The organism is Cellulomonas edaphi (assembly GCF_030362815.1).
Classification (GTDB): Bacteria; Actinomycetota; Actinomycetes; order Actinomycetales; family Cellulomonadaceae; genus Cellulomonas; species Cellulomonas edaphi.
The window spans coordinates 398,802-453,662 of record NZ_JAUCGR010000003.1 but is presented as its reverse complement, the minus strand read 5'-3'; the positions used below and the strand labels follow the sequence as shown (position 1 = coordinate 453,662).

At 72.4% G+C, this 54,861-nt stretch carries 51 protein-coding genes and 4 tRNA genes (1 of these 55 cut by a window edge); 28 read left to right on the top strand and 27 right to left on the bottom strand.

What is annotated here, in order from left to right; translation table 11 throughout:
* Positions 1 to 119: 119 nt before the first annotated feature.
* The 6 genes from rsgA to purM all read left to right on the top strand — a co-directional run bounded on the left by rsgA (position 120) and on the right by purM (position 10,658).
* Entirely contained in the window at positions 120 to 1,145 is a 1,026-nt protein-coding gene (rsgA, locus tag QRT05_RS13610) for a ribosome small subunit-dependent GTPase A (protein WP_289447843.1), read from the top strand.
* A gap of 127 nt (positions 1,146 to 1,272) precedes the next feature.
* Positions 1,273 to 6,906, top strand: a complete 5,634-nt coding sequence (locus QRT05_RS13605; protein WP_289447841.1) for a cutinase family protein — start codon at positions 1,273 to 1,275, stop codon at positions 6,904 to 6,906.
* Between the two features lie 100 nt (positions 6,907 to 7,006).
* A complete protein-coding gene (locus QRT05_RS13600) occupies positions 7,007 to 7,387 on the top strand; it encodes a sterol carrier family protein (protein WP_289447839.1) in 381 nt (126 codons plus the stop codon).
* Positions 7,388 to 7,434: 47 nt separating this feature from the next.
* A complete protein-coding gene (locus tag QRT05_RS13595; protein ID WP_289447837.1) occupies positions 7,435 to 7,935 on the top strand; it encodes a histidine kinase in 501 nt (166 codons plus the stop codon).
* A 54-nt stretch (positions 7,936 to 7,989) separates the two neighbouring features.
* Positions 7,990 to 9,543, top strand: coding sequence for an amidophosphoribosyltransferase (purF, locus tag QRT05_RS13590; protein ID WP_289447835.1), 1,554 nt, complete (start codon positions 7,990 to 7,992; stop codon positions 9,541 to 9,543).
* On the top strand, positions 9,540 to 10,658 hold the full coding sequence (gene purM / locus QRT05_RS13585; RefSeq protein WP_289447833.1) for a phosphoribosylformylglycinamidine cyclo-ligase: 1,119 nt from the start codon (positions 9,540 to 9,542) through the stop codon (positions 10,656 to 10,658). The genes purF and purM overlap by 4 nt, the downstream gene beginning before the upstream one ends.
* A 126-nt stretch (positions 10,659 to 10,784) precedes the next feature.
* On the opposite strand, the gene QRT05_RS13580 is transcribed toward purM, so the two are convergent.
* On the bottom strand, positions 10,785 to 10,991 hold the full coding sequence (locus tag QRT05_RS13580; RefSeq protein WP_289447831.1) for a DUF3073 domain-containing protein: 207 nt from the start codon (positions 10,989 to 10,991) through the stop codon (positions 10,785 to 10,787).
* Between the two features lie 446 nt (positions 10,992 to 11,437).
* Here QRT05_RS13580 and QRT05_RS13575 point away from each other — a divergent pair, with 446 nt between their 5' ends.
* Positions 11,438 to 11,644: a BldC family transcriptional regulator gene (locus QRT05_RS13575; RefSeq protein ID WP_289447829.1), complete on the top strand. Its 207-nt coding sequence runs from the start codon at positions 11,438 to 11,440 to the stop codon at positions 11,642 to 11,644.
* Here QRT05_RS13575 and QRT05_RS13570 read toward each other — a convergent pair whose 3' ends face one another.
* From QRT05_RS13570 to QRT05_RS13540, 7 genes are all read right to left on the bottom strand, one after another.
* Complete coding sequence (locus tag QRT05_RS13570) at positions 11,645 to 11,959, bottom strand: DUF3618 domain-containing protein (RefSeq protein WP_289447827.1); 315 nt, start codon at positions 11,957 to 11,959, stop codon at positions 11,645 to 11,647. It lies immediately after the preceding gene.
* Entirely contained in the window at positions 11,956 to 12,348 is a 393-nt protein-coding gene (locus tag QRT05_RS13565) for a phage holin family protein (RefSeq protein WP_289447825.1), read from the bottom strand. Before QRT05_RS13565 ends, QRT05_RS13570 begins: the two co-directional genes overlap by 4 nt.
* A gap of 81 nt (positions 12,349 to 12,429) precedes the next feature.
* On the bottom strand, positions 12,430 to 12,858 hold the full coding sequence (locus QRT05_RS13560) for a phage holin family protein (protein ID WP_289447823.1): 429 nt from the start codon (positions 12,856 to 12,858) through the stop codon (positions 12,430 to 12,432).
* A gap of 33 nt (positions 12,859 to 12,891) precedes the next feature.
* Positions 12,892 to 14,070, bottom strand: a complete 1,179-nt coding sequence (locus tag QRT05_RS13555) for a cation:proton antiporter (RefSeq protein ID WP_289447821.1) — start codon at positions 14,068 to 14,070, stop codon at positions 12,892 to 12,894.
* Between the two features lie 152 nt (positions 14,071 to 14,222).
* Positions 14,223 to 14,298: transfer RNA gene (locus QRT05_RS13550), tRNA-Phe, on the bottom strand.
* Positions 14,299 to 14,353: 55 nt separating this feature from the next.
* Positions 14,354 to 14,427: transfer RNA gene (locus QRT05_RS13545), tRNA-Asp, on the bottom strand.
* Positions 14,428 to 14,480: 53 nt separating this feature from the next.
* A tRNA-Glu gene (locus QRT05_RS13540) sits at positions 14,481 to 14,556 on the bottom strand.
* Positions 14,557 to 14,689: 133 nt separating this feature from the next.
* On the opposite strand from QRT05_RS13540, the gene QRT05_RS13535 reads away from it, so the two are divergent.
* Both QRT05_RS13535 and QRT05_RS13530 read left to right on the top strand, forming a co-directional pair.
* A complete protein-coding gene (locus QRT05_RS13535; RefSeq protein WP_289447870.1) occupies positions 14,690 to 15,034 on the top strand; it encodes a metallopeptidase family protein in 345 nt (114 codons plus the stop codon).
* A 47-nt stretch (positions 15,035 to 15,081) separates the two neighbouring features.
* On the top strand, positions 15,082 to 15,996 hold the full coding sequence (locus tag QRT05_RS13530; protein ID WP_289447818.1) for an LLM class flavin-dependent oxidoreductase: 915 nt from the start codon (positions 15,082 to 15,084) through the stop codon (positions 15,994 to 15,996).
* Between the two features lie 15 nt (positions 15,997 to 16,011).
* On the opposite strand, the gene QRT05_RS13525 is transcribed toward QRT05_RS13530, so the two are convergent.
* Positions 16,012 to 17,502 carry an MFS transporter gene (locus QRT05_RS13525; RefSeq protein WP_289447817.1) on the bottom strand — a complete coding sequence of 497 codons (1,491 nt, stop codon included), beginning with the start codon at positions 17,500 to 17,502 and terminating at the stop codon, positions 16,012 to 16,014.
* 130 nt (positions 17,503 to 17,632) lie between these two features.
* Here QRT05_RS13525 and QRT05_RS13520 point away from each other — a divergent pair, with 130 nt between their 5' ends.
* From QRT05_RS13520 to QRT05_RS13500, 5 genes are all read left to right on the top strand, one after another.
* Positions 17,633 to 18,262 carry a TetR/AcrR family transcriptional regulator gene (locus tag QRT05_RS13520; protein ID WP_289447816.1) on the top strand — a complete coding sequence of 210 codons (630 nt, stop codon included), beginning with the start codon at positions 17,633 to 17,635 and terminating at the stop codon, positions 18,260 to 18,262.
* Positions 18,263 to 18,300: 38 nt separating this feature from the next.
* On the top strand, positions 18,301 to 19,038 hold the full coding sequence (locus QRT05_RS13515; RefSeq protein ID WP_289447815.1) for a class I SAM-dependent methyltransferase: 738 nt from the start codon (positions 18,301 to 18,303) through the stop codon (positions 19,036 to 19,038).
* A 77-nt stretch (positions 19,039 to 19,115) separates the two neighbouring features.
* Complete coding sequence (locus QRT05_RS13510; protein WP_289447813.1) at positions 19,116 to 19,565, top strand: SRPBCC domain-containing protein; 450 nt, start codon at positions 19,116 to 19,118, stop codon at positions 19,563 to 19,565.
* Entirely contained in the window at positions 19,562 to 19,909 is a 348-nt protein-coding gene (locus QRT05_RS13505) for an ArsR/SmtB family transcription factor (protein ID WP_289447811.1), read from the top strand. The genes QRT05_RS13510 and QRT05_RS13505 overlap by 4 nt, the downstream gene beginning before the upstream one ends.
* 20 nt (positions 19,910 to 19,929) lie before the next feature.
* Entirely contained in the window at positions 19,930 to 20,373 is a 444-nt protein-coding gene (locus QRT05_RS13500) for an SRPBCC family protein (RefSeq protein WP_289447809.1), read from the top strand.
* Here the strand turns inward: QRT05_RS13500 and QRT05_RS13495 are convergent.
* The 5 genes from QRT05_RS13495 to QRT05_RS13475 all read right to left on the bottom strand — a co-directional run bounded on the left by QRT05_RS13495 (position 20,370) and on the right by QRT05_RS13475 (position 23,698).
* On the bottom strand, positions 20,370 to 20,888 hold the full coding sequence (locus QRT05_RS13495; RefSeq protein WP_289447807.1) for a tetratricopeptide repeat protein: 519 nt from the start codon (positions 20,886 to 20,888) through the stop codon (positions 20,370 to 20,372). The two genes, QRT05_RS13500 and QRT05_RS13495, sit on opposite strands and share 4 nt — an antisense overlap.
* Positions 20,889 to 21,326: an SHOCT domain-containing protein gene (locus QRT05_RS13490; RefSeq protein WP_289447805.1), complete on the bottom strand. Its 438-nt coding sequence runs from the start codon at positions 21,324 to 21,326 to the stop codon at positions 20,889 to 20,891.
* A 71-nt stretch (positions 21,327 to 21,397) separates the two neighbouring features.
* Positions 21,398 to 22,159 carry a deoxyribonuclease IV gene (locus tag QRT05_RS13485; protein WP_289447803.1) on the bottom strand — a complete coding sequence of 254 codons (762 nt, stop codon included), beginning with the start codon at positions 22,157 to 22,159 and terminating at the stop codon, positions 21,398 to 21,400.
* Positions 22,160 to 22,237: 78 nt separating this feature from the next.
* A tRNA-Lys gene (locus QRT05_RS13480) sits at positions 22,238 to 22,310 on the bottom strand.
* A gap of 107 nt (positions 22,311 to 22,417) precedes the next feature.
* Positions 22,418 to 23,698, bottom strand: a complete 1,281-nt coding sequence (locus tag QRT05_RS13475; RefSeq protein ID WP_289447801.1) for an endo-1,4-beta-xylanase — start codon at positions 23,696 to 23,698, stop codon at positions 22,418 to 22,420.
* Positions 23,699 to 23,874: 176 nt separating this feature from the next.
* Between QRT05_RS13475 and QRT05_RS13470 the strand changes: the two genes are divergently transcribed.
* The gene (locus tag QRT05_RS13470) at positions 23,875 to 24,366 is read left to right on the top strand and encodes a ribosomal protein L7/L12 (protein ID WP_289447799.1); all 492 of its coding nucleotides are present in this window, start codon (positions 23,875 to 23,877) and stop codon (positions 24,364 to 24,366) included.
* Between the two features lie 164 nt (positions 24,367 to 24,530).
* Here the strand turns inward: QRT05_RS13470 and QRT05_RS13465 are convergent, their stop codons facing one another.
* Positions 24,531 to 29,528, bottom strand: a complete 4,998-nt coding sequence (locus tag QRT05_RS13465) for a putative Ig domain-containing protein (RefSeq protein WP_289447797.1) — start codon at positions 29,526 to 29,528, stop codon at positions 24,531 to 24,533.
* A gap of 236 nt (positions 29,529 to 29,764) precedes the next feature.
* Between QRT05_RS13465 and QRT05_RS13460 the strand changes: the two genes are divergently transcribed.
* Complete coding sequence (locus QRT05_RS13460) at positions 29,765 to 29,920, top strand: hypothetical protein (RefSeq protein ID WP_289447795.1); 156 nt, start codon at positions 29,765 to 29,767, stop codon at positions 29,918 to 29,920.
* Between the two features lie 18 nt (positions 29,921 to 29,938).
* Here QRT05_RS13460 and QRT05_RS13455 read toward each other — a convergent pair whose 3' ends face one another.
* Positions 29,939 to 30,373, bottom strand: a complete 435-nt coding sequence (locus QRT05_RS13455) for a hypothetical protein (protein WP_289447792.1) — start codon at positions 30,371 to 30,373, stop codon at positions 29,939 to 29,941.
* A gap of 159 nt (positions 30,374 to 30,532) precedes the next feature.
* Here QRT05_RS13455 and QRT05_RS13450 point away from each other — a divergent pair, with 159 nt between their 5' ends.
* Positions 30,533 to 31,153, top strand: a complete 621-nt coding sequence (locus QRT05_RS13450; RefSeq protein WP_289447791.1) for a GyrI-like domain-containing protein — start codon at positions 30,533 to 30,535, stop codon at positions 31,151 to 31,153.
* 245 nt (positions 31,154 to 31,398) lie between these two features.
* The gene (locus tag QRT05_RS13445) at positions 31,399 to 31,608 is read left to right on the top strand and encodes a hypothetical protein (protein WP_289447789.1); all 210 of its coding nucleotides are present in this window, start codon (positions 31,399 to 31,401) and stop codon (positions 31,606 to 31,608) included.
* A gap of 61 nt (positions 31,609 to 31,669) precedes the next feature.
* On the opposite strand, the gene QRT05_RS13440 is transcribed toward QRT05_RS13445, so the two are convergent.
* On the bottom strand, positions 31,670 to 33,106 hold the full coding sequence (locus QRT05_RS13440) for a carboxypeptidase regulatory-like domain-containing protein (protein WP_289447787.1): 1,437 nt from the start codon (positions 33,104 to 33,106) through the stop codon (positions 31,670 to 31,672).
* An 82-nt stretch (positions 33,107 to 33,188) separates the two neighbouring features.
* Positions 33,189 to 33,629, bottom strand: coding sequence for a VOC family protein (locus QRT05_RS13435; protein ID WP_289447786.1), 441 nt, complete (start codon positions 33,627 to 33,629; stop codon positions 33,189 to 33,191).
* A 52-nt stretch (positions 33,630 to 33,681) separates the two neighbouring features.
* Here QRT05_RS13435 and QRT05_RS13430 point away from each other — a divergent pair, with 52 nt between their 5' ends.
* From QRT05_RS13430 to QRT05_RS13415, 4 genes are all read left to right on the top strand, one after another.
* Positions 33,682 to 34,674, top strand: coding sequence for an NAD-dependent epimerase/dehydratase family protein (locus QRT05_RS13430; protein WP_289447784.1), 993 nt, complete (start codon positions 33,682 to 33,684; stop codon positions 34,672 to 34,674).
* Between the two features lie 127 nt (positions 34,675 to 34,801).
* A complete protein-coding gene (locus QRT05_RS13425; RefSeq protein ID WP_289447783.1) occupies positions 34,802 to 35,185 on the top strand; it encodes a hypothetical protein in 384 nt (127 codons plus the stop codon).
* Positions 35,186 to 35,188: 3 nt separating this feature from the next.
* Positions 35,189 to 35,914: a hypothetical protein gene (locus QRT05_RS13420; RefSeq protein WP_289447781.1), complete on the top strand. Its 726-nt coding sequence runs from the start codon at positions 35,189 to 35,191 to the stop codon at positions 35,912 to 35,914.
* On the top strand, positions 35,911 to 37,479 hold the full coding sequence (locus QRT05_RS13415) for a protein kinase domain-containing protein (RefSeq protein ID WP_289447779.1): 1,569 nt from the start codon (positions 35,911 to 35,913) through the stop codon (positions 37,477 to 37,479). The genes QRT05_RS13420 and QRT05_RS13415 overlap by 4 nt, the downstream gene beginning before the upstream one ends.
* Before the next feature lie 6 nt (positions 37,480 to 37,485).
* Here the strand turns inward: QRT05_RS13415 and QRT05_RS13410 are convergent, their stop codons facing one another.
* The 4 genes from QRT05_RS13410 to QRT05_RS13395 form a co-directional block, all read right to left on the bottom strand.
* Entirely contained in the window at positions 37,486 to 37,938 is a 453-nt protein-coding gene (locus QRT05_RS13410) for a DUF2809 domain-containing protein (RefSeq protein WP_289447777.1), read from the bottom strand.
* 142 nt (positions 37,939 to 38,080) lie between these two features.
* Positions 38,081 to 38,926: a VOC family protein gene (locus tag QRT05_RS13405; RefSeq protein WP_289447775.1), complete on the bottom strand. Its 846-nt coding sequence runs from the start codon at positions 38,924 to 38,926 to the stop codon at positions 38,081 to 38,083.
* The gene (locus tag QRT05_RS13400) at positions 38,923 to 39,468 is read right to left on the bottom strand and encodes a GNAT family N-acetyltransferase (RefSeq protein WP_289447773.1); all 546 of its coding nucleotides are present in this window, start codon (positions 39,466 to 39,468) and stop codon (positions 38,923 to 38,925) included. The genes QRT05_RS13405 and QRT05_RS13400 overlap by 4 nt, the downstream gene beginning before the upstream one ends.
* A complete protein-coding gene (locus QRT05_RS13395) occupies positions 39,468 to 40,037 on the bottom strand; it encodes a helix-turn-helix domain-containing protein (RefSeq protein WP_289447772.1) in 570 nt (189 codons plus the stop codon). The genes QRT05_RS13400 and QRT05_RS13395 overlap by 1 nt, the downstream gene beginning before the upstream one ends.
* 67 nt (positions 40,038 to 40,104) lie before the next feature.
* Between QRT05_RS13395 and QRT05_RS13390 the strand changes: the two genes are divergently transcribed.
* From QRT05_RS13390 to QRT05_RS13370, 5 genes are all read left to right on the top strand, one after another.
* Positions 40,105 to 41,034 carry an NAD(P)/FAD-dependent oxidoreductase gene (locus tag QRT05_RS13390; protein ID WP_289447770.1) on the top strand — a complete coding sequence of 310 codons (930 nt, stop codon included), beginning with the start codon at positions 40,105 to 40,107 and terminating at the stop codon, positions 41,032 to 41,034.
* Positions 41,031 to 41,651: an SAM-dependent methyltransferase gene (locus tag QRT05_RS13385; RefSeq protein WP_289447768.1), complete on the top strand. Its 621-nt coding sequence runs from the start codon at positions 41,031 to 41,033 to the stop codon at positions 41,649 to 41,651. The genes QRT05_RS13390 and QRT05_RS13385 overlap by 4 nt, the downstream gene beginning before the upstream one ends.
* Positions 41,652 to 41,909: 258 nt before the next feature.
* Positions 41,910 to 43,592 carry a glycosyl hydrolase family 18 protein gene (locus QRT05_RS13380; RefSeq protein ID WP_289447767.1) on the top strand — a complete coding sequence of 561 codons (1,683 nt, stop codon included), beginning with the start codon at positions 41,910 to 41,912 and terminating at the stop codon, positions 43,590 to 43,592.
* A 104-nt stretch (positions 43,593 to 43,696) separates the two neighbouring features.
* The gene (locus QRT05_RS13375) at positions 43,697 to 45,025 is read left to right on the top strand and encodes an outer membrane protein assembly factor BamB family protein (protein ID WP_289447765.1); all 1,329 of its coding nucleotides are present in this window, start codon (positions 43,697 to 43,699) and stop codon (positions 45,023 to 45,025) included.
* Positions 45,026 to 45,211: 186 nt separating this feature from the next.
* Positions 45,212 to 47,242 carry a glycosyl hydrolase family 28-related protein gene (locus tag QRT05_RS13370; RefSeq protein WP_289447763.1) on the top strand — a complete coding sequence of 677 codons (2,031 nt, stop codon included), beginning with the start codon at positions 45,212 to 45,214 and terminating at the stop codon, positions 47,240 to 47,242.
* Between the two features lie 109 nt (positions 47,243 to 47,351).
* On the opposite strand, the gene QRT05_RS13365 is transcribed toward QRT05_RS13370, so the two are convergent.
* The 5 genes from QRT05_RS13365 to QRT05_RS13345 all read right to left on the bottom strand — a co-directional run bounded on the left by QRT05_RS13365 (position 47,352) and on the right by QRT05_RS13345 (position 53,607).
* Complete coding sequence (locus QRT05_RS13365) at positions 47,352 to 48,398, bottom strand: LacI family DNA-binding transcriptional regulator (RefSeq protein ID WP_289447760.1); 1,047 nt, start codon at positions 48,396 to 48,398, stop codon at positions 47,352 to 47,354.
* A gap of 100 nt (positions 48,399 to 48,498) precedes the next feature.
* Positions 48,499 to 50,604, bottom strand: coding sequence for a discoidin domain-containing protein (locus QRT05_RS13360; protein WP_289447758.1), 2,106 nt, complete (start codon positions 50,602 to 50,604; stop codon positions 48,499 to 48,501).
* A 258-nt stretch (positions 50,605 to 50,862) separates the two neighbouring features.
* Entirely contained in the window at positions 50,863 to 51,246 is a 384-nt protein-coding gene (locus QRT05_RS13355) for a nitroreductase family deazaflavin-dependent oxidoreductase (protein WP_289447756.1), read from the bottom strand.
* A 524-nt stretch (positions 51,247 to 51,770) separates the two neighbouring features.
* Complete coding sequence (locus tag QRT05_RS13350) at positions 51,771 to 52,391, bottom strand: FMN reductase (RefSeq protein WP_289447754.1); 621 nt, start codon at positions 52,389 to 52,391, stop codon at positions 51,771 to 51,773.
* 40 nt (positions 52,392 to 52,431) lie between these two features.
* Positions 52,432 to 53,607 (bottom strand): LLM class flavin-dependent oxidoreductase, encoded by a 1,176-nt coding sequence (locus tag QRT05_RS13345; RefSeq protein WP_289447869.1) that lies wholly within the window; start codon positions 53,605 to 53,607, stop codon positions 52,432 to 52,434.
* A 183-nt stretch (positions 53,608 to 53,790) separates the two neighbouring features.
* Between QRT05_RS13345 and QRT05_RS13340 the strand changes: the two genes are divergently transcribed.
* Positions 53,791 to 54,861 carry the 5' portion of a response regulator gene (locus tag QRT05_RS13340; protein ID WP_289447753.1) on the top strand. It continues 6 nt past the right edge of the window, so the window shows 1,071 of its 1,077 coding nt (coding positions 1–1,071); it begins with the start codon at positions 53,791 to 53,793; the stop codon falls past the right edge of the window.

Here is a 54,861-nt window from a genome sequence, read left to right as displayed (position 1 = left end):
GCCGCGCGCGGTCGGCGCGTCCGACCCGCGCTCGCGCGGGACTCGCCCGGGGGAGCCGGCTCGGGTGGGGCGGTTTATTGCGTCGTGCTGGGTGTGGCCGCGTCGTTAACGTCGGGGCGATGTCTTCTCCTGCCGCTGGGGCGGTGCGCGTGGTCCGGGCCGACAAGGGCTCGGTGCTCGTCGTGCCCGAGGGCGGCGGCGAGGCGGTGCGCGCCGTGCTCGACCGCGACGGGTTGGCGCCGCTCGACGACGGTCGCGCGGTGCCGACGGTCGGCGACTGGGTGCTGGTCGACGAGGCGGACGGGTCGCCGCACGTGCGACAGGTGCTCACGCGCTCGTCGGCGCTGGTGCGAGACTCGGCAGGCGGGACGTCGCGCGAGCAGGTGCTCGCTGCGAACGTCGACATCGTGCTCGTGGTGGAGCACCTCGACCCCGACCCCGACCTGGGCCGCGTCGAACGCCTGCTCACGCTCGCGTGGCGCTCGGGTGCGCGCCCGGTGGTGGTGCTCACCAAGGCCGACCTGGTGCCGGATGCCGAGGCGATGACGCGCGAGGTCGAGCGGGCGGCGATCGCGGTCGACGTGCACCCGGTGAGCGCGGCGACCGGCGACGGGCTGGATCCCGTGCGGGCGCTGCTCGCGCCGGGTGTCGCGCTCGTCGTGGTCGGACCGTCCGGCGCGGGAAAGTCCACACTCGTGAACGCCCTCGCCGGGCGAGGCGTCATGGCCACCGGCGATCGTCGGGCATCGGACGGGCGAGGCAGGCATACCACCACGCACCGCGAGCTGGTGCCGTTGCACGGTGGCGCGGTGCTCATCGACACCCCCGGGATCCGCGGCATCGGCGTCGTCGCCGATGCGGACGCGCTCGACACGACGTTCGCCGACGTGGCCGAGCTGGTGGCGCTGTGCCGGTTCGCGGACTGCCACCACGACGGGGAGCCGGGCTGCGCGGTCGTCGCCGCGCTCGAGAGCGGCGACCTCGACCGCAGGCGCTACGAGTCGTGGCGCAAGCTGGTCCGCGAGGCCGCCTACCAGGCGCGTCGGGCCGACTCGCACCTCGCGGCGCAGGAGCGAGCGCGGTGGAAGAAGGTCACGCAGGAGTACCAGCGCGGCATGCGGGGAGCCGGCCGGCCGTGGCGCTGAGCGCGCAGCACACCCTGAGCAGCCCGAGCTGAGCCGCGACCCATTTGTCTAGGTATCGCGCCTTTTGATACCGACCGGGTGATATCCGCCTCGGGGCGCTATCGCGGCGACCGGGGGCTCCGATACGTTGCGGAACGGCGGCGCCGTCCGCGTCGAAACCCGGGCTGGGGGAATCGTGTCGGAGTCCGTCGGGCGCACTCGCGCGCGTCTCGTGATCACCGTCGGTCTGGCGCTCGCGCTGCTCGTCGGAGGTGGCATCGCCCCATCGCCAGCGGGCGCAGCCGTCCGGGCAGCGAAGGTCTTCAGTGCGACGCCGACGCCCAAGATCAGCGGGACGCCCGCGGTCGGGAAGTCGCTCACCGCACTGACAGGCACATGGAAACCAGCACCGGTCACCTTGAAGTACCGGTGGTATCGGAGCTCAACCAGCATCTCGGGAGCGACCGGGTCGAGCTACAAGCTCACATCCGCTGACGCCGGCAAGACGATCACGGTGCGCGTCACCGGTAGCAGGACCGGCTACTCGACGGTGACCAAGACGAGCGCTGGGCTTGCGATCCAGAAGGTGCTTGCCCGTTCCCCAGTTCCGACGGTCGGCGGCACGGCGGCCGTCGGGGCCAAGCTCACGGCCAAGACCGGAACCTGGGGCCCCTCGCCCGTGACGCTCACGTACCAGTGGTTCGTCGGCGGGATCGCCGTGAGCAGGGCGACGGCCGCGTCCTACGTCGTTGCAGCGAAGGATGCGGGAAAGGCGGTGAAGGTCCGCGTCACCGGGACCAAGCGTGGCTACACGACGGCGACGCGGACCAGCGCGAGCGTCACCATCGGCAAGGTGCTCACGCCCGCGCCCGTGCCCACGATCTCCGGCACGCCCGCCGTCGGGAAGCCGCTCACCGCGTCTGCTGGTACGTGGGGGCCCGCGCCCGTCACGGTGACCTACGCGTGGCTGCGCGGCGGCACCCCAATCACGGGCGCGACCGCCGCCACGTACACGCCTGCCGTGACGGACGCCGGGGCCTCACTGGCCGTTCGTGTCACCGGTTCGAAGCCCAGCTACACGACGGCGGCTCGGACGAGCTCAGCTGTCACGGTCGGCAAGGGGGTGTTGACGTCGACACCGACGCCGACGATCACTGGCACAGCTGCGATCGGTTCCCTGCTCACCGCGTCGCCGGGCACCTGGGCACCCGCTCCCGTCACCCTCTCGTTCCGGTGGCTGCGCGACGGTGCCCCGATCGCGGGCGAGACGGGCGCCACCCACCTCGTCTCCGACGATGACTTCGGCGCCGCAGTGACGGTCGAGGTGACGGGGACCAGGTCGGGGTACACGAGCGTGACACGGGCCAGCGCGCCACTGAACATCGAGATTCTGCAGAGCTTCTCGGCTGCGCCCGCACCGACGATCGGCGGCAGCCCGGGGGTGGGCAAGACCCTCAGCGCCCAGCCAGGCTCCTGGTCGCCGGCACCGGTCGTGCTCACCTACCAGTGGCTTCGCGACGGCACGCCGATCGCGGGCGCCACGGCGCAGACGTACACGCTCGTCGCTGGGGACGATGGCGCCTCGATCGCCGTGGCGGTCACCGGGACGAAGATCGGGTACGCGTCGGCGACGAGGACGAGCGCACCGGTGGTCGTGAGCGGGGCTGTCACCTACGGCGGCACCCTGACCGCCAGCACGACGTGGCACGCCGGGCGCACGGTCGTGCTGGATTCCAGTCTGACGATCCCGCTCGGTGTCACCTTGACGATCGAGGCCGGCACGGTGGTCAAGTCGGACGGGGCCGCCCTGATCGTCGACGGATCGTTGGTGGTGAACGGGTCGCCGGCGTCTCCGGTGGTCCTGACGTCGTTGCGTGACGACACAGCCAGGGGCGACACCAACGACGATGCGGACCAGACGGTCCCGCGTGCGGGCGACTGGGTCGGAATCGGCGTGGGTTCGGGCGGTTCGCTGACGGCGCGATCGGCGGAGGTCCGGTTCGCGGCGACCGGGATCTGGGGCTCGGGCGCGAAGATCGTGGATGTCGCGGGTTCTTCGGTGCGCGACTCGTCGTACGACGGCATCAACATCAGTGATGACCGGTCGGGGGCGAACAAGGGCACCTCGACCATCAAGGTCGTCGGCAGCACGGTCCTTCGCGCGGGCGGGTCGGGCATCGTGGTTCAGGCAACGGGCACGCCGGTCGGATCGGGGACGCAGATCCCCGTGCCCGTCGTGCAAGGCAACACGGTCGTCGCGGCAAAGGACGCGGCAATTCGCGTGCGAGGGGACAAGCTCGACGGAGCTGCGCTGCGCGGCAACGACGGGTCGGGGAACACGCTCGACGCGATCTTCGTCGGCGGCACGCTCACCACGAGCACGTCGGTGCCCCTGGGTGGGCTGCTGCTGGCCATAGACAACACCACGTCGTGGAACACCTCACCACTCGTTGTCGCGGCGGGGGTGACGTTGACGCTCGACGCCGGAAGCGTCGTGAAGTCGCTGGGCGGCGGCTTGGTCGTCGACGGCTCTCTCGCGATCAACGGGACCGCGGCCTCCCCCGTCCTGCTCACCTCGTTGCGGGACGACACCGCGGGCGGGGACAGCAACGGCGACGACGACCAGACGAACCCTGCGGCAGGTGACTGGGTCGGGATCGCCGTCGGTGAAGGCGGCTCGCTGAAGGCGACGTCAGCAGACGTCCGCTACGCATCTTCCGGTGTCTGGGCCGCGGGCGCCCACCTCGTGGACCTCGCGAGCTCGTCCGTGCGCGACTCCGCCTACACCGGGATCAGCGTGACCGACGATCGGTCGGGGGCCAACAAGGGGACGTCCACGATCAGGGTCGTCGGCAACACGGTCATCCGCGCGGGTGGCGCCGGGATCTTCGTCGAGGCTACGGGCTCTCCCGTCGGCTCGGGCACCCAGATTCCCGTCCCCAGGGTGCAGAACAACACGGTGAGCGGGTCGGGCGATGCCGCCGTCGTAGTTCACGGTGACAAGCTGGACGGAGCCGCGCTGCGCGACAACGGGGGTTCGGCTAACGCCGTCGACGCGATCCTGCTCAGCGGCACGCTGACGACGAGTGCCACGGTGCCGCTCGGAGGCCTGCCGCTCGGCATCGACAACACTGCGTCGCCGAACTGGCGGCCACTCGTGGTCGCCGCCGGGGTGACGCTGGCGGTGGACGCGGGCAGCGTCGTGAAGTCGCTCGGCGGAGGGATGGTCATCTACGGGTCGTTGTTGATCAACGGAACGACGGCATCGCCGGTGGTCTTCACCTCGATGCGTGACGACACCGCGGGTGGGGACCGCAACGGCGACGACGACCAGACCATCCCCCAGGCCGGCGACTGGGGTGGGATCGCCGTGAGGGACGGCGGGTCGCTGACTGCGGCGCACGCGGACATCCGTTGGGCCGGCACGGGCGTCGACGCGTCGTCGGCCAACCTGGTCGACGTCTCCGCGTCGACCGTTCGCGACTCGTCCTCGACGGCCATCAGCGTGGGCGACGACCGGACGGGGGCGGACAAGGGGACCTCGACGATCAAGGTGGTGGGCAACACCGTCCTGCGCGCGGGCGGGATCGGGATCCTCGTGCAGGCCACCGGCGCTCCTGTCGGGTCCGGCACGCAGATCCCGGTGCCCCTGGTGCAGAACAACACGGTCTCGGGTGCACGTGAGGAGGCAGTCAGGATCCGGGGCGACAAGCTGGACGGCGCCAAGCTGCGCGGCAACGGCGGTGCAGAGAACGCGGTCGATGCGATCGTCATCAGCGGCACGTTGACGACCAGCGCATCGGTGCCGCTGGGTGGCCTCCCGCTCGCGATCGACAACACTGCGTCGCCGAACACCGCCCCGCTGGTGGTCGCCGCGGGGGCGACATTGACGATCGGTGCCGGGCAGGTGGTCAAGTCGCTCGGCGGCGGGTTGGTTGTCGACGGGTCGCTGCTGGTCAACGGCACCGGGGCCTCGCCGGTGGTGTTTACGTCGCTGCGTGACGACTCGGCGGGCGGCGACACGAACGGTGACGAGGACCAGACGACGCCGCAGGCGGGCGACTGGGGCGGGATCACCGTCCTCGACGGCGCGTCGGTGACCGTCACGTCGGCGGACGTGCGGCGGGCGTACTCGGGGGTGGATGCGTCGTTCGCCTCGGTTGTCGATATATCCGCATCGACATTCAGCGACATGACGGCCTATGGCCTCAACGTCGTGGACGACCGTTCCGGAGCGAACAAGGGCACGTCCACGATCAGGCTGGTAGGCAACTCGGTCACCCGGTCGGGCTATGGGATCAGCGTGGTCGCGACCGGTGCGCCCGTCGGTTCCGGCACGCAAACTCCCGTCCCCGTGGTGCAGAACAACTCCGTCACCGCGTGCGGCTCTGAGGCGGTGCGTGTCCGAGGAGACAAGCTGGACGGCGCCAAGCTGCGAGGAAACGGCGGCACCGGTAACGGGGTCAATGCGATTTTGATCAGCGGCACCCTCACGACGAGCGCGACTGTCCCGCTCGGTGGCCTCCCGCTGGCGATCGACAACACGACATCGTGGAACACGTCACCGCTCGTCGTTGCCGCGGGTGCCACGCTCACGATCGGCGCCGGTCAGGTGATCAAGTCACTGGGCGGCGGGCTGGCCGTGAACGGCTCGTTGGTGGTCAGTGGCACCGCAGCCGCGCCCGTGGTGTTCACCTCGCTTCGCGACGACAGTGCCGGCGGCGACACGAACGGCGACCAGGATCAGACCACGCCGAGTGCGGGGGACTGGGCGGGGATCAGCGTGGGACCGGGCGGGGCGGCGGAACTTGCGAACGCTCACCTCAAGTACGCCCTCACTGCCCTCACGGTGGAGTCCGACGGCAATGCGACATGGAGCGGGGCCGTTTCACACGTCGCCGCCGGCCTGTCCGCCGCTGGTTACGCCGACGCGACCGGCGTGAACTGGGGTGACCCATCCGGCCCTTCTCCCATCGGGACGGGGGCATCTGCAGAGGGGGCCGGTGCGGTCGTCTTCCCGTGGATCGGCTACGTGGCGCCGCCTCGTCCGCCTGTGGCCCCGAGTCAGCCTGTGACCTCGTCGCCGAGCTGCAAGACCCTGACGTTCGTCGGTCTCCGGGGTTCCGGTGAAAGCCCCCAAGGTGACGATCTGACGTCATTGACGGCGGACGAGTACGACGCCGATCTTTTCGGCGGGATGGTGCACGAGGTCTACGAGCAGTTCGCCGCGGTCGCGCACGTCTCGATCAAGCCACTCGGCATCGCCTACAGGGCGTCTCCGGTCTTTCCGAACGTCCTGTGGCTACCGAACTATCACGACAGCATCTACGACGGCGTCGACAAACTGGTCGCTGCGCTGCTCGACGAGCACGACGCGTGCCCGAGCACCAAGTTCGTCATCGTCGGCTACTCGCAGGGCGCGCTGGCGATCCACATCGCTATGCGTCTCGCTGCAGCGTCTTCACTCCAGGGAAGCATCCGGGCCATCGGCCTGATCGCAGATCCGGGCCGACTGACCTTCGCCGAAGAGGACACCTATGACGAGGCCGACTCGGACGCGGTCCTGATGTACGGCGACGGCATCTGGCCAAAGGCGGTGATCGCTGGCGTGGACAGCGGTCCGCTGCCCTCCTGGGCCGCGGAGAAGACGGTGTCGTTCTGTCACGACCACGACGTGGTGTGCCGACCCGGTTGGGGCTCGACGATCGGCTTCCACACTGACTACTCCACGAGCGAACTGACGTTCCTCGCGCACAAGTTGTACTACGACAAGTACTTGTGACGCGGCGCAGCAAACGCGCCTTCAGGGCAGGATCGCTCGCGAGGCGAGCACGCAGCGAGTGCGAGGGCGCGCGAGTGGGTGACCAGGGCATGATCGTGGCATGCCACCGCGTCGTCGGACCGATCCTGCCGACGGCAGGGCTGCACTCGCGGCCTGGCGCGCCGATCCGGTAGACGCCCCCGTTCCCGCACGACGGACGGCGGTCCGATTCACCCTGGAGGAGCTCGCCGACCTCGCGCCCGGCAACTCGGTCGAGGTGCGTGTGCCGCCGGACGGGGCGGTCCAGGCGGTGCAGGGACCACGTCACACCCGGGGGACGCCGCCGAACGTCGTCGAGACCGACCCGCAGACCTGGCTCGAGCTCGCCACGGGCGACCTGGCCTGGGCCGACGCGCTCGCGGCCGGTCGGGTCCACGCCTCGGGGGAGCGTGCGGACCTCTCGGACTGGCTCCCGCTGCAGGCCACCCGCGTGCGGGACTGAGCGGCGCCGATGCGGGCTCGGCGCTGCGGCTGACCTACGATCCTGGGGTGCCGACCTCGCCCGATCGCCTGCCCGACGACACGGATCCGCTCGCCGCGGAGCACCCGGTCGCGAGCGCACCCGAGCCGGCAGCCGAGGAGCCCGCGGCCCGCCAGCAGGCCTCTGAGCCGAGCGCGCTGAGCGAGCCGAGCACGCCGGCCACGCCGGGCGAGCTCCCAGCCACCCAGGACGAGCCCCCGGTCCCCTCGGAGGCCGAGCTCGAGGCGACCGCCACCCCGGCCACGGTGCGCCGGGCCCCGAAGTTCAGCGCGTTCATCACGTTCGGCGCGCTCGGCGGCATGGTGCTGGGCCTGCTGCTGGCAGTGGTGATCCACCCGGAGAAGCGGCTGATCGCCGACGGGACGGGGTTCATCTCGTTCCTCGACGGCGAGGGTGCCGTCCGCACGGTGATGGTCGTGGCGGTGGGCGTCGTCGGCGCGTTCGTCGGCGGGGCGCTCGCGGTGCGAGCCGACCGGCGCTCGGGCCCCCCGCGACGACGCGGCCGGTGATCGCGGTCCGGACGAGGCTCTCGGCCACCCCGGGACCTGTGCGACGATGAGGTCGTGGCCCCCCGCGCAGACGGACGTCTGAACCACGACCTCCTCCCCAACGAAAAAGGCCCCCAGGACGCTTGTGGCGTCTTCGGAGTGTGGGCGCCTGGCGAGGAAGTCGCCAAGCTGACCTACTTCGGCCTGTACGCCCTGCAGCACCGCGGACAGGAGTCCGCGGGCATCGCGACGAGCAACGGCTCGCAGCTGCTCGTCTATAAGGACATGGGGCTCGTCTCCCAGGTCTTCGACGAGACCGCGCTGAACGCCCTGCAGGGGCACATCGCCATCGGGCACGCCCGGTACTCGACCACGGGCGGGTCGACGTGGGAGAACGCGCAGCCGACGCTCGGCCCCACCGCGGCCGGCACGGTGGCGCTGGGCCACAACGGCAACCTCACCAACACCGCGGAGCTCGTGGACCTGGTGGCCGAGCGCTACGGCAGCCAGCGGCGCGGCGAGCTCGCGCGCGGCAACACCACGGACACGGCGCTCGTGACCGCGCTCCTCGCGGGCGACCCGGACCACACCCTCGAGGCCACCGCGCTCGAGGTGCTCCCGCGGCTGCGCGGTGCCTTCTGCCTCGTCTTCATGGACGAGCACACGCTGTACGCGGCGCGTGACCCGCAAGGCGTGCGGCCGCTCGTCCTGGGTCGGCTCGAGCGCGGGTGGGTCGTCGCGAGCGAGACCCCGGCGCTCGACATCGTCGGCGCGTCCTTCGTGCGCGAGGTCGAGCCGGGCGAGTTCATCGCGATCGACGCCGACGGCCTGCGCTCCACCCGGTTCGCGCCGAAGAACGAGCCGCGCGCGGGATGCGTGTTCGAGTACGTCTACCTCGCCCGGCCCGACACCACCATCGCCGGCCGTTCCGTGCACGCCGCGCGCGTCGCCATGGGCCGCCGCCTGGCCATCGAGCACCCCGTCGAGGCCGACCTGGTCATCCCGGTGCCCGAGTCGGGCACGCCCGCGGCGGTCGGCTTCGCGCAGGAGTCCGGCATCCCGTTCGGGCAGGGCCTGACCAAGAACGCCTACGTGGGCCGCACGTTCATCCAGCCGTCGCAGACCCTGCGCCAGCTGGGCATCCGCCTCAAGCTCAACCCGCTGCGCGAGGTCATCCGCGGCAAGCGGCTCGTGGTGGTCGACGACTCCATCGTGCGCGGCAACACGCAGCGCGCGCTGGTGCGCATGCTGCGCGAGGCCGGCGCGGCCGAGGTGCACATCCGCATCTCGTCGCCGCCCGTGAAGTGGCCCTGCTTCTACGGCATCGACTTCGCCAGCCGCGCCGAGCTCATCGCCAACGGCCTGGCCGTGGACGAGATCGGTGCGTCGCTGGGCGCCGACTCGCTCGGCTACATCTCGGAGGAGGGCATGGTCGCCGCGACCGAGCAGCCGCGTTCGCAGCTGTGCACCGCCTGCTTCTCCGGCGTCTACCCCATCGAGCTGCCGCCCGCCGACCGGCTGGGCAAGTTCCTGCTCGAGCAGAACGAGCTCCCGCTGGGGGCACCCGAGGACGGTCTGATGTCGATCCTGCCCGGAACCGGTGGCGCCACCGCGCTGGAGCAGCCGTGAACGGCCCGGTCACCTACGCCGGCGCGGGCGTCGACACCGAGGCGGGCGACAAGGCGGTCGAGCTCATGAAGGCCGCCGTGCAGGCGACGCACGGCCCGCAGGTGCTCGGCGGTGTGGGCGGGTTCGCCGGCCTGTACGACGCGACCGCCCTGACGCGCTTCCGGCGCCCCCTGCTGGCCACGTCCACCGACGGCGTCGGCACCAAGGTGGCCATCGCCCAGGCGCTCGACATCCACCACACCATCGGGTTCGACCTGGTGGGGATGGTCGTCGACGACATCGTCGTGGTGGGCGCCGAGCCGCTGTTCATGACCGACTACATCGCCACCGGTCGCGTGGTGCCCGAGCGCATCGCCGACGTGGTGCGCGGCATCGCCGCGGCCTGCTCGGTCGCCGGCACCGCTCTGGTGGGCGGCGAGACCGCGGAGCACCCGGGCCTGCTGGCCCCCGACGAGTACGACGTGGCGGGCGCCGCCACGGGCGTCGTCGAGGCCGACGAGCTGCTCGGGCCGGAGCGGGTCCGCGCCGGTGACGTGCTCGTGGCTCTCGGCTCGAGCGGGCTGCACTCCAACGGCTACTCGCTGGTGCGCGCGATCGTGCGCCAGGCGGGCTGGGGGCTCGAGCGTCACGTCGACGAGCTCGGCCGCACCCTGGGGGAGGAGCTGCTGGAGCCGACGCGCGTGTACGCGTCCGACTGCCTCGCGCTCGCTCGTCGGGCCGGCGTCGACGGCCTCCACGGCTTCAGCCACGTGACGGGCGGGGGGCTCGCGTCGAACGTGGCCCGGGTGCTCCCGGTCGGCCTGGTGGCGGACATCGACCGCGGCGGCTGGCAGCTGCCGCCCGTGTTCTCGCTGCTGCAAGGCCTGGGTCAGGTCCCGTGGACCGACCTCGAGGGGACCCTCAACCTGGGCGTGGGCATGGTGGCGATCGTGGCACCCGACGCCCTGGGAGACGTGCTCGAGCACGCCGAGGAGCTCGGGTTGCCCGCATGGGAGCTCGGCACCGTGCGGGACGCCGACCCCTCGACCGACGTCGTCGGCTCGCCGGGCTTCGTCGCGGGCACCAAGGGCGTCCACGGCGGCGCCGTGCGGATGACCGGGAGCTACCGGGTCTGAGGACCTGGCGCCCAGACGGATCCCCAGAACGGATCGCTCGCGCGACGACCCTGAAGCAACCGCACGGGCGGCGTGCGGTTGCTTCAGGGTCGCGGCGTCACCGGCCGGGGCGCACGGCCCCGACGATCAGCGCTCGTCGTCCGACCAGCGCCGGTAGTCGTCGTCCTCGTCGTCGGCGGTGTCCACAGCGGCACCACCACGTCGTTCGCCTAGGTCATTGTGGCCATGCGACGTGAGCTCCTGCTCGAGAGCCCGGTAGTTGGTGTCGGGGCTGAAGTACTTCAGCTCCCGGGCAACCTTCGTCTGCTTAGCCTTCTGACGGCCGCGCCCCATGGCATCGACCCCCTCTTACGTGGATGCGGGGCGGCTCCGTGCTGACACGTGCGGCCCCGGGGTGCTGAATCGTCTCTTCGTGCCGCAACGGTACATGCTGTCGCGCTATTCCGGCCACTTGCCGAGCCGCGACGCTTGTCACGTTGCGCAGGGGACTCAGCAAGCTCACAGGTGCGTGGTTCACGATAACGATTGACGGCACGGCGTGGCGCTCTCTCGCGTGGGTGATATGTCCGAGTTAGGGTAAGAAAGTCCCGCCTGGGCTGGGAGTTCGTTAGTCCGGACGGGTGAGATGTACCATTTCGTGACCGTTCCGTGTCTCGGAAGTAACCGCTTGCCCCGCTCGTTCGTGCTATGGGCGGTGCCATGGAGGGGTCGACTCGACGCTTCACGTCCTGGCCGTGGACACACCGTCCGACGGCCGCACGCTCGCCAGGAGGCAGCACATGACCACGCAGCCCGCACAGTCCGAAGTCCTGCTCACGCCCGCAGAGGTCGCCACGCTCTTCCGCGTGGACCCCAAGACGGTGACGCGCTGGGCCAAGGCAGGAAAGCTGTCCTCGATCCGCACGCTGGGCGGCCACCGCCGCTACCGCGAGTCGGAGGTCCTTGAGCTCCTCGGCGTCCCCAACCAGCGGGACCGCCAAGGCTGACTACTTGCCGCGGCGCCGCAGCAGCGCCACGGCCACGACGAGTGCGACGGCCCCCGCCGCGCTCGCCAGCACCTTTCGAGCGCGGGAGCTGGCCTCCGGGTCGGCCTCCGCGCTCGTCGCGTCTCGGACGAGCTTCTCCGCAGCGGAGCGGACCTTGCCGGCACCCTCCCGCGCCTGGGTGGCCGCGTCGTTGGCCAGTGCGCGGGGAGTGAGCCGCTGCGCGAGCGCGTCGACGCTGGCCGCCAGCTGGCTGCGCACCAGGGCGATCTCAGCCTCTGCCTTGACCATCTGCGGCGTGCTGAACTGCTCGCTCACTGGTGGATCCCCTCCTTGATGACGGTCACGTCCTGCTTGGTGCTCTCGATCGCCTGCAACGGCGTGGGAGGGGTGCCCTTCTTGATCTCCCGGATGCCCAGCCACGCCAGCAGGGCGATGACCAGAAGCAGGAACACGGCCACGATGGTGCCGGCCAGCCAGGGCTCGAACGGGATGGACAGCGCGATGATCGCCGTGGCGATCACGACGCCCAGCAGGTAGAACGCCAGGATCACGGCACCGAGCACCAGACCCGTGCCGGTCCCGATCTTCTGCAGCCGACCCTGGATCTCGGCCTTGGCCAGGTTGATCTCGGCACGCACCAGGCGGCTCAGCTGGTCGCTGACCTCACTGAAGAGCTCGCCGATGCTCCGATCGTTCTTCGCCATCTCGCAGCCCTCTCATCCACGCGGACATCTGGGCACAGTCTGACCGCGTGCGGCCCGGCGCGCACCCCCGCGGCTGGGGCGTCAGTTGTCCCAGGGGTGAACCTGGTCGCCCGCGGGGTGCGTCACGGGCTCGGTCTGCGGTGCCGGCTTGGGCAGGCGGTGCTTGCCCCAGGCCGCGATCCCGCCGCCGATGAGGATGAGCGCGACCCCGATCAGCAGTGCCGACAGCCACGGGTCCATGCCGCCCGCGACGAGGCCCAGCACGGAGGCCGCGACCAGGAGTGCGAGCCCGAAGAACGTGAGCAGGACCGCGGCGCCGAAGGCGATCGCGGACGGCCGGATCTCGACGGCGCGGGCGCGCAGGCTCGCCTGGACCGCGTCGACCTCGGCCTGGATCGCCGCACGGACCTTGTCCTCGGCCTGGTTGAGCTTCTCGCGCGCCTTGTCGGCGAACGGCTCGGCGAGGCGGTCGAAGAAGCTGCGGGACTCGGGTCCGTCAGAGTTGCTCACGGGATTCTCCAGTTCAGAGGCGGTGCCCCCAGCCTAGACAGCCGAGCGGGTCGTCGTGGGGCCTCTGGTCCCGGCTGGAACCCCGATCGCGCGTGCCAGCAAGGGGAACACGAGCACGGTCAGTGCGCCGGCGAAGACGAGGCAGGCTGCAGTGCCTTGCCGGAGCGAACCATCGTCCACCGCCAGCTGCGTCAGGGCCACGAGGAGGGGCAACGTCGTGGCCGTGTACAGCCCGAGCCGGAGTCGGTCGCGCCGGCCGAGCGCCCGCCGGTACCAGAACAGCGCCGGGCCTCCTCGGACGACGAGCAGCACCGCCATGAACGCGAACGGCAGCCAGGGGGACCGCAGGACGGCGTCGATCTCGAGGCCCATGCCGGAAGAGACGAAGAAGACGGGGATGAAGACTCCCCAGCCGACGGTGTCGAGCTTCGCGTCGAATGCCTCGCGGTCGACCGGGGCCCATGCGCGTAGCACCATCCCGGCGAGGAAAGCGCCGAGCACGGCGTCGAACCCCATGAACGTGGCGTTCGCCAGCAACGCGACCAGCAGCACGAGAGTGAAGCGGATCGGACCCTGGGTGTTGCCGTCGCTCATCGACCCCAGGAGGTGCCGGGTCCGGTTCATCGAGAGTCGCCGGGGCGCGAGCGCGAGGGCGACGATTCCGGCGACGAACGCCATGAGGGAGATCAGGGCGACAACGGTGCCGTTCGCGCCCAGGAACAGGGCCATCGCCACGATCGGGCCGAGCTCACCGATAGCACCTCCGGCCAGGACGTACCGGCCCAGAGGACGGTTGGTCAGGCCCTCGTCGCGCAGGATCGGCACGAGGACGCCCAGCGCCGTGGTCGACAGCGCGATCGCGATGGCCACGGCGGCGGGGACGTCGTGCTCGATGTTGAGGAGCCACAGCGCGGCGCCGCCGAGCAGCAACGACGTGAGCCATGCGCGCATGCCGAGCCGGCCGGCCGGCTGCCGCGCGATCCCCGGGTCGAGCTCGTAGCCCGCAAGCAGGAACAAGAAGCCCATGCCGAGGTCGGAGAGCAGGCTCACGGACTCAGCGGAGGAGAGCGCGAGGCCCTCGGGTCCGATGAGGATCCCACCGGCCAGCAGGACGACGACCTGCGGGAGGCGGAACCGTGCCGGCATCACCGCCACGACGAGCAACGCGATCGCGGAGACGAGTACCACCGGGAACAACGTCTCGAACTCCACCCTCGACTCCGTCCAGATCGCCCTGGAGGCCCATCGTCGCGCCCGAAGGCGGCTCGCCCGAACGGGCGCGCCGCTCTGAGCCACGGATTCGCGGGTGGGACGGGGTTCGGAACGACGAAGCCCCGCGACGCGCGTGGCGTGCGGGGCTTGCGTGGTGGCTCCGACCGGCGTCGATCCGGTGACCTTTCGATTTTCAGTCGAACGCTCTACCAACTGAGCTACAGAGCCGTGAGGGAAACCACCCCTCGAACGAGAATGCCGGTCCGAGGACCGGCACTTCGAGCGACCCCGACGGGACTTGAACCCGCGACCTCCGCCGTGACAGGGCGGCGCGCTAACCAACTGCGCTACGGGGCCTCGTGTACTGCTGCGAGACCTTACTGCTGAACTGCTGCACTGCTAGATACTGCTGGTACCCCCAACGGGATTCGAACCCGTGCTACCGCCGTGAAAGGGCGGGGTCCTAGGCCGCTAGACGATGAGGGCTCAGTCCCGCCCCCGGCGGCGAGGCGCCGGGAACCGGTGATGAGCATACGTGGTCATCGGCCCGATCTCCAAAGCGAGTCCTCGTCGGGCCCGCCGCGGCCCGATGAGCAGGCAGGATGGGTGCGTGTTCGAGATGGCGCGCGACGAGTTCGAGGAAGCCGTCCGGGACGCCCTCGACGAGATCCCGCCCGAGCTCGCCCGCGTCATGGACAACGTCGTGGTGCTGGTCGAGGATCATGCGCCGCCCGACGAGCCGGACCTCCTGGGCCTGTACGAGGGCACACCCCTGACCGAGCGCACGTCGTTCTGGGCGGCCGGGTCGCTGCCCGACCGCATCTTCGTCTACCGGCTGCCCACGCTCGCGATCTGCGACACCCGCGACGACGTGATCGAGGAGGTGGCGATCACCGTGGTGCACGAGATCGCGCACCACTTCGGCATCGACGACGAGAAGCTGCACGAGCTCGGCTGGGGCTGACGGGCCCGGCGGCTCCTGGGCGCCGTGGCCGGCGCTAGGGTCGCGGGATGGTGCGCGTCGGAGTGGTGCTGCTGCCGCAGGAGCGATGGGCCGAGGCTCGTGCGAGGTGGCAGCAGGTGGAGGCGTGGGGTTTCGACCATGCGTGGACGTACGACCACCTGGCGTGGCGCAGCCTCGCGGACGAGCCGTGGTTCGCCACGGTGCCGCTGCTCGCCGCCGCGGCCGCGGTGACCGAGCGCATCGGCCTGGGCACCTTCGTCGCGTCGCCCAACTTCCGCCACCCGGTGCCGTTCGGCAAGGACGTCCTCGGCCTCGACGACGTCTCCGGCGGCCGTCTGCTGCTCGGCCTGGGCGCGGGCGGCGAGGGGTTCGACGCGGGCGTGCTGGGCCCGGCGCCCACGCGGGGGGAGCGCACGCGGCGGTTCGAGGAGTTCGTCGACGTGCTGGACCAGCTGCTCACCCGGCCCGTGACGGAGCATGCAGGGGAGTTCTACGAGGCGCACGAGGCCCGGATGATCCCGGTGCCGTCCGCGCGGCCGCCGTTCCTGATCGCGGCCGCAGGCCCGCGCACCATGGCGCTCGCCGCGCGGCGGGGCGACGGGTGGGTGACCTACGGGTCGTCGTTCGGGCCGGAGGACCTGGGAGACGACCCGCGCGCCGCACAGGAGAGCTGGTGGTCCGAGCTCGCCGACACCTCGCGGCAGATGGACCAGGTGGAGGCGGCTGCCGGCCGCGCGCAGCCGCTGCGCCGGTACCTGAACCTGGACGGCGCCCCGATCTTCTCCCTGACGTCGGCGGACGTGGCCGTCGAGGGCATCGAGCGAGCCGCGGCCATGGGCTTCACCGACGTGATCGTGCACTGGCCCCGGGAGGAGGGCGTCTACGCGGGCCCGCAGCGCGCGCTGGAGCAGCTGGCCGCGCAGCTGCCCGCGCTCACCGGGCGTGGTGGCGCGGGCAGCTGACCCCGTCGGCGCGCGTCAGTGCGCCAGGGCGACCTCGGACGCCGCGGGCGGCGCCGCCTCGAGCCGCGCCGCGCGGTCGGCGCGTGTGCGGAACAGCAGGGCGCTCATGAGCAGCCCGCCCGCGAAGATGGCCGCGGAGCAGACGTAGGCCGTGGAGTAGCCGTGCAGCTGCGCCTGCGCGATCACGTCCGGCGTGGCCGGCGCGTGGTCGGTGACGAACGCCGTGACTGCGGTGGCGGCCAGCGTGTTCAGCACCGCGGTGCCGATGGCGCCTCCCACCTGCTGGCTCGTCGAGACCATGGCGGACGCGGCTCCGGCCTGCTGCGGCGCCACGCCCAGAGTCGCGAGCTGGAACGACGCGGGCATGATCGAGCCCATCCCGACGCCCATCGCGATGAGGCCGGGCAGCAGGCGCGCATAGGGGCTGTCGAGCTCGAGCGTCGTGAACCACAGCATGCCGAGCGCGCCGAGCGCCATGCCGAACGGCACCAGCACCTTCGGACCGACGCGCGGCAGCACGATGTTGGTCATGATCTGCGCCGTGATGATGATCGAGAAGATCATCGGCAGGAACGCCGCCCCGGTCTGCATCGCGCTGTACCCCAGCGTCGCCTGCATGTAGTACGTGACGAACAGGAACGCGCCGAACATGCCCGAGCCGGCCACGAGGATCGACAGGAACGAGGCTCCGCGGTCGCGGTCCAGGATCACCGTCAGGGGCAGGACGGGGTACTTCGAGCGGCGCTGCCGGACCACGAAGACGGCGAGAAGGACGACGCTGGCCACGAGCGAGCCCCACACCCACGCAGAGTCCCATCCCTTGGGCTCGGCCTGCGAGAAGCCGAAGACGAGCGCGAACAGGCCCGCCGCCCCGAGCAGCACGTCGGGGACCTCCAGGCGGTGGTGACCCGGCTGGCGACCGCGCTGCAGCAGCGCGGAGCCGGCGGCGAACGCGATGACCGCGATCACCACGTTGACGTACAGGTTCCAGCGCCAGTCGAAGTTCTCGGTGAGGAAGCCGCCGAGCAGCAGCCCGATGGCCCCACCCATGCCCGCGATCGCGCCGAAGACGCCGAATGCGCGGGCCCGGTCCTTCGGGACGGTGAAGGTGGTGGTCAGCACGGACAGCGCGGCCGGGGCGAGGACGGCACCGAACGCACCCTGCAGGGCGCGCGCGCCGACCAGGAGGCCGAACGTCTGCGCGGCGCCCCCGAGGGCGGACGCGCCGGCGAAGCCGACGAGGCCGATGAGGAACATGCGCCTGCGCCCGAACATGTCGGAGAGCCGGCCACCCAGCAGCAGCAGGCTCCCGAAGGCGAGCGCGTACGCGGTGACGACCCACTGCCGGTCGTTGTCGGAGAACCCCAGCTCCGCCTGCGCGGAGGGGAGGGCGATGTTCACGATGGTGGCGTCGAGGACCACCATCAGCTGGGCGAGGGCGACCGTCGCGAGGACGTACCACCGCCGCCGGTCCGCCGGTGCGGAGTCGGGGGAAGTCGAGGACATGAGGAGGCTCCTGGGACGTCGGGGTCGGTGCGACCGACTCTAATACGGACTCACCAGTTCCGGAACCCCTGAGTCTCGCTGTGAGTTATCGTGAGACGATCGACGAAGCCCGACGAGCACGGAGGTGGGCATGCAGGCGAACGACGACGTTCTCGTGGCTGCCCCTGCGCGGCGCCCTGGTCGGCGCCGCGACGCGTCCAAGGACGACGTCATCCTCGAGGCCACCCGGCAGCTGATCGCCGAGCGCGGGTATGAGGGCATGACGATGGACGCCGTCGCCGAGCGCGCGGGCACGGGCAAGGCGACGGTCTACCGGCGCTGGCCGTCGAAGGTCGAGCTGACCGTCGACGCCGTGATCTGCGGCCGCCAGTTCATCCTCACCATCGACGACGTGCCCGACACGGGCTCGCTGCGCTCCGACCTGATGTCCATCCGTGGCGCGGCCCGCGGGTCGCGCAACGACGAGCTGATGCACGGCCTGCACCAGGCCGCGCGCGTGGACCCCCAGGTGGCGGCCGTCTTCCACGAGCAGTTCGTGATCGCGCGCACGGCCCTGATGCGCGCTCTGCTCGAGCGGGCGCTGCACCGCGGGGAGATCGCTCCGGGCCGCGACCTCGACATGATCGCGACCGTCGCGCCGGCCATGATCGCGTACCAGAAGGTGGTTGCCGGCGGTAAGGCCGGGCCGGACTACATCGAGCGGATGATCGACCACATCATCGTCCCCCTCGCCACAGGCTCCGTCCCGGCGGCTGAATAGCCTGGACGGCGTGCGTCCGCGGCGACCATCGTCGACGGATGGACACGGACTCGCTGTGGGGCGCCGACGTCGCCGCCGCCTACGACACTCCGGGCACGGGCATGTTCGCGCCCGAGGTGGTGGGGCCGGCCGTCGACCGGCTGCACGCGCTCGCGGACGGCGGACCTGCGCTCGAGCTCGCGATCGGCACCGGGCGCATCGCCGTGCCGCTGGCGGAGCGGGGCATGCGCGTGACGGGCATCGAGCTGTCGCTCCCGATGATCGACCAGCTGCGGACCAAGGTCGACGAGGCGGCGCTCCCGGTGGTGGTCGGTGACATGGCGCGCGTCCGGGCCCCGGGGCAGTTCTCCCTCGTCTACCTCGTGTTCAACACGATCTCGAACCTGCTCGCGCAGGCCGACCAGGTCGAGTGCTTCCGCAACGCCGCCCGGCACCTGGTCCCGGGCGGGCGGTTCGTCATCGAGCTGTGGGTTCCGGAGCTGCGCGCGCTGCCGCCCGGCCGCGACGCGACCGTCTGGCGCTGCGACGACGGCTACATCGGCCTCGACACGTACGACGTGCTCAACCAGCAGGTGGTCTCGCACCACGTCCGGTTCGGTGCCGGGCCCGAGGCAACCGTGGGCCGGAGCCCGCATCGCTACATCTGGCCCGCCGAGCTGGACCTGATGGGTCAGCTGGCCGGCTTCGAGCTCGAGAGCCGCGAGGCGGACTGGGCCGGGTCGCCGTTCACCGCGGACTCGTCGTCGCACGTGTCGGTGTACCGACTGACCCCATGATGCAACCGATGGTTGCGTTTCTCGGGAAGCAGGGCTAGGTTGATCCGCAACCAAACGTTGCGGAAAGCGAGAGTCCCATGGAGTTCGGAAGCATCGAGCGCGAGATCTACGTCGACGCGGCACCGGAGGTCGTCTTCGAGGTGATCAGCACGCCGGAGCACATCCGGGAGTGGTGGGGCGGGGCGGAGACCGACGTCGCGCCCGTGCCGGGAGCCGCCGGCACGATCGGGTGGGCCCGCGGTACCGCCGACGAGCACGTCGAGGCCCTGAGGGTCGTGCAGGTGGACCCGCCGCGGCTGTTCTCGTTCCGGTGGTGCTTCGACGACGACGAGGCCGCGCTGCTGGTCACCTTCGAGCTGGCCGCACAGGGCACGGGGACCTCGCTGCGCATGACGGAGACGGGCTTCCGCGAGAAGGGCTGGGAGGCCGCCGTGCTCGAGGAGGCCTACGCCGACCACGTGCGCGGCTGGGACGTGTTCGTGCCCGCCATCGGCGCGTACGTCCGCGGGCTGGTCGCGGCGCGATGATCACCGCCGACCCGACGGTAGACGACGAGCTCTGGTCGGCCATCGGCGACCCGACGCGGCGGCGCATGCTCGACCTCCTGCTGGCCCAGGGGCCCAGCACGCCGACCGCCCTCAGCGACCATCTGCCCGTCACCCGGCAGGCGGTCGCCAAGCACCTGACGGTGCTCGACCGCGTCGGGCTCGTGCACGTCACGCCCGCCGGGCGCGAACGCCGCTACGAGGTGGACCAGGCGCAGCTCGCGCGCGCGGTCGCCCAGCTCGCTGCCGTGGGATCCACCTGGGATGCCCGTCTGCAGCGCATCAAGCGGATCGCCGAGGCGATCTCGCGCACCCAGCAGCACTGACGAGGGGACGAGGGATCACGATGGTGGACATCCTGCACAGGGTCGGCATGAAGGGCGCGACGCCCGACGAGGTGTACGCGGCGCTGACGACGATCGAGGGCCTGTCGGGCTGGTGGACGCGGGACACGACGGGCGACCCGGGCGTGGGCGGCCTGATCGAGTTCCGGTTCGGACCCGGCGGCTTCGACATGGTGGTGCTCGAGTCGGTGCCCGGGAAGCTGGTGCGCTGGGAGGTCGTCGACGGGCCGGCCGAGTGGATCGGCACCACGGTGCGGTTCGACCTGACGCAGGCCGACGACTTCGCCATCGTGATGTTCGCGCACGAGGGCTGGGCCGAGCCGGTCGACTTCATGTACCACTGCAGCACCAAGTGGGCGACTTACCTGGTCAGCCTGAAGGAGCTCGTCGAGACGGGGACCGGATCGCCGGACCCTGACGACCTGAAGATTTCAGACTGGCACTAGTCGTCGGGTCGCCCCTCGCGCAGCCACCGCGCCAGGCCGCCCAGCCCGACGGCGTACCGGCCGAGGTCGGTCGCCTCGGGGTGGTCGGTGATGACGGTGAGCAGCTCGGCGACCGCCTCGTCCGTCCGGCCCGCCTCGGCCAGCGACAGGGCGAGGAACACGCGGGCGGAGTCGGACTCGGGGAACTGTGCGCGGCCGCGCTCGAGCACCTCGACGGACTCGTCGAGCCGGCCCAGCCAGCGCAGCGTGCTGCCGTACTGGCACAGGCAGCGCCGCAGGTCGTCGCCGTCGAGCCCGAGTGCGAGGGCCCGCTCGTAGTAGGCGGCGGCCGTGCTCTCCTGGCCGGCGGTGTCGTACGCGCCGCCCACCTCGAAGAGCAGCACCGGGTGACCGGGGTGGTCGGCGAGCAGCTTCTCGAAGTAGGCGATCGTCGGCGCCATGTCCGCCCGGTCACGGGCGGCGTAGCCTGCGGCGATCGCGTCGCGCAGGTCGGTCACGTCGCGCAGGTCGGTCACTCAGAGGCCGAGCGTCTGCCGCTTCGCGGCGGCGAACTCCTCGTCGTCCAGGACGCCGGCCTCGTGCAGCCTCACCAGCCGGTCGAGCTTGTCGGGCACGGAGCCGTCGAGGTCGAGCACGTCCGCCTGGTCAGCAGGTGCCTCGTCCGCGGTGCTCTCGGAGGTGTCGAGCAGGCGGGGCTCGTCCGGCCGCGCGGCGCGGGCGCCCACCTTCGACGCGTCGAACGCCCGGGTCCCGGCGTCGACCGCCGCCGTCGCGAACGTCACGGCGCCCGCCGCGGCGCCGGCGACGACGGGCGAGGCTTTGGACTTCAGCGTCGCCTGCGTCTGCGCGCTCACGGGCAGCTTGTCGATGCCCTTCGCCAGGGCGTCTGCCGTCGACGATCCGATGTCGAACGCGCGGATCCGGTCGCTCATGGTCTTGCGCTTCTCAGCCACGTCACTCCCCACCTGGTCGGTCTCGGGAGCGTACCGCGGCGGTCGCGCGCGAGCGCGGGCGACGCCGTCGCTCAGCCAGCCAGTGCCGCGCGCAGGAACGCGATGTCCTCCGCCTGACCCTCCGCCGGGGTCTCGACGACGGCGTCGCAGCCGGCCTCCCGCACGACGTGCGCGATCAGCTCGGGCGGGATCGTCCCGCGAGCGAACCCGGCGTGCCGGTCGCGGCTGGACCCGGCCTCGTCCCGGGAGCTGTTGGCGTGCACGAGGTCGATGCGGCCGGTGATCGCGCGCACGTCGTCGACCACGGTCTCCAGGTCCAGCCCGGCGGCCCAGGCGTGGCACGTGTCGAGGCAGAAGCCGACGTCGTAGCTCCCGATCGCCTCCCACAGCTGCGCGATGCGGTCGAGCGAGCGAGCGCACGCGTTCTCGCCGCCGGCGGTGTTCTCCACGAGCACCGGGACGGGGAACGTCGCGCGCTCGAAGGTCTTGCGCCAGTTGTCGACGCCCACCGCGATGTCGTCGCCGTCGCCCACGTGGCCACCGTGCACGATGAGCCCGCGCCCGCCCAGCGCGGCCGCCGCCGCGGCGTGCTGCGTGATCATGTTCCGGCTCGGGATGCGGATGCGGTTGTTCGTCGACGCCACGTTGACCAGGTACGGCGCGTGCGCGTACACGCCCAGCCCGCTCGCCACGATCGCGTCGGAGTCCGCGCGCGGCACCGGCTTCTTCCACCCCTGCGGGTCCGCGAGGAACAGCTGGACGCACTGAGCGTCGACCTCGGCGGCGAACGCCACCGGGTCGTCGCCGCGCAGGTGGGCACCGATCAGCACCATGTCTCAACCCCTTTGGTCGAACGCCAGGGTAGTCAGCCAGGCGGAGGGGTGCCCGGGCGTCGCTGTGCGGTGGGTGGGTGGGCCCCGTGGGGATCGAACCCACAACCCGCGGATTAAAAGTCCGCTGCTCTGCCAATTGAGCTAGAGGCCCCTACCTGCGGAAGCGTAACGACTCCCCAGGTCTTCCCAGTCCCAGGCGCACACCAACGTGTGGAGCGCCGGGCCCGCCGCCCGAGAGCTGGTGTGAATCGGTTGGTGTCAGACCAGCCGCACGTCCACGACGTCGGCCGACGCGGCGTCCAGCGTGAACCCCGCCGCAGCCCCGCCCGCGCGCACGGTGTACTCGCCGTGGAACCCCTCCACGGACAGGCAGCCGCCGGAGTCCGTCCGCACCGTCGTCGGCGCGAGCCACCACTCGCCGCGCACCAGGGCACGCAACGCGTCGTAGGCGGGCTTCGGCGTGCCGTCGCGGCGCACCAGGCCGGCGGGAGCGCCGAGCCACGCGCCCTCGTCCGGCAGCCCCCAGTAGGTGGTGGAGACGACCGCGGGGTGCGAGAGGAGCGTGCGGTAGTGACGCACGAGCTCGTCGGCCTGCCGCTCCTCGCCCTCAGGGGTCGAGGGCCAGGTGTCGACGACGTAGTCGTTGAGGTCGTCGATGTCGGCGGGCATGATCTCGCCCGAGAGGAGCGTCGTCTCGGTCAGGTGCAGCGGCGGGCCGAAGCGCGAGAAGCGCTCGAGGGTTCGCAGCGTGCGCTCCTCGCCCCAGTAGCCCTGGTGCATGTGGCTCTGCAGGCCGAGGCCGTCGACGGGGATGCCGGCCTCGAGGACGGCCTCGATCAGGCACTCGTACGCGCTCGACATGTCGAAGTCGTTGAGCAGCAGCGTCGCGCGGGGGTTGGTGGCTCGCGCCTCGTCGAACGCCATGCGGATCATCGCGACGCGGCCGCGGACCCAGGCGAGGCGCGTGATCCCGTTGTCCTCCTTGTCGAACACCGGCATGATCACGACCTCGTTGATCGCGTCCCACGTGTCGATGAGGCCGGCGAAGTCGCCGACCTCGCGCCGGATGCGGGCGCGCTGCACCGCCTCGACCTCGTCGACGGACAGGTCCAGGAGCCACGAGGGCTGGACCGTGTGCCAGACGAGCGGGTGGCCCTTGAGCCGCACGCCTCGCGCGGCGAACCACTGCGCCGCCGCGCGCAGGCGGGCGGTGTCCGGTCGGCCGCGCACCGGCTCGAAGCCGCCCCAGTAGAACGGCAGCGTGGCGGTGTCGAACAGCCCGAGCCAGAGGTCGGCGAGCTGCGCGGCGGACGACGGCGTCGCACCGCCGAACGGCGGGGGCTCGGCGGTGTCCGCCTCGCCGTTCGCCAGGGCGACGAAGTCGAAACCGGTGCATCCGAACCCGAACGCGTGCTGCGTCTGCTCCACGACGACGTCCGCGTCCGGGAGCGGGCGGCCGTCGGGGCCAAGCACCCGCACGACGCGGCTCGCGCGGCGGTGGGTCAGCGCGGGGTCGGCGGTGAGGTGGCTGGCGTGCACGAGTGGCTCCTTCGACAGTCGGACCGGCACAGCCTGCCATGGATCGATAACGTTATAGATCGGAGACGGGGACCACATCGGGGAGCGCGCGTCGTGGTGCTCCGTTCGAGCCCGCGTCTGCGACCATGCGCGAGGCAAGAACGCACGCACCACCCCGGAAGTGAGCCTGAGCTGCTGTGACGACCATTCCCGTGGTGCGCGTCATGTCCGCGATCAGGCGAGCCCTGCCGCGGGTTGCCGGGGTGAGCGCCGGAACCCTGCTGACGATGCCCCCCGTAGGCAGCGACCTGCTCATGGCCGTAGGGATCTTCGTGACCTACACCAGCCTGCCCGCGCGCCCGCTGAACTGGTGGCGGTACATCGTGACCGGGACCAAGCCGCGGTCTGCCCCGCATGCGAGCTACACCCAACCCGGCGACTGCGCCGTCGAGCTCCACGCCGTCAGGGACCTGGGGTTCGAACTTCCCCTGGCGATACGCCACGCCACCGGCGTCACGCTGGAGGAGGCGACCTCGATGGCGGAGAACACGCCGGCGACGATCGCGACCCACCTCAGCAGGGCCAGCGCACAACGAGTCCGGCGCAATGTCGAGCAAGCGGGCGGCGTCGCGGTGGTGACCACCGTGGGCGATCCCCTTCATCCCGCCAACGGACCGGCCGCGGGCTGACTGGCCGGGCAAAGCCTCAGGCGCGACCGCCACGGGACTCGGCTGCGCATCGTGAAAGTCCTTCGTCGGCGCCACGGCGGCTGTTGCCCCGGGGCAGCTGAGAGCCCGCGAACCCCGCCCGACGACGTCGGACGAGGCTCGCGAGCAGGACAGGCGATCCGGTCCTAGTAGTGGACGCGGATCTCCACGCGGCGGTTCTTCGCCCGCCCGTCCGCGGTGCTGTTCGAGGCGACGGGGTGTGCCGGCCCGAACCACAGCTGGTGGCTGTCGACACCGAGGACCCGCAGCTGGGCGGCGACCGCCCCGGCGCGGCGGATCGTCAGGCGGCGGTTGTGCTCCCTGCCGCCCGAGGAGTCGGTGAAGCCCGCGAGCTCGACGCTGGTGAACCCGAGGGCGTGCAGACGCCGGACGGTGGCGGCCAGCTTCCGCTCCTGCGCGCGCGTGAGGGTCGACTGCCCCGGGCGGAAGTGCAGGGTCGAGATGAGCACCTTGTGCCGCCCGATCGCCTGCGCCCTGGTCCTGGTGGACAGGGTGTGGTCGCGGCCGAGCACCCGCACCGAGATCACGTGGCGCGGCCCGAGCGGCTTCGGGAGCGTGCATGCGGAAGCGGCCGTGACGCACGCGCGCTTCCCGTCGACGAGGACCTCGTAGCGGGCGCCGGAGGTCGGTGCCTTCGCCCACGACACGCGCGTGCCGCGGTCGGTCAGCTGGCGGTGCGCCGAGGAGACGGCAACGGGACGGACGAGGTCCCGCACGATCGCCGTGTCGGAGCCGCCGGCCCCGTCGCTCACGGCCAGCCGGACGACGACGACACCAGACACCGTGGAGTCGGGCGTGAGCACGACCCGGCGGCCGACGAGCCGCACGCCCACGTGGGCGGGACGGGACGTGACCGTCAGGTGTAGCGCGTCGCCGTTGGGGTCGCTCGCGACCGGGGTCACGGTGACCGACGTGCCGGCCCGCTGCGTCGTGCGGGTGCTGGCCAGCAACGGCTCGGCGTTGCGGACGGTGATGTGGGCGGTGGCTCGCGCAATGTCGCCGCCCGCGTCCCGCACGGAGTACATGAACGAGTCCGTCCCCCGGTAGCCGGCGGCGGGGACGTAGCGCACCTTGGCGTCGACGACGGTCACGCGTCCGTGGCGCGCCCCGGAGACGCCCGTGAGCGTGAGGGCAGCCGGGTCGTTGCGCAGGACGTCCAGCAGGGGGCGCGCGCCCGTGGCGGACGCGCCGTCGACCGTGAAAGCGTCACCCGTGGGGGCGACGAACACGATGCTGCGCTCCACGGGCGCGGCGGGCAGCCAGAGGTCGTTGCCGCCCTGAGCGGCCCGCACCACGCACATCGTCGGGGTTGCCGCCGTCAGCCGAGCCGTGCCCGCGTCCAGGGTGCACGCGCCGCTGACCAGGGACAGCGCCGGCGCGAGACCCGAGGTGGCGGTCGCACCGAGGGAGACGCGCGCACCGACGAGAGCGCGGGCGGGCGTCGTGAGCGAGACGCTCTGCGGCTGCGCCGACGAGGGCGCGGCCGAGACGGCGGCCGTGCCCAGCGACGTGAGCGACGCGGTCTCGTACTGCGCCTTGGTGCCGGTGACGCGGGCGGACAGGACCGCGCCGACGAGGTCGCTCGTGACGGTGAGCGTCGCGCCGGTGCGGCCGGCGAGGGCGTGCCCGTCGGCGAGCCACTCGTAGGACAGGGAGACCGGTGCCGGCCCCCAGCTCCCCGCGGTGACGGTCAGCGCGTCGCCCACCACCGGGGTCGAGTCGCTCAGCGTCGGCCTCGTGGTGGTGAGCGTCCCGCGGGCGACCTCGACCGAGAACGTCGCGGAGGCGGTGCGGCCACCCGCGTCCGCCACCGTGACGGTCACCGTGGAGGCGCCGGCGGCCGTGGTGGGCGTGCCTGCGATCTCACCGGTCGCCGGGTCGAGCGCGAGGCCGGCCGGCAGGGCGCCGCCGGTCACGGCGTAGGAGTAGGGGGCCACGCCGCCGGTCGCACCGACGACCGCCGGGCCGGCCGGCGTCCCGACGGTGAGGCGCTGCGTTCCCGGGCCGGTCACGCTGACCGCGCTCCGGACGGCGAGCGTGCTCACCGAGACCTCGGATGCCGACTCGTACTGCGCCTTGGTGCCGGTCACCCGGACCGACAGCACGGCACCGACCAGGTCGGCCGTGACGGTCAGGGTGGTTCCGTTCTGGTCGGCGATCGGCCGACCGTCGGCGAGCCACTGGTAGGACAGGGCGACGGGTCCGGGTCCCCAGGTGCCGGGGGAGGCGGTGAGGACGTCGCCGACGACGGGGGTCGTGTCGTTCAGCGTCGGGGTCGCGGTGACGAGGGTGCCGGCGGCGACCTCGACGGACAACGAGGCCGACACCGAGTGGCCGTCGGAGTCCTGGACGGTGACCGTGACGGCGGAGGCGTCGGTGACCGTGGTGGGCGTGCCCGTGATCCGACCGGTGTCCGCGTCGAGCTGCAGGCCGTCGGGCAGGATGCCGTCAGTCACGGCGTACGTGTACGGGGCCACGCCGCCGGACGCGGCGATCGCGATCGGGGTGATCGTGGTCCCGACAGTCAGGTCCTGGTGGGCGGGAGCCGTCACGCTGACCGGGCTCAGCACGGGGAGCGTGCTCACCGAGGTGGTCGAGGCGGTCGTGTACTGCGCCTTGGTGCCGGTCATCCGGGCGGACAGCACGGCACCGACCAGGTCGTCGGTGACGGTGAGGGTGGGTCGGGTCTGGTCGGCGATCGGCTGACCGTCGGCGAGCCACTGGTAGGACAGGGCGACCGGTGCCGGTCCCCAGGCGCCGGGGGAGACCGTCAGGACGTCGCCGACCACCGGGGTGGTGTCGCTCAGGCTCGGCGTCGCGGTGGTGAGCGCGCCCAGGGCCACCTCGACGGAGAACGACGCCGACGCGACGTGGCCGTCGGAGTCCTGTGCCGTGACGGTCACGGTCGATGCCTCGGCCGCCGTGGTGGGCGTGCCCGCGATCTCCCCGGAGTCGGCGTCGAGCTCGAGCCCGTCCGGGAGGGCGCCGTCGGTCACCGCGTACGTGTACGGCGCGACGCCCCCGGTGGCGTCCAGGACGACCGGCTCGATCGGCGAGCCGACGGTCAGTCGCTGCGTCCCGGGGCTGGAGAGGTCGACCGCGGCGCGCACGGACGCGGTGCCGGGCGACTCCGTCGAGGCGGACCGGTGCTCGCCCTTGGTGCCGGTGACCCGGACGCTGAGCACGGCGCCGACGAGTTCGGGGGTGACGGTCAGGCTCGCGCCGGTCTCGCCCTCGAGCTCGCGGTCGTCGGCGAGCCACTGGTAGCTGAGCTCGACGGGCGCGGGGCCCCAGGCGCCCGCGTCGGCGGTCAGGACGTCGCCGACGACGGGGAGCGCGTCGTCGATCGTCGGGGTCGACGTGGTCAGCGAGCCGGGCCCCACTCCGACGGAGACTGCCGCGGAGGCGGAGCGGCCGTTCGCGTCGGTGGCCGCGACGGTGACGTCGGCCGCGGGCGCTGTCGCCTGCGGGGTGCCCGTGACCTGGCCGGTTCGGGCGTCGAGCGCCAGTCCGGCGGGCAGGGTCCCGTCGACCACGGCATAGGTGTACGGCGGGACGCCGCCGGACGCGACGAACGAGAACGGGGTGACCGCCTCGCCGACGGCGACGCTCTGGCTGCCGGGACCGGACACGGTGACGGGTCGGGCCACCGCGGCCGTGCCGGCGGACGTGTGCGACGCCGGGTCGTATCCGGGCCGGGTGCCGGTGACGCGAACGCTCAGCACCGATCCGAGCAGGTCCTCGGTCACGGCGAGCGAGGCGCCGTCCGCGCCGTCGATCTCCTGGCCGTCCGCGAGCCACTGGTAGGAGTGGGTCACCGACGCGGGAGCCCAGTCGCCCGGAGACGCGGTCAGCAGGTCGCCGACGACGGGCGCGGTGCCGTCCACCGTAGGGGTCCCGCTCGTGATCGTGCCGGGCCCGACCTCGACGCCCGTCGTCGCGTCACCCGTCGCACCGAGAGAGTCGGTGACCGTCACGGTGACGTCGGTCGCTGCGGTGACCTCGCTCGGCGTGCCGCTGACCTCTCCGGTGCTCGGGTCGAGCGTGAGGCCGGCCGGCAGCGATCCGGAGGTCACGGCGTAGGCGTACGGGGGCGTCCCGCCGCTGGCGGTGAACGCGAACGGCGTGACGGCCGTCCCGACCGCGAGTCGCTGGGCGGTGGGAGCGGCGACGGAGACGGGGACGACGTCTCCGGTGACGGTGATGCTGAAGGTCACGAAGGTGGCGTCACCATTGCCGTCGACCGAGCGGACGGTGACGGGCGTGGCGGAGGCGGGTGCGGTCGGCGTGCCGCTGATCTGGCCGCCGACCTGGAGCGTGAGCCCGGCGGGAAGCGAGCCTTCGGTGACCGAGTAGGTGATCGGCGCCAGGCCGCCGGTGGTGGTCAGCGTGATCGGGCTGATGGCGGTGTCGGCGGGGAAGACCTTGTCGCCCGGGTTGGTGATGACCACCGAACCGTTCTGCGCGGAGCCGCGGGGGGACCGCCCGGCGCGCGCCACGAAGTCGCGGCTGTTGTTGTCGGTGTCGACGCCGGCGATCCGGTGCAGTGACCCGCCGACGGAGGGGTGGGCCGGTGCCGCGCTGCCCTCGGGCATGTTGGCGGTGCCCCAGCCGATCAGGTCGACGCGAAGCGGGTCGGGTCCCGCGGGCTGCGACGTCGTCGCGGCGGTCAGGGCGATGTGGCCGCCCGCCGTCGTGGACGCGGAGGCGTCGAAGGTGTAGCGGGAGTCCGGCGTGCCGGCGCCCGTGTAGTTCGCCCCCGCGACAAGCCAGTAGCCGTGCGGTGCGACCACGAACGTGGTGACCGGGCCGACGGACGCGAAGCTCGTCCCGGTCGCGGACTTGTACTGGATCGTCCCGGTGAAGGTGATGGTCTCGGAGGTGGGGTTGTAGAGCTCCACGAACTCGTCGGTGGCTGAGACTCCTGCGCCGTTGCCGCCGGAGAACTCGTTGATGACCAGGTGGGTCCCCGCCGGGTTGGCCGCGGCGACCGTGGGGGCGGCGACCTGGAGCGTGGCCGCGACCAGCGACAGGCCCAGCACCATCGGGATGCGGGGCCGGACGACGGCGCGCGCGCGGCCCTGGCCCTCGATGGACATGGGAGTGATGCCGGACTTGCCCATCGGATACCTCTTCGTCGTCGCTCACGTGCGGCCTGGCCAGCGGAAACGTGTCCCTGCGGCCGAGTGGCTATCGACGCCCGCGGGGCGAGGCTTGAGGAAAGCACCCGTTCGGGTGAACGCACGTTCACCCGGTGTCGGGCCGGAAGCCGAACATCGAGGAGCGGTCCGCCGATGGGTGGGCAAGGCGGGCCGGCCGCGCGTGCCGGTGGACCACGTCGAGGTGGAGGGTGACGAGGATGGCCGACGACGTCCTGAGCTGGGACCTGAGCGACGACCCGGAGCTCGGCGGCGGCGAGGTGCCCGCCCTGGCGGCTGCGCCTGCGCCTCGGCCCGTGAGCTACGCGGCCAGCGAGTCGGCGGCCCGCCGACGTGAGCAGTTCTACGCGGCCTGACGGCTCGGCGACCCCGCGTCAGATCGCGGGTGCCTGGGTGGCCGCCGCCGGCCCCGTCCAGCTCCAGCGGACCCTGACCCGGCGGTCGCCGTTGAGCTCCCGGACGCGACGCACCGCGCCGGGGAGGAAGCGGTGCTTCTCGCTGACGAGGTCCAGGTGGGCATCGGTGTACGTGACCGTCCAGGGGATGACGCCCGTGAATCGCGCCACCAGCACGAGCGCGCCGACGATGACGGCGAGGAGCGCCTCGACCGGGAGCAGGACGATCGCGAGAAGGACCACGATCACCGGCAGGAGCACGATGAGGGCGATCGCGACCACGATGCCGACGCCGAAGTCGTCGTCGAGGTCGGGCACGCCGATGTCAGTGACGTCGAGGCCCGCCTCGGGCTTGCGGTAGCGCGGGCGCCACGGCAGGGCCCGGATCTCGAGAGCGGCGTCGGCAGGCTTCACGCGCCACATGGTGCCGTACGCGGGCGCTGCCGCGGGGCATCCGCTCGCGCGACGCGCGCCGCGCGACGCGCGCCGCGCGGCTCGTCGGCCGTGCCCGGCTCGGCGTCCCGGCGCCGCGCGCTGGCGGAACCGCCCTACCCTGAGCGCGGGAGGGCCTCGATGAAGATCGACTTCAAGGTGTCGCTCGACTCCTATCGCGCCAGGGCCGGGGAGCTTCGCCTCGTCGACGTCCCGCGGCTGGAGTACCTCATGCTCGACGGCCACGGCGACCCGAACACCGCGCCCGCGTACGCCGAGGCGATCGCCGCCCTGTACCCGCTGGCGTACGCGGTGAAGCTTGCCAGCAAGCGCGACCTGGGTCGCGACTACGTGGTGCCGCCGCTGGAGGCGCTCTGGTCGGCGGCGGACATGGAGGCGTTCACCTCTCGCCGCGACAAGTCTGCGTGGGACTGGACGCTGATGCTCATGGTCCCCGACTGGATCTCGAGCGAGCTCATCGGCGCAGCGGCCGCGTCGGTGGCGCACAGGGTCGGGCCGGTGCTCGAGCAGGTCCGGCTGGAGTCGCTCGACGAAGGCACTTCCGTCCAGACGCTGCACATCGGGCCGTACGACGCGGAGGCCGAGGTGCTCACGCAGATCCACGACCGGTTCGTCCCGGAGCACGGCCTACGCCTGACGGGCAGGCACCACGAGATCTACCTCAGCGATGCCCGCCGCGTGGCGCCCGCGCGGCTGCGGACGATCCTGCGCCAGCCGGTCGAGCGGGTGCAGCCCAGCTGAATCTCACCCGGTCCAGATCATGACAAACGCGGCATACTGGACGCGCTGACCGGCCCGCGGGCTCGGTCGAGGTCGCACGTCCCCAGGGGTGAAGTCGGGATCGTGCCTCTCCAGATCATCCGAACCTCACAGCGGAGGTCGTCGTGCGCGTTCCCGCCGTCCTGTCCTGCTTGCTCCTCACCGGTGCCGCCGTCGTGCTGGCGACACCCGCAACCGCATCGCCGCCGCCCGCCTGTGGGTCGACCGTGACCGTCGACACGGTCCTGCACGCGGACCTCGTGTGCGCCGGCCCTGGCCTGACCCTCGGCGCCGACGCCACGGTGTCGCTGGGGGACAACGACGCCCGCCACAACGCCGGCTGGGGGATCTACGTTCCGGGCGCGGTGGACCTCGGCGGCAACACGGCACGCCACAACGGGAGGTCCCCGCAGTGCGTGGGCGTGGTGTGCACCTGACGACGGCTGCTCCCGGGCGGGGCGCATCTCGCACCCCGCCCGGGCCAGGAGGGCCGTGGGATCAGTGCAGGACCACGGTGGGGACGGTGACCGTCGTGCCGGCGACGACCGTGGCCGACTTGGTGGCGTCGAGGTAGCCGCCGGCGTTCGGGTCCGCGAAGCGCAGGGTGTGCGCGCCCGCCAGCAGGCCTCGGATCGTCCATCGTCCGGACGTGTCCGTGGTCACCCACGTGCTCGGAGCAGATCCCGTGAAACCGACGGCCACGCCGGCGACGGGCTTGCCCCCCTGGGCGTTCTTCACGACGCCCGTCAGCGTCCCTGCCGTCCGGAGCCTGACGGTGACACCCGTCGTGTCCTCGCCCTTGACCACCGTGGTCGCCTTGAGACCCCGCGCGTAGCCCGGTGCTCCCGCCGTCACGGTGTAGCTGCCGCTGATGGCGGCGGAGGAGATCGTGTACCGCCCGGCCGAGTCGGTCCAGGTAGGAGTGCTGACGCCGGCGTCGGTGCCGAACGAGTCCGTGGCAGTGACGAGGGCGCCCGCGACCGGCTTCCCCGAAGGGCTCAGGACGACCCCGCGGATGTCCGTGCGGTTGGCGCGCGTGATGGTGCCGAAGGACGCCGTCTTCCCCGTCTCGACGACGACGCGCCTGCTGAGGTTCGTGCCGCTGACCACCACGCGATACGCGCCCTGCTTCAGGTTCGTGAACCTCACGTGCCCGGTGCGGTCGGGGGTCGCCTCCGCGACCTGGTGGTGCTTCGTGTCGAGCAGGGCGAAGTCCTGGTTGCGTGGGTACTTGCCGTCGAGCGTCCCCGTGATGGTCGAGGGCTTGAGCTGGGTGATGGTCGGGACCGTCGTGGTGGTCCCCTGGCGCGCGGCGACCGTCTGCTGCCTTCCCTGGCCCCAGACGCCCGTGTAGACGGTCACCGTGCCGGTCGGGAGGCCCCCGATCGTGTACCGGCCCTCGGCGTCGGTGGTCGCCTCTCCACCACCGGCTCGTCCGCTGGTGGAGGCGCCCACGTGAACGTTGCTGCGCGGGATGCCGCTGCTGTCGACGACCGTGCCGGTGACCTTGGCGGCCGCGACCAGGGCGATGTTGGCGGACAGGTGCGCCCCGGACGTGGTGCGGAGGAGCTTGGCCTCCGGGAGCCGGACGGTGCTGCCGCTGTACGACACCAGGTAGTCGCTGGGACGGTCGACCCCGACCGAGACCAGGTAGGTGTCGATCCCCACGGGGATCGAGTAGTGGCCCGACGCGTCCGTCGTGCCGTGGTACTCCTCGAGCCAGATGCCCTTGGCGTCGGGGTTCATCTCGTCCTCGATCTCGAGGTGGCTCACGGAGACCGTCAGGCCCGGCACACCCGTGCCCTGGAACGTGACCTGTCCCGAGATGGTCTCGTCGACCGCCACGGCCGGCTGCGCGCCGACCAGCCCGACCACCAGCGCCGATGCCAGTGCCACGGCCAGGCCCGCACGCCGTCGTCCGTCCAGCTCGCTCATGCGTCCTCCAGGTTTTCCCTGCACCGTACGGCAGATGCCCGCCGGCAGGAGCGCGTTCGAGCGACCTGGTTGCTCGGGGTGGCTACTCCCGAGGAGTCACGGTCTGACCGCCCCATGCGGCCGGGTCGACATCCGCGAGCGTCTCGTTGACCACCCACTGGTGGCCGAAGGGGTCGGTGAGAGCGGCCTGCCGCTCGCCGTACTCCCAGTCGTGCAGGGGATCGACCAGGGTGGCGCCGCGAGCCACCGCGAGGCCGACGACGGCACGAGCGTCGGCCACCTTGAGCATCACCTGGTGCGACCGGTCGTCCAGGGGGAGGCGTCGGCCCGGCCGCACCTCGGCCACGACGAGCTCGGCGGCCGGCCCGCCCGGGAGGCCGAGCTGCGCGCGGTGGCCCTCACCGATGCGGACGTGCTCCACGAACCCGAAGACCTCGAGGTACCACGCGACCGCGGCACGGACGTCGGACACGATGAGCACGGGAGTGACACGTGCGTGCGGTGCGGAGCGGTTGGTCAGCACTCGGCCAACGTAGACCTGGCGCTCTGCGCGCGTCACCGAGAGCATGGCCCTCATGCGGCTGCTGGTGCTGGGCGGGACGAGGTTCGTCGGACGCGCGCTGGTCGAGGACGCGCTGGCGCGCGGCTGGGACGTGACCACGCTCAACCGGGGCAGCGTCGCTGCGCAGGACGGCGTGCGGGCGCTGGTCGCCGATCGCCACGACCCGGACGCCGTGGTCGAAGCGCTCGGGGCGTCGCGCTGGGACGTGGCCGTCGACACGTGGTCGGGCGCGCCGCGCGTGGCGACCTCGACGGCGGACACGCTGCGCGGGCGCGTGGGCAGGTACGCGTACGTCTCGACCATCTCGGTCTACGCGTGGGGGACCCACGTCGACGAGGCCTCCCCGCTGGTCGAAGGCGATCCGGACGCCGCCGACGGCGCCTACGACGCGATCAAGCGTGGATCCGAGCGGGGCGTCCTGCGCAGCTTCCCCGACGCGCTGCTCGTCAGGCCGGGTCTCATCCTGGGCCCGCACGAGGACATCGGGCGGCTGCCCTGGTGGCTCACCCGCATCGCGCGCGGTGGCGACGTCGTCGCGCCAGGGCGACCCGAGCGACCGCTGCAGTACATCGACGCGCGCGACCTCGCCGCCTGGGCGCTCGACGCGCTCGCGGACGGGCGCGACGGCGCGTACGACGCCGTCAGCCCTTCCGGCCACACGACGACGGCCGGGCTGCTGGCTGCGTGTCTCGCGGCGACCGGCTCGACGGCCAACCTGGTCTGGATCCCGGAGGACGACGTGCTCGCGGCGGGCGCCGAACCGTGGACGCAGCTGCCGATCTGGGTGCCGGAGCACGGCGAGTGGGCCGGGTTCATGGAGGGGCAGCCGCGCAGGGCGCTCTCCGCCGGGCTGCGTTGCCGGCCGGTCGAGGAGACGGTGGCCGACACCTGGGAGTGGCTGCGGGGGCGCGGGCCCGTGGCCCAGCGCGCCGACCGGCCGGTGCACGGGCTGCCCGAGGAGCTCGAGCGTGCGCTGCTCGCGTCACGGGTACCTGCTCCGGGCTGAGGGCCACGGGTGGAGTTCGAGCGCCGAGGTATCTCCCCTCCGCGCGGCCGGCCCCTGACCTGTGCGTGGCCCGAGCGGGCCGTGCCGCCAGGCGCCGGACGGCGCTGGCGTTCTCGGAGGGGGAGCCATGGGGTTCTACGTGAAGGATCTGTACGTGCGGCGGGTGCCGAAGTGGAAGTGGCACGACCCGCTGACCAACCCGCCGACGGTCCCGGAGACGTCGCCGATCATCCGCATCGCGGCGCTGTCGCCGCAGATCGCAGACATCCAGACCCGTGCCAGCGGCGGCGGGGGCGGCGGCGTGTTCCTGCCGGCCGACGACACCACGCTCTACACGATCCCGACCCCGATCACGCCGATCGTGTTCCCCGTGGGCCGGCTCGACGAGTCGGACCTGGTGCTGGTGCGGGAGACCCTCGCCACCACGCTGGACGCGGTCGACAGGCAGATCGAGGGCATGCAGGGCACGGCGGACGACATCGCGTACGCGTCGTCGGTGCTCAAGGGCTGAACGGTGCTCGCACCGCACGACGGGCGCCTGGCCCGGCTGACCGCGACCGCGGTCGGCCGGGCTGCCGCGCTGTGTCCCCTGGTCGCGGCGGACGAGCTCGCCGCGGTGCTCTACCGAGCGGGCGGGACCGCCGTCGACCCGAGCCTGGACCCGAGGCTGCCGCGGCTGCTGTGCGACCGTGCAGTGCGCCCGCTCGACCTGCGCGGGTACGCACGCAGCGGCGCCGAGCACTGGGAGGGCTGGACCGCGCAGGGAGTCGAGACCGACGAGCTCGTGCACAAGATCTACGTGAGCCCGACCGTCGCGGCGCTCCCGGTCGCGCTGCCTGTCGTCTTCGACCTCGCCGTGCGCCACGGCGTCCCGTCGTGGAAGGTCGGCGCCGACGCCCCGGGCATCCACCGCGCGGACAAGGTGGTCCTCTACCTACCCACCGCGCGGAAGGCCGACGACGTCGCCGCGCTGCTGGCCGACGCACTCGCCGACCTTCCCGCGCAGGGCGTCCCGTTCAGCGGCCAGGTGGGGCAGACCGGCATCGTGTCCCGAGGCCAGGACCAGGGCCGGCAGAGCTGGCGCGCCGCCGTGTGCGCGGCGGTCGCGCAGGCCTTGCACGACTCCCGTTCCCGGCTCGCGGACGTCCCACCGGCGCGCCTCGCCGACGAGGCGCTGCGAGCGCTCGCAAACGACATCGACGTCGTGACGTGGCACCCCGGGCTCCCGGTCGCGGCATGAGCGTCGCCGAGGTGCGCTACCTCCTGCACGCCGACGTCGAGGTGGTGCAGCTGCCCGACGACGACGAGGTGCTCGTGGGCAGGCGAGGCAGCCGGAATCCGCCCCAGCTCGTCTCGCGGGACGCCATGGCCCTCGCCGAGTGCTTCCGCAGCCCGCGGACGCTCGTGGACGGGGTGATCGCGTACTGCGCCGCGTCCGGGGCCGAGCCCCTGGCGACGCTCGACGCCGCGTTCGGGGTGCTCGTCGCGCTCACGCGCAGCGAGGTCCTCGTGGCCGACGGCGGCGCCCCCGCCGAGCGGCTGCGGGAGCGGCACCAGGTGGGCGAGCAGGTGGGACCGGCGACGATCACGGACCGGGTGCGCGTGCTGCGGGACAGCGAGATCTGGCGCGCGGTGCTGGCGGACGGCACCCGCGTGGTGGTCAAGGTCGTCGACGACGAGGTGCACGGGCCCGGGCTGGTGCGGCGTGAGCTGACCGCGCTCGAGCGCGGGCAGCGGGCCCCCGTGCCGCGCCTCGTCTGGCACGAGAGCTCGCCGACCGGGGGCACCCTGGTGCTGTCCGAGGTGGAGGGGGAGGCGGCGGACCTCGCGACTCTCACCGCAGACGACGACGGTCGCCGCCGGATCGCGCTCGCGGTCGTCGACGCCTATGTCGCGCTGCACGCGTGCGGCGTCCTGCACGGCGACGTCCACCCCGGCAACGTGCTGGTGACGCCGGACGCCGAGGTGGGGATCATCGACTTCGGCCTGGCGACCGCGGAGGGCGAACCCTCACCGCGGACCGCCGGGGGCGAGTACCTGGACCCGGCCGCGGCCGCCGCGCTGCGTGCGGACCGCACTCCGGGGACCCTGGACGAGGCCGCGGAGCAGTACGCGGTCGCGGCGATGGTCTATCGGCTGCTGACCGGCAGCGCGCCGCTCGACCTGGCGTGCGAGCGGGTCGAGGCGCTGCGACGCATCGCCGAGGATCGACCCCGCCCCTTCGTGGGCGTCGGGGTCGCGCCGTGGCTGGCCGTCGAGCGCGTGCTCCGGCGGGCGCTCGCGGTCGATCCGGCCCATCGGTACCGCTCGCTGCGCACCTTCCGGACGGCGCTCTTGTGGGCGACCGCAACGCCTCGCGAGATGGCCGAGCCCCCTGCTGCAGACCTGCTCGACGCCGTCGGCGTGCTCGACGTCGACGGCCCGGCGTGGGCATCGGCCGACGACGAGCGAGCCGCTCACGTCGGCTGGCTGCTGGCCCGCGTCGCGACGCTGACCGGCGACCCACGGGCGTTCGACCTGGCGCACGTGTGGTCGGCGCGATGCCGGCACGTGCTGCCGCCGGTCCCGGGCCCGCGGACGCCGGTCGCGCGCGCGCACCGCGCACTGGCCGCCTACGTGCGCACGGGCCGGCCGGGACACCGCCGGGCGGCGGCGCTGATCGCCGACGAGGTCGGCGGGCCGCTGCGCACCGACGAGCCGGTGGACGTGCTGACCGGCGGTTGGGCGGGCGCGCTGCTGCGGCTGGAGTGCTCGCGGCCCGCGGTCGCGTCGATGCCGGGCAGGCCGTGGGCCGCCGAGGAGTGACCCGGCTCAGCCGCGCCCGCGGGCAGCGGCGCCGGGCTTGCGGGCCGCCGTGCGGGTGAGCGCGCGGTCGACGAGAGCCGCCAGGGCCGCTGCGGCGAGGTAGACGAGGAGGTCGACGGTGGAGAACGTGGTGCCGAGTACGTACCGCAGCGCCGGCACGCTCTCGACGAGGGACGTCGAGACCTCCGTGAGCTGGAGCAGCTCGACGGCCGAGCAGGCCCCCGCGGTGATCAGGGCGGCCGACGACGGCGAGATCCGCGGCGCGACCACGAGCACCAGCACGTAGACGAGCGACGCGTAGAGCGCATCTCCCACGGGATCCGCCCACGGCGCGGAGCCCCAGTGGGCCACGGAGAGGCCGGCCACCACGACCACGGCGGCGATCGCGGCCAGGAGCGCACGCGGGCGGCGCACGGCCTGGCGGCTGTCCCCGGGCGCGACCGAGGTGCTCGGGATCATGCCCTCATGATGCCAAGCGGCACAGGGGTGGCACGCAGCGCCACTCCAGCGGCACGGGAGGGCACCGGGGCGGCACGGACCGGCACCGCAGCGGCATGGCAGGGGCACCGCAGCCGCACGGCGCCGGCGCCGGCGCACCCTGTCAGCGCGGCGGTGCGAACTGCGACGCCGTGAAGATTGCGCCCTGCGGGTCACGGACAAGGGCCTCGCGCGTCCAGCCCGTGTCCTTCACCTCGATCACCTCACCGCCGTTGCTCGCCGCGAGCCGCGCGGTCTCGGCGCGGTCCGCGACCGCGAACGAGACGTGCCAGTGAGCAGTCTCACCCTCGCCCAGCGGCGCGACCCAGCCGATCGCGTCGGCGAACCCGGGGGGAACCGGCACGCCCGCCTGGCGCTCGTGGATGCCGGGGTCGACCGTGGCGGCGAGGTGATCGCCGTAGCCGGGGACCCGGATCAGCGTTCCGTACCCGACGTCGTCGATCGCCCAGCCGAACGCGCGCTCGTAGATCGCCCTGGCCGCGGCGACGTCGCCCGTGCGGAGGTCGCTGAAGTTCCACGTGCCGGGCTCGTTCACGATCTGTGCGCCGAGCCGTCGCTTCGGCTGCCACAGCCGCAGCGTCGCGCCCTCGGGATCGACGACCTGCGCCCACGTCCCGCCCTCGCCCGCGACGGTGGGGCCGACGGCCACGCTCAGACCCGCGGCGTCGGCCGTCTGCAGCGCTGTCGCGATGTCGTCCACGGCGACGTAGGTGTGCCACGTCGGGTCGCCGGGATCGTCACCCGCTGGACCCGCCGGGCCGCCGATCCCGGCCGCATCGCGACCGTCCACCTGGGCGATCACGTACCGCGTGGGCAGGCCCGGCGGCGTCGCGTCGTGGAAGGTCCACCCGAGGACCGCGCCGTAGAACGCCTTGGCGGCCTCGACGTCTCGCTGCTCGATGTCGACCCACGACGTCACGCCTGCCGGGTACGTCCGCTGCTGCGTCATGCGCCCAGGCTACGAACACCCTCCGACACGCGCTCGGCTCCCAACCTGAGCTCGAGGAGGGTGCAGGAGAAGTCCGGGAAGTCGCGCCGTCCCACCGCGGTGAACCCGTACGCCTCGTAGTAGGCCCGCAGCGCGGGATTCGTCGTCCGGCAGTCCAGCCGGAAGAGCGGGACGCCGGCCGCCCGGCCCTGCTCGGCTGCCCAGTCCAGCAGCGCGGCTCCGAGCCGGTCACCTGCCCGTCGACGCGCGACCATCAGTCCGTGGACGTAGACCGCGGGCGTCGGGTCGGCACCCCAGAAGTCGGGGTCGGACCACAGCAGCCGGGCCGTCGCGGCGATCCCGGCGGTGTCCCTGACCACGTGCCACTCGCCCGCCTCGACCTGCACGGCGATGCGCTCGCGCGGGAGCGAGCCCTGCGGCCACTGGACCGTCCCGCGCTCGGCCATCCAGTCCTCGAGCGAGCGGCGCAAGGCGTGGATCGCGTCGACGTCGTCCGGCGCGGCGAGCGTCGGAGCGGCAGGGCGGAGCGGTGGAGGCGTCATCACTCGTCCCGGAGGTGGATCTGCTCGCCCTGCGGGCTGAACAGGCCGAGCAGCTCGACCGGGTGGGTGTCGCCGCTGGACATCGCGTGCGGCGTGCGGGTGTCGAACTCCGCCGCCTCGCCTGCCGTCAGCGTGGTGACCGTGTCGCCCAGCGCCAGGCTCAGGGTGCCGGCCAGGACGTACAGCCACTCGTAGCCCGCGTGGGTCTTGAGGGGCAGTGGCTCGGCCGACGAGCGCCCCGGGAGGATGAGCTTGAACGCGTCGACCCCGTCGGAGTGCCGGGTGAGCGGGATCATGATGCGGTCACCGCGCTTGATGGGGCGCGGGTGGACGCGCGGGTCGCCCGAGGCCGGTGCCCCGACGAGATCGTCCAGGGGCACGCGGTAGGCCTGGGCCAGCGCGAGGAGTAGGTCCAGGGTCGGGCGGCGCAGGCCGGACTCCAGGCGCGACAACGTGCTCACCGAGATGCCGGTCTCCTCGGAGACGTCGGCGAGCGTGCGCCCGCGTCGTGTGCGCAGGTCGCGCAGCCGCGGGCCCACCGCGTCGAGGACGTCGTCGATGTCGGTCACGGGCACTCCTTTGCTGTTTCGGCAACAACGATTGCACGAATGACCCGCTGACGGACACAGTGACGGCATGGACGAGTCGTGGGACGTGGTGGTGGTCGGAGGCGGCAGCGCGGGTCTGAGCGCGGCGCTGATGCTGGTGCGGGCGCGCCGGCGCGTGGTGGTGCTGGACGGTGCGGCTCCGCGCAACCGGTTCGCGCCGCACATGCACGCGGTGCTCGGGCACGACGGGCTGCCGCCCACCGAGCTGCTCGCCAAGGGGCGCGCGGAGATCGAGTCGTACGGAGGGGTCGTCGTGCGGGCGGACGTTCGCGGGGCGAGGCGGACCGACGAGGGCTTCGTGGTCGACACCAGTGCAGGGCGCGTCGTCGGCAGACGCGTGCTGGTGGCGACCGGCCTGCGCGACGAGCTGCCGGATATCCCCGGGCTCGCGGAGCAGTGGGGCCGCGGTGTCGTCTCCTGCCCGTACTGCGACGGCTACGAGGTGCGCGACCGACGCATCGGCGTCCTCGCTGCCGGACCCGGGAGTGCCGCGCGTGCCCAGCTGATCCGCCAGTGGAGCTCGTCAGTGGTGCTGCTGACCCACGGCACCGACGCCGCGGACGTTGACGAGCGCGCGGGCCTCGAGGCGCGCGGGATCCAGGTCGTCGACGCCCCGGTCGTGCGGGTCCTGACGGCTGACGGGCGGCTGGTCGGCGCCGAGCTGGCGGACGGCACCGTGGTGGACCTCGACGTCGTGTTCGCCATGCCGCGCCCCGTGCCGAACGACGAGGTGCTGCGACAGCTCGGCGCGCAGCGCACCGAGTCCGCGCACGGCGCGTTCGTCGCGGTCGACGAGCAGGGCCTGACCGCGGTGCCTGGCATGTGGGCCGCGGGCAACGTGGTGGCCCCCCGTGCCAACGTCCCCGTCGCCATGGGTGCCGGCGCCGGTGCGGGCGGCGCGATCAACTACGACCTGGTGCTGGAGGACGTACGGGTGGCTCTGGCGGCGACGGCATGACGGGCGACATGACGGCGAGCGCGCAGTACTGGGAGGAGCGCTACCGCGATCGCGACCCGGCGTGGGGGACGCAGCCCAACGCGACCTTGGTCGCGGTGCTCTCCGGGCTCGACCTGGCACCGGGCGCGGCGCTCGACCTCGGGTGCGGGCACGGCGGCGATGCCCTGTGGCTGGCGCGCGGTGGGTGGCGGGTGACCGCCGTCGACGTCTCGGCGATCGCGCTCGGGCGGGTCGCCGACGCCGCGCACGGGCTCGCCGTGACGACGGAGCGGCACGACGTCACCCAGACGCTCCCGCGTGGGGAGTTCGACCTGGTCACGGCCACCTACTTCCAGACGCCGCTGGACATCGACCGTGACGCCATCGTGCGGCGCGTGTCCGACCGGGTGCGGCCCGGCGGGACGCTCGTCGTGATCGACCACGGGTCCGTGCCGCCCTCGTCGGGACTCGCGCACGTGCACGAGTTCCCGACGCCGGACGAGACGCTCGCCTCGATCGGTCTGGGAGCATGCTGGACGCCGTTGCGGACCGACACCGCGGTCCGCGAGCTGGTCATGCCGGAGGGCGACGTCGTCGAGCTGCTCGACAACGTGCTGGTGCTGCGCCGCGCCGGTTGACGGCGTCGCGGGGGCCGTCCGGCCGGCCCCGGGGCTCGACGAGTTTCGCGACAGGGTCGCGCGACGTGGCGTGCTACGTCGGCGCAGGTCAGGGCGTTGCCCGGGGCATCGGCGCCCAGAGTGCTGACCGCGTCCGACTCGTCTGGATTTCACCCGGACCGTTGACCGATTTCACCCGGTCTGACTAGGGTCGCAGAGTAAGGATTAGTGAGTAATCCTTACAAAACACCCCTTCCAAATGGTCACCACGGAGGCATGATGCACTTCGCGAGACGAGCCGCTCCGGCGGCCGGAACGACCCCTCAGCAGTCCCGCCGTCGGCGCAGCGCCGCGCTGGCATTCCTCACCTCGGCGGGTCTGGTCGCCGTCCTGGTGGCGGCACTGCCCTCGTCGGCCAGTGCGGCCGGCTCCTTCACGGCCACGTTCACGTCGACGGGCGACTGGGGCACCGGTCACCAGGCCTCGGTCGTGGTCACGAACGCGTCGACCACGAGCGCGCCGTCCTGGACGCTGGAGTTCGACCTGCCGAGCGGCTCGGCGATCACGAGCTGGTGGGACGCCGACGTCGTCAAGACCGGGAACCACTACAAGGTCACCTCGAAGAGCTGGGCGGGCCCCTTCGCGCCCGGTGCGTCGCAGTCCTGGGGCTACGTGGGCTCCGGCCCGTTCAAGCAGCCCACGGGCTGCACCGTGAACGGCGCCGCATGCGGCGGCGGGGGCACCCCCACCGGTACGCCGACCACGTCGCCGACGAGCACGCCGACCCCGACGATCACGCCCACCCCGACCCCCACGCCGACGACCACTCCCACCACCCCGCCGCCCGGCGGCAAGAAGCTGGTCGGCTACTTCGCCGAGTGGGGCGTCTACGGTCGCAACTACCACGTGAACAACGTCAAGACGAGCGGCTCGGCCTCGAAGCTGACGCACATCCTGTACGCCTTCGGCAACACCACGGGCGGCAAGTGCTCGATCGGCGACTCCTACGCCGCGTACGACAAGGCCTACACGGCCGACCAGAGCGTCGACGGCGTCGCCGACACCTGGGACCAGCCGCTGCGGGGCAACTTCAACCAGCTGCGCAAGCTCAAGGCGGCCAACCCCAACCTCAAGGTGATCTGGTCGTTCGGCGGCTGGACCTGGTCGGGCGGCTTCACGCAGGCCGCGGCCGACCCCACCGGGTTCGCCAACTCCTGCTACGCGCTCCTCAACGACTCCCGGTGGGCCGGCATCTTCGACGGCATCGACATCGACTGGGAGTACCCGAACGCGTGCGGGCTGTCGTGCGACACCAGCGGTCCCCAGGCGTTCGACAAGGTCATCACGGCCCTGCGCAACAAGTTCGGCTCGAGCTTCCTCGTCACTGCGGCCATCACCGCCGACGGCAGCAACGGCGGCAAGATCGACGCGACCGACTACGCCACGGCGGCCACCAAGCTCAGCTGGATCATGCCCATGACGTACGACTACTTCGGGGCGTTCAACCCGCAGGGCCCGACGGCCCCGAACGCGCCGCTGACCTCCTACCCCGGGATCCCGCAGGCCGGCTTCAACGCCGAGGACGCCATCAACAAGCTCATCGGCAAGGGCATCCCGGCCAGCAAGATCCTCCTGGGCGTCGGCTTCTACGGGCGCGGCTGGACCGGCGTCACGCAGACCGCCCCGGGCGGCACCGCCACGGGCCCGGCGCCCGGCACCTACGAGCAGGGCATCGAGGACTACAAGGTGCTCAAGACGCGGTGCCCGGCGACGGGGACCGTCGGCGGCACGGCCTACGCCAAGTGCGGCAGCGAGTGGTGGGGGTACGACACACCCGCGACCATCACGAGCAAGATGACCTGGGCCAAGAACAAGGGACTGGGCGGCTCATTCTTCTGGGAGCTGTCCGGCGACACCGCTAACGGTGAGCTCATCTCCGCGATGAAGGCGGGCCTGAGCTGACCTGCGCGGGCAGGGGCCGGCCGCGCGTGCGGTCGGCCCTTGCCCGTCGGCAGCCGGCACGCCCCGGCCCGCCCTGCGGTAGGAGCGGGCGGTAGCGTCGCCGGATGGACCGTGATGCGGTGCGGCCGGTGGAGCTCGTCGAGGACGACGAGCGCCCCGATGCGCCGCTGCCGCCGTCCCGCTGGCGGCGGTGGTGGCCCGTCCCGGTGGTCCTCGCGCTGCTCGCCGTGGGCGCACAGGCGGGCCTCGATGCCCGCGCGCGAGCCCAGGACGCTCGCATCGCCTCGCTGCCGGGCACGCTGGCGCCGGTCGGCGACACCGTCACGGCACGCTGGACCGTCGCGCCCGGCGACGTCGACGTGGTGAGCGCGGGCTTCGAGGTGGCCGGCGCGTTCGTCGGCCTGCGACAGGAGGGCGAGGGCTACGCCGCGGTCGCCCTGGGCGCGGGCGGCGGCGGCGTGCGCTGGCGGACGGTCCTCGACGCGGACGAGGCGCGCGCCCCCCGCTGTGCTGCCGGCGATACCGGCTCGGCACGTCTCTACTGCATGGTGGAGGCGCCCGGCTCCGACGGCGGATCGCTGCTGGAGATCGATGCGCGGGACGGGGCGGTCCTCGGGACGACGGCGCTCCCGCCGGCCGACACCTTCGCCCGGGTCGACGCGCACACCACCTACGTCGCGCTGGCTCGCGGGGAGTCGTCGTGCGACGTCTCCGCGGTGGTCGATACCCGGGTGCGGTGGACCTCGCGAGTGGCGTGCGGCGTCGAGCCGCAGCTCGTGGTGGGCGGGGGGCTGGTGGCGTTGAGCTCCTGGGGCGAGCAGGTCACCGTCCTGACGCGCGCGGGCGACGTGCTCGAGGAGCAAGGTTCGGCGGGAGCCGAGGTGCTGGGCGACGCGTTGGTGGTGGTCACGCTCGACGACGCGGGCACCGGCACGTCGAGGCTCCTGCGAGCGGGGAAGCCGCCCGTGGCCGTGGCCGGCAGCGTCATGGTCCCGCGCGTCGACGACGGCTCAGCAGCGGGTGTCGTCGTGACGGCCGACCGCAGCACCCAGGGCTTCGACGCCCGGACGGGGGAGCGGCTCTGGCGCTACCCGGTCCCGCTGTCCGGCACGTACCTGGTGCGGGGCGGGAAGGTCGTCGGCTCGTCGTCGCAGGACATGGTGGTGGCGATCGACGCCCGCAGCGGCACGGTGCAGCACCGCGCGGCGCTCCGTCGCGACGCGCTGCCGATGGCGCCCGTGACCGACGGCCTGTCCTTCCTCACCATCCTGCGCGGGGCGCCCTCCGACCCGCCGCGGCTCGTGGGTGTGCCGGCCGTGGGCGGGGGAGGGGTGCTCGAGGTCACGCTGCCGGGCGGGCTGCTCGGTCTTCGTCAGGAGGGCCGCCGGCTGGTGGCCAGCGGCACGGACGGCACCGTCTGGGTGCTCGGCTGACCCCTCCACGTCACGGGCTGGACGCTCCATTGCGCTTGCCGATGGTGGGAAGTTGCGTCTGCTGAGTAAGTTCTTGCAGATGCTCTTTGAGTCTTGTCTGTGTGTTTGTCCATTCCGTACGGTGTGTCCCGTCATGCGGTGTCGCATCCCCCTGGGGCACCGCCCGGTGCGCAAGGAGGCGTCTCCGTGAGTCATCCCGTTCATCACCCCCGCCGACGGCACGCGCGACGAGTCGCCGCCGCGACGGCCGTCGCGATCGTCGCGACCCTCGCTGCCGCGCAGCCCGGCATCGCCGGCGGCAGCAGCGCGCCCAAGCCCGGCGTCGAGACGGTCGCCGCGCTCTCGCCCTCGCTGACTGCGGGCCGGGGCGCGACCGTGCCGTTCGTCGAGCAGGAGGCCGAGAACGCCAGCTACACGGGCGAGCTCGTCGGCCCGGACCGCACGCCGTACACGCTCGCCAGCGAGGCGTCCGGGCGCAAGGCGGTCACGCTCGACGCGGCCGGCGAGTACGTCCAGTACACGCTGACGCGGCCTGCCAACGCCGTGACGCTGCGGTACGCGATCCCCGACGCGCCGGCCGGCGGCGGCCTCACGGGGAAGGTGGACGTGGCGGTCAACGGCCACAAGCTCACCAGTGCGACGCTCACCTCGAAGTACTCCTGGCTGTACGGCACCTACCCGTTCTCCAACGACCCGCAGGCCGATCCGAACAAGGACTGGTGGCTCACCGAGTGCGGCTGCGTGCCGTCGGCGACCACGCCGGCCCCGGTCTTCGACAAGCCGTTCCGTCCATTCCACTTCTACGCCGAGACGCGCATCCCGCTCGTGGTGCCGCTGAAGAAGGGCGACACGGTCCGCTTCTCGGTGCCGGCCCGCAGCACGCTCGCGTGGATCACCCTCGACGTCGCCGACTTCGAGCAGGTGGGCCTCCCCACGCCGCCACCCAAGCACGCGCTCAACGCATGGGCGTTCGGGGCGGACCCGACCGGCCGCAGGAGCTCGGCCGAGGCGCTCGACAGGGCCATCGCTGCGGGTTCGAAGCTGGGCCGGCCCGTGTACGTCCCGCCGGGCACCTACAAGGTGGAGCGGCACCTGGTGGTCGACAAGGTGACGCTCGTCGGGGCCGGCAGCTGGTACACCAAGCTGGTCGGCGCCGGGGTGGGCGTCTACGGCAAGTACGTCGAGGACGGCGGCTCCACGGCCGTCCACCTCGCCGACTTCGCCATCATCGGCGACACACGCGAGCGCGTCGACGACGACCAGGTCAACGGGGTCGGCGGCGCGCTGGGCGGCGGCTCCACCGTCGAGCGGCTCTTCATCCAGCACACCAAGGTCGGGATGTGGTTCGACGGGCCGTTCAGCGGGCTGACCGTCAGGGACAACATCATCGTGGACCAGATCGCCGACGGCCTGAACCTGCGTCGCGGCATCTCGAACGCGACCGTGACCAACAACTTCATCCGCGGCACGGGCGACGACGGCCTGGCGATGTGGTCGCACGGGGTGTCCACCCCGGCGCAGGACGCGGACCACCACAACGTGTTCTCGCACAACACCGTGCTCAACCCCGCGCTCGCCAACAACATCGCGATCTACGGCGGGCACGACAACACGGTCGCCAGCAACGTCGTCGCCGACCCGGTGCGGGAGGGCAGCGGCCTGCACGCCGGTGCCCGCTTCAGCGCCGTGCCGTTCTCGGGCCGCACCACGTTCACGGACAACACCACGGTCCGTGCCAGCACGCTGGACCTGAACTGGAAGATCGGGCTCGGTGCCATCTGGTTGTACGCGCTCGACGGTCCGGTCACTGGCGTCGACGTGACCGGCGACCACTACCTCGACAACGGCTACAACGCGATCATGATGGTCTCGGAATGGGGCGTGAAGGACCTGTACGGCATCGACGACGTGCACTTCGCGGACGTCCAGGTCGACGGGGCCGGCACCTCGGTGGTCAGCGCCCGCGCCTTCGGTTCCGCGTCGTTCACCAACGTGGACGTGCGGAACATCGGGTGGGCGGGCGTCAACAACTGCGGCTCGTTCGGCTTCCCGGCGACGGGCTCCGAGTTCTCGCTGGTGGACGGCGGCAGCAACGACGGCACCGACGGCAACCCGTGGGAGGCGGGCCGCAACTGGTTCACGCCGTTCGTGCCGAACACGATCACCTGCAACGACCGGCCCCCGGTGGTCACCCCGCCGCCGCCGTCGAACTGGTGACGCACTGATCGACGCCCGTGCCCGGCGCTGGTGCGAGCCGGGCACGGGCGTCCTATCGAGGAGGGCCCGACGACGAGGTCGTCGGGCCCTCCTCGCGCGTCCTGTCCCGTCAGGCGGTCTCGCGCACGACGAGCGTCGGCGTGAACATCACTCCCCGCGGAGGCTGGTCGGGCGCGACGATCCGGTCCAGCAGGAGGCGAGCCATCTCGCCGGCCATGTCTTCGACCGGCTGCCGCACCGTGGTCAGCGCGGGGCTGGCCTCGCGGGCGGGGGCGCTGTCGTCGAACCCGATGACGGCGACGTCGTCGGGCACCCGGCGCCCCGCGTCCTGCAGCACGCGCACCACGGCCTCCGCCATGAGGTCGTTGGCGGCGAACACGGCGTCGGCGTCGTGGTGCTCGGCCAGGATCAGCCGCGCGCCGGCGGTGCCGGAGCGCGCGCTGAAGTCGCCGTGCTCGACCGCCACCTCGATGCCGCGCTCCTCGGCCGCGGCCCGGAAGCCCGAGAGCCGGTCGCGCGCCGCTGCCACTCCGGGCGGGCCCGCGAGCACCACCGCGCGTCGTCGGCCGAGCGCGCCCAGGTGCTCGGCCGCCAGCCGACCGCCGATGGCCTGGTCGGCGTCCACCCAGCTCACCGGCAGGGAGGCGGTGGGTTGATGGGACAGCACCACGGGCACGCGCATCTCGTGCAGCGCTCGGGGCAGGCCGTGCTCGTCGCCGCCGGACAGGAACAGGACGCCGTCCACGTGGCCCTGGCGCAGGTAGGTGAGCACGAAGTCGTGCGCCTCGCGGTCCGCCGGCAGGACGACGAGGTGCACGCCCGTGGCCCGCAGCACCTGCTGGGCGCCCGCCGTCACGCGCCCGAAGTAGGGGTCGGAGAAGATCCGCTGCAGGAACTCCGCTCCGGCCGACCCCGAGGCGGGCTCGGCGATCACGAGGGCGACGGAGTTGGTGCGGCGGGTGACCAGCGATCGCGCGGCGAGGTTGGGGACATAGCCGGTGGCCCGGACGGCCTCGTCGACCGCGCGCCGCATCTTCGGATCGACGGTCGCGACGCCGTTCAGCACCCGCGACACGGTCGACCGGGAGACGCCGGCCCGAGCCGCGACCTCCTCGATGGTGGACGCGCTGGGCGTCCGGCCGCGCGTGCTGGTCATGCGTCCCCTTATAGCACTGCGCGGCACCGCCGTCGGGCTCCGCGCGGGATGCTGCAGCGAGCGGCGGGGCCGGGATGCCGGCCCCGCCGCCCTGTGCGCGTCAGCGGTAGACGCGCACGTAGTCGACCAGCATCTTCGCCGGGAACGGCGTGGTCGCGTCCACGGGACCGGGCCAGTCACCGCCCACGGCGAGGTTGAGGATCACGTAGAAGTCGTGGTCGTAGATCCACGGTCCTCGGGTCGACTCCACCGTGGCCTTGTCGGCCGTGAACACCAGGCGGTTGTCGAGGAAGTAGCGGATGCCGTTGGCGTCCCACTCGGCGGCCCAGGTGTGGAAGTCGTTCGACAGCGGTGCCCCGTCCGGCAGCTTGTAGGAGCCGCCGTAGCCGCCCGCACCGTTGTACGCCGGGGCGTGCAGCGTGGAGTACGACGTGGTGGTGTCCTTGCCGAGCACCTCCATGATGTCGACCTCGCCGTTGTACGGCCACGGCCGGCCCGTGAGGAAGTCGGCGCCCATCATCCAGAACGCCGGCCAGTACCCCTGGCCCGTCGGCACCTTGATCCGCGCCTCGACCCGGCCGTAGGTGAACATGAACTTGTTGCTCGTGTTCATGCGACCCGACGTGTAGTCGCGCCCGCCCGCGGTCTGCTTGCGCGCCTCGATCACGAGGTTCCCCTGGCCGTCCAGGTTGAGGTTGCCGCTGGGCGTGTAGTACTGCTGCTCGCCGTTCTGCCCCGTGCCTGCGTCGATCGTCCACTTGGACGTGTCCGGACCCGAGCCCGCCGCCCCGTTGAACTCGTCGCTCCACGCCAGGCGCGTGAAGTTGGGCGCCGGGAGGTTGCTCGTGGGCGGCTGCACCGGGTTGCCGCCCGTGCCGTACACGTCGAACGCGTACAGCGAGTACCCGTACGGGCCCGAGCGCTTGGTGAAGTTGAGCCGCACGTAGCGCCCGTCACCGGTGACGTTCAGCGTCTCCTTGAGGCCCTTGCCTGTGGTGGTCGTGTAGATGGTCGTCCAGGCGTTGCCGTCGGGCGAGACCTGCACCTGGTAGCCCGTGGCGTACGCGGGGTCCCACTGCAGCACCACCTGCGTGACGTGCGCGGTCGCGCCGAGGTCCACCTGCAGCCAGCCGGCGTCCGTCCAGCCCGCCGGGTTGGCGCTGGCCCACCGCGATGCCGGGTCGGCGTCGAGCGCCTTGTCGGCCGTGCACTGGTAGCAGGTGCCGTCGTCCTGGCTCGACGACGCGGTGCCGGGCTTCTTGTAGGACAGCAGCACGGCGCCGCCGGGCTGGGTCGGCGTGGGCGTCGGGGTCGGAGTCGGTGTCGACGTGCTGCCGTCGCCTGTGCCGAACACCTCGAGCTCCCACAGCGAGATCCCGTAGCCCGTGCTCTTGGCCGTGGCGTTGAGCCGCACGTAGCGGCCGGTGCCGCCCAGCGGGATGGACTGCTTGCCACCGGTCGCGGCGGTCTGCGTCGACTGGGTGGTCCAGGTGGTGCCGTCCTGCGACGACTGGATGGTGAAGGCCGTGGCGTACGCCGCCTCCCACGTCAGGTCCACGCGCGTGAGAGCGCGCGACGAGCCGAGGTCCACCTGGATCCACTGCGGCACCGAGAACGCGCTGGACCATCGGGTGCCCAGGTCGCCGTCGGTCGCGGAGCTGGCGGGCGTCGCCGCGGACTCCGCCGACGAGGCGGTCGTCGGCCGGCCCTTCGACAGCAGCGTGCTCGCCGACGCGTCCGAGGTGCCGAGCACCTGGAACTCGAACAGCGAGACGCCGTACGCGGTGGCCCGCTTGGTGCCGGTAAGGCGGACGTAGCGCGCGTTGGCGCTGGCGCTCAGCGACTGCTTGGCCGCCGAGCTCGCGGTGCCGTTGACCACCGTCGTCCAGGTCGAGGCGTCGTTCGACGTCTGGATCGTGTACGTCGAGGCGTAGGCCGCCTCCCAGGTGAGGTCGAAGCCGACGATCGGCTTCGCGGCGCCGAGGTCCACCTGGAGCCACTGGTTGTCGGCGAAGGAGCTGGACCAGCGCGTGCTGACGTCGCCGTCGGTGGCGGCGCTCGCGGGCGTCGCGGCGGACTCCGACGAGGACGCCGTCGTCGGCTTCCCCTGCGAGAGCACCACCTGGCCGGGGCTGAGGGCGTGCGCCTCGTCGGCCCGCACGGCGGCGAGCGAGATCGTGACGGCGAGCGCCGCGAGGGCGGCCACCGCGAGGCGGGTGGCGGGACGGCTCCGGCGTGCGGACGCGCCGGGGCCAGGACGTGGAGCGGGAGCCATGCTTCCCCCAAAGGTCGTCATTGACAGGGTGGATGTGGCGAGAGAAGCGCGAGGGAGCGCTCTCTGAGGGATTACCTTGAACCCGGACAATCCCCCTGTCAAGGCGCAGGAAACCGCTCAGAGACCGCTCTCTCAGCCGGGACGGTTGCCCGCGACTGCCGGCCCGCAGGTCAGGGGCCGCGTCGACCGTCAGACGCGGACAGCCGCGAGCTCGACGAAGTCGTCGCAGCGCAGGAGTCGCAGGACGCGCGCGGTCCAGGACGGGACCAGGGCGCGGCCATCCTCGGCGGTGAGCGTGCGCGGGTCGCTCAGGGCGTAGACGCGCCGGCGCTGGACCAGTCGCCCCGGCCCGGACTCCAGGTTGTGCAGCCACTGCACGTCAGGGCCGTAGGTGAGCGCGAAGACGAACCCGCGCTCCGTGGGGAAGGCCATCAGGGGCGTGCGGTACCGACGCCCCGACCGCCGGCCGACGTGGTGCAGCGTCGCGAGCGGGGGGACGTCGTCGGACAGCAGGACCATGAGCTTGTTGGTGAACCGCAGGTTCACGCGGGTCACCCAGTGCGGCGCGGTCATCCCCCGACGCTAGGCGCCCACCGCCGCCCGCGCGACGCCGCGCCCGCCCGCGTCCGCGGGGCGCTGGCCGCCCGCACGCGCCCGCGGGGCGCTGGCCGCCCGTCCGAGTGCGCGGGGCGCTGGCCGCCCGTCCGAGTGCGCGCCGCTCGCCGCCAGCCCGAGTGGGCGACGCTGGCCGCCCGCGCGGCGCCGAGCCATCCCGCCCGCGGACGGGTCGTGACTTTGGCGCCGAGTCGCCACCGTGAAGTAGCGAGCCGACGCCAAAGTAGCGACCCACACCGACGAGCGCGCCGCCGCGCCGCGCTCGCCAAGCGTCGGTCGGCGATCAGTTCGCCGATTCGGCATCGGCACGCCGATCACAACCTTCAGGGTGATGCCGAATCGGCGAAATGATGGCGTGGCTGGCGGACGGGGCGGGCCCGGCTGGGACAGCGCGGCGCCCCGCTCGCCTGGGCGGCGAACGGGGCGGGGTGGCGCTGGCTGGCGACAGGCCGACCGGGCGGGGAGCGCCGGTCGGGCCGGCGTCAGGCGGGGCCGAGGAGGTCCGAGAAGCTCGGGACGGCGTCGTACAGGCCCGCGGGAGCCGCCGGCTCGCGATCGGCGACCGTCTCGGCGAGCTCGCGGCCCGCGCGGCGGATGCGGGACGGCAGCGGGTGGCTGTCGTCGCCGCCGGCCGTCGCCCAGTCGTCGGTCGCGGCGAACACCGAGGTGGGCTGGACGTCGGCGCGCAGGTAGCCGAACAGCGGGCGCAGCGCGTAGTCGATGGCCAGCGAGTGACGTGCGGAGCCGCCCGTCGCGCCGAGGAGCACCGGCACACCGGCCAGCGCGTCGGCCTCGAGGATGTCGACGAACGACTTGAACAGTCCCGCGTACGACGCCGAGAAGATGGGCGTCACCACGATGACCCCGTCGGCGCCCTTGACGGCCTCGAGGGCCGCGGCGAGCTCACCGGTCGCGAAGCCGGTCAGCATGGTGTTGACCACCTCGTGCGCGAGGTCCCGCAGCTCCACGTTCTGCACCCGCGCGGTGATGCCACGGGCTGCCAGCTCGGCGACCGTGGCGTCCGCGAGCCGGTCCGCGAGAAGCCTCGTGGACGACGGCTGGGACAGGCCGGCCGAGATGACGACGATCGAGCGCTCGCTCATCGTTCCTTCTTCCTTCACAGAGCTGGTGATCCGAAGTGTCTCAACGCGAGACGGCGTCCGCTGCTTCCACGTCGTCCTCGGCGGTGCGGCCGGTCCAGTGGTCGGCGGCGGCGACCGACTGCTCGTGCACCTCGCCGGCGGCACGGGCCTTGGCGACGCGCTCGGCGTGCGTGGGCGGGTTGGCGGGCACGTGCGCGGGGCGCGCGGCCTCGGCCTCGCGACGCAGCACGGGCACGACCTCCCCGGCCAGCAGGTCGATCTGCTCGAGCACCGTCTTGAGCGGCAGGCCCGCGTGGTCCATGAGGAACAGCTGGCGCTGGTAGTCGCCCACCTCCTCGCGGAAGGCGCCGTAGCGGTCGATGACCTGCTGCGGCGAGCCCACGGTCAGCGGGGTGTCGCGGGAGAAGTCCTCGAGCGAGGGGCCGTGGCCGTAGACGGGGGCGTTGTCGAAGTACGGGCGGAACTCCGTGACCGCGCGCTGGGAGTCCTTGTTCATGAACACCTGGCCGCCGAGCCCGACGATCGCCTGGTCGGCCTGCCCGTGCCCGTAGTGCTCGAACCGCTGACGGTAGAAGTTCACCATCTGCGCGGTGTGCTCCATGGGCCAGAAGATCGCGTTGTGGAAGAAGCCGTCGCCGTAGTAGGCCGCCTGCTCGGCGATCTCGGGAGACCGGATCGAGCCGTGCCAGACGAACGGCGGGACGCCGTCGAGCGGGCGCGGCGTGGAGGTGAAGCCCTGCAGCGGTGTGCGGAACTTGCCGGACCAGTCGACGACGTCCTCGGTCCACAGCCGGCGCAGGAGCGCGTAGTTCTCGATCGCGAGCGGGATGCCCTGGCGGATGTCCTGCCCGAACCAGGGGTAGACCGGACCCGTGTTGCCGCGCCCCATCATGAGGTCCATGCGCCCGTCCGTGATGACCTGGAGCATCGCGTACTCCTCGGCCAGCCGCACCGGGTCGTTGGTCGTGATGAGAGTCGTCGACGTGGACAGCGTGATGTTCTTCGTCACGCCAGCGAGGTAGCCGAGCATCGTGGTCGGGGACGACGGCACGAACGGCGGGTTGTGGTGCTCGCCCGTGGCGAAGACGTCCAGGCCGGCCTCGTCGGCGTGCCGGGCGATGGTCAGCATGTTGCGCACACGCTCGGTGTCGTCGGGCGTGCGCCCGGTGGTCGGGTCGGTGGTGACGTCGCCGACGGTGAAGATCCCGAACTGCATCTCGCGCCTCACAGGTCCTGTCTCAAAGTTCATGCGTTTGCATGTACTGACCCGCTCAACCGCACGGGGGGCCCAGGTATTCCGCCGGTGCCGCGCACGCGCGCGACCAGGCCTTCCGCCGCCCCGAGGCGCGCGATGCACGGTTCCTCCCGTTAGCGTGGGGGCCGGAGAGGCGGTGGGTACGTGGTGGACGAGCAGCTGAACGTGCTGGTGGTCGAAGACGACGTCGACACGGCGCAGTTCGTGCGGACGGTGCTGGTGCGTGGCGGGATGAGCGTGACCGTGGTCCACGAGGCGATGTCCGCGCTCGAAGCCGTCGACCGCGAGTCGTTCGACGCGGTCGTCACCGACATCCAGATGTCCGGCATGTCGGGCCTCGACCTGCTGGTCGAGCTGCGCTCGCGCGCGCCGGGCGTCCCCGTGGTGGTCACGACGGCCTTCGCCAGCGTCGACTACGCCGTCGAGGCGCTGCGCCGCGACGCGGACGAGTTCCTGGTCAAGCCCGTGCCCGCGGCGACCCTCGTCGACCGCGTGTCCACGCTCGGCATGCAGGGCCGCCGGCAGCGGGCGGCGGCCTCCGAGGGCGAGGTCGTGCTGGCCGTGGGCGCGCACCCCGACGACGTCGAGATCGGCATCGGCGGGGCGCTGGCCGCCCACCGGGCCTCGGGCGACACCGTGGTGATCCTCACGCTGTCGGGGGGCGCGGTCGGCGGTGAGGCGGACGTGCGCCGGCACGAGGCGCTCGCCGCGGCGACGGTGATCGGCGCGCGCCTCTTCCTCCACGACTTCCCCGACACCCGGCTCGACCCGAGCGCGGGCGTGATCACGGCCATCGAGGAGACGATCGCGGCGGTGAGCCCCACGGTCGTCTACACGCACTCGAGCCACGACCGGCACCAGGACCACCGTGCCGTGCACGAGGCCGTCCAGGTCGCCGCGCGCACCATCCCGTACGTCGGCTCGTTCCAGAGCCCGTCGGCGACCATCGACTACCGACCCACCCGCTTCGTGCCGATCGACGGCTTCGTCGAGACGAAGCTCGAGATGCTCGCGGCGTTCGCGTCGCAGCAGCACCGCGACTACATGGACCCCGACCTGGTGCGCAGCACCGCGCGCTACTGGGGCAGGTTCGGCACGGGCGGCTCGGTCGAGCCGCTCGAGATGGTGCGCGCGGCCGCGATGATCACGCGCTCGGGTGGTGCGGGCGTCCGCGCCGCGGCCCCGGAGCGCGCCGACGACCAGCACGGAGGACAC

Bases quoted from the DNA above. Each gene is read 5' to 3' on its own strand.
- QRT05_RS13380 (WP_289447767.1), top strand. From the start codon at position 41,910: ATGCACTTCGCGAGACGAGCCGCTCCGGCGGCCGGAACGACCCCTCAG.
- QRT05_RS13520 (WP_289447816.1), top strand. From the start codon at position 17,633: ATGCAGGCGAACGACGACGTTCTCGTGGCTGCCCCTGCGCGGCGCCCT.
- QRT05_RS13565 (WP_289447825.1), bottom strand. From the start codon at position 12,348: ATGGCGAAGAACGATCGGAGCATCGGCGAGCTCTTCAGTGAGGTCAGC.
- QRT05_RS13410 (WP_289447777.1), bottom strand. From the start codon at position 37,938: ATGATCCCGAGCACCTCGGTCGCGCCCGGGGACAGCCGCCAGGCCGTG.
- QRT05_RS13525 (WP_289447817.1), bottom strand. From the start codon at position 17,502: ATGTCCTCGACTTCCCCCGACTCCGCACCGGCGGACCGGCGGCGGTGG.
- QRT05_RS13500 (WP_289447809.1), top strand. From the start codon at position 19,930: ATGGTGGACATCCTGCACAGGGTCGGCATGAAGGGCGCGACGCCCGAC.
- QRT05_RS13450 (WP_289447791.1), top strand. From the start codon at position 30,533: ATGAAGATCGACTTCAAGGTGTCGCTCGACTCCTATCGCGCCAGGGCC.
- QRT05_RS13510 (WP_289447813.1), top strand. From the start codon at position 19,116: ATGGAGTTCGGAAGCATCGAGCGCGAGATCTACGTCGACGCGGCACCG.
- QRT05_RS13460 (WP_289447795.1), top strand. From the start codon at position 29,765: ATGGCCGACGACGTCCTGAGCTGGGACCTGAGCGACGACCCGGAGCTC.
- QRT05_RS13355 (WP_289447756.1), bottom strand. From the start codon at position 51,246: ATGACCGCGCCGCACTGGGTGACCCGCGTGAACCTGCGGTTCACCAAC.
- QRT05_RS13530 (WP_289447818.1), top strand. From the start codon at position 15,082: ATGGTGCGCGTCGGAGTGGTGCTGCTGCCGCAGGAGCGATGGGCCGAG.
- rsgA (WP_289447843.1), top strand. From the start codon at position 120: ATGTCTTCTCCTGCCGCTGGGGCGGTGCGCGTGGTCCGGGCCGACAAG.
- QRT05_RS13440 (WP_289447787.1), bottom strand. From the start codon at position 33,106: ATGAGCGAGCTGGACGGACGACGGCGTGCGGGCCTGGCCGTGGCACTG.
- QRT05_RS13415 (WP_289447779.1), top strand. From the start codon at position 35,911: ATGAGCGTCGCCGAGGTGCGCTACCTCCTGCACGCCGACGTCGAGGTG.
- QRT05_RS13350 (WP_289447754.1), bottom strand. From the start codon at position 52,391: ATGAGCGAGCGCTCGATCGTCGTCATCTCGGCCGGCCTGTCCCAGCCG.
- QRT05_RS13465 (WP_289447797.1), bottom strand. From the start codon at position 29,528: ATGGGCAAGTCCGGCATCACTCCCATGTCCATCGAGGGCCAGGGCCGC.
- QRT05_RS13375 (WP_289447765.1), top strand. From the start codon at position 43,697: ATGGACCGTGATGCGGTGCGGCCGGTGGAGCTCGTCGAGGACGACGAG.
- QRT05_RS13515 (WP_289447815.1), top strand. From the start codon at position 18,301: ATGGACACGGACTCGCTGTGGGGCGCCGACGTCGCCGCCGCCTACGAC.
- QRT05_RS13575 (WP_289447829.1), top strand. From the start codon at position 11,438: ATGACCACGCAGCCCGCACAGTCCGAAGTCCTGCTCACGCCCGCAGAG.
- QRT05_RS13365 (WP_289447760.1), bottom strand. From the start codon at position 48,398: ATGACCAGCACGCGCGGCCGGACGCCCAGCGCGTCCACCATCGAGGAG.
- QRT05_RS13430 (WP_289447784.1), top strand. From the start codon at position 33,682: ATGCGGCTGCTGGTGCTGGGCGGGACGAGGTTCGTCGGACGCGCGCTG.
- QRT05_RS13400 (WP_289447773.1), bottom strand. From the start codon at position 39,468: ATGACGCCTCCACCGCTCCGCCCTGCCGCTCCGACGCTCGCCGCGCCG.
- QRT05_RS13390 (WP_289447770.1), top strand. From the start codon at position 40,105: ATGGACGAGTCGTGGGACGTGGTGGTGGTCGGAGGCGGCAGCGCGGGT.
- QRT05_RS13600 (WP_289447839.1), top strand. From the start codon at position 7,007: ATGCCACCGCGTCGTCGGACCGATCCTGCCGACGGCAGGGCTGCACTC.
- QRT05_RS13580 (WP_289447831.1), bottom strand. From the start codon at position 10,991: ATGGGGCGCGGCCGTCAGAAGGCTAAGCAGACGAAGGTTGCCCGGGAG.
- QRT05_RS13345 (WP_289447869.1), bottom strand. From the start codon at position 53,607: ATGCAGTTCGGGATCTTCACCGTCGGCGACGTCACCACCGACCCGACC.
- QRT05_RS13485 (WP_289447803.1), bottom strand. From the start codon at position 22,159: ATGGTGCTGATCGGTGCCCACCTGCGCGGCGACGACCCGGTGGCGTTC.
- QRT05_RS13505 (WP_289447811.1), top strand. From the start codon at position 19,562: ATGATCACCGCCGACCCGACGGTAGACGACGAGCTCTGGTCGGCCATC.
- QRT05_RS13405 (WP_289447775.1), bottom strand. From the start codon at position 38,926: ATGACGCAGCAGCGGACGTACCCGGCAGGCGTGACGTCGTGGGTCGAC.
- QRT05_RS13425 (WP_289447783.1), top strand. From the start codon at position 34,802: ATGGGGTTCTACGTGAAGGATCTGTACGTGCGGCGGGTGCCGAAGTGG.
- QRT05_RS13535 (WP_289447870.1), top strand. From the start codon at position 14,690: ATGGCGCGCGACGAGTTCGAGGAAGCCGTCCGGGACGCCCTCGACGAG.
- QRT05_RS13385 (WP_289447768.1), top strand. From the start codon at position 41,031: ATGACGGGCGACATGACGGCGAGCGCGCAGTACTGGGAGGAGCGCTAC.